The sequence below is a fragment of the Thiomonas sp. OC7 genome, assembly GCF_900634595.1.
GTDB classification, from domain to species: Bacteria; Pseudomonadota; Gammaproteobacteria; order Burkholderiales; family Burkholderiaceae_C; genus Thiomonas; species Thiomonas arsenitoxydans.
Map to the genome: position 1 here is coordinate 1,803,145 of NZ_LR131953.1, position 57,671 is coordinate 1,860,815.

The 57,671-nt window shown below is 62.3% G+C and carries 51 protein-coding genes, 2 tRNA genes and 2 riboswitches (2 of these 55 only partly in view); of the genes, 20 read left to right on the forward strand and 33 right to left on the reverse strand.

Annotated features, from left to right (window positions below):
* From BIO17B3_RS08730 to BIO17B3_RS08780, 11 genes are all read right to left on the reverse strand, one after another.
* Nucleotides 1-1,291, reverse strand: the 5' portion of a protein-coding gene (locus tag BIO17B3_RS08730; RefSeq protein ID WP_232054231.1) for an amidohydrolase family protein. The gene continues 233 nt to the left of window position 1, outside the view; only the first 1,291 of its 1,524 coding nucleotides appear in the window; the start codon lies at nt 1,289-1,291; the stop codon falls past the left edge of the window.
* Nucleotides 1,292-1,307: 16 nt separating this feature from the next.
* Entirely contained in the window at nt 1,308-1,997 is a 690-nt protein-coding gene (locus tag BIO17B3_RS08735) for a cysteine hydrolase family protein (RefSeq protein WP_013107454.1), read from the reverse strand.
* Nucleotides 1,994-2,677 (reverse strand): cysteine hydrolase family protein, encoded by a 684-nt coding sequence (locus BIO17B3_RS08740; RefSeq protein WP_013107455.1) that lies wholly within the window; start codon nt 2,675-2,677, stop codon nt 1,994-1,996. Before BIO17B3_RS08740 ends, BIO17B3_RS08735 begins: the two co-directional genes overlap by 4 nt.
* Entirely contained in the window at nt 2,677-3,699 is a 1,023-nt protein-coding gene (locus tag BIO17B3_RS08745) for a formamidase (protein ID WP_041609376.1), read from the reverse strand. The genes BIO17B3_RS08740 and BIO17B3_RS08745 overlap by 1 nt, the downstream gene beginning before the upstream one ends.
* A gap of 56 nt (nt 3,700-3,755) precedes the next feature.
* Nucleotides 3,756-4,826, reverse strand: a complete 1,071-nt coding sequence (locus BIO17B3_RS08750) for a BMP family ABC transporter substrate-binding protein (protein WP_013107457.1) — start codon at nt 4,824-4,826, stop codon at nt 3,756-3,758.
* Nucleotides 4,827-4,873: 47 nt separating this feature from the next.
* On the reverse strand, nt 4,874-5,068 hold the full coding sequence (locus BIO17B3_RS08755; RefSeq protein ID WP_172979050.1) for a hypothetical protein: 195 nt from the start codon (nt 5,066-5,068) through the stop codon (nt 4,874-4,876).
* A 50-nt stretch (nt 5,069-5,118) separates the two neighbouring features.
* Nucleotides 5,119-6,204, reverse strand: coding sequence for an IS630 family transposase (locus BIO17B3_RS08760; RefSeq protein ID WP_370512643.1), 1,086 nt, complete (start codon nt 6,202-6,204; stop codon nt 5,119-5,121).
* A 75-nt stretch (nt 6,205-6,279) separates the two neighbouring features.
* A complete protein-coding gene (locus BIO17B3_RS08765; RefSeq protein WP_156053772.1) occupies nt 6,280-6,963 on the reverse strand; it encodes an ABC transporter permease in 684 nt (227 codons plus the stop codon).
* Nucleotides 6,960-8,006, reverse strand: coding sequence for an ABC transporter permease (locus BIO17B3_RS08770; protein WP_013107459.1), 1,047 nt, complete (start codon nt 8,004-8,006; stop codon nt 6,960-6,962). The genes BIO17B3_RS08765 and BIO17B3_RS08770 overlap by 4 nt, the downstream gene beginning before the upstream one ends.
* Nucleotides 8,003-9,487, reverse strand: a complete 1,485-nt coding sequence (locus BIO17B3_RS08775; RefSeq protein ID WP_013107460.1) for an ABC transporter ATP-binding protein — start codon at nt 9,485-9,487, stop codon at nt 8,003-8,005. The genes BIO17B3_RS08770 and BIO17B3_RS08775 overlap by 4 nt, the downstream gene beginning before the upstream one ends.
* A gap of 153 nt (nt 9,488-9,640) precedes the next feature.
* Nucleotides 9,641-10,474 (reverse strand): 5-formyltetrahydrofolate cyclo-ligase, encoded by an 834-nt coding sequence (locus tag BIO17B3_RS08780; protein WP_156053773.1) that lies wholly within the window; start codon nt 10,472-10,474, stop codon nt 9,641-9,643.
* Nucleotides 10,475-10,987: 513 nt separating this feature from the next.
* Here BIO17B3_RS08780 and BIO17B3_RS08785 point away from each other — a divergent pair.
* The 16 genes from BIO17B3_RS08785 to BIO17B3_RS08860 all read left to right on the forward strand — a co-directional run bounded on the left by BIO17B3_RS08785 (nt 10,988) and on the right by BIO17B3_RS08860 (nt 24,630).
* Entirely contained in the window at nt 10,988-11,194 is a 207-nt protein-coding gene (locus BIO17B3_RS08785; protein WP_041609058.1) for a DUF4089 domain-containing protein, read from the forward strand.
* Between the two features lie 50 nt (nt 11,195-11,244).
* On the forward strand, nt 11,245-12,624 hold the full coding sequence (locus BIO17B3_RS08790) for an AtzE family amidohydrolase (RefSeq protein WP_013107463.1): 1,380 nt from the start codon (nt 11,245-11,247) through the stop codon (nt 12,622-12,624).
* Nucleotides 12,625-12,649: 25 nt separating this feature from the next.
* Complete coding sequence (hpxZ, locus tag BIO17B3_RS08795) at nt 12,650-13,039, forward strand: oxalurate catabolism protein HpxZ (protein WP_013107464.1); 390 nt, start codon at nt 12,650-12,652, stop codon at nt 13,037-13,039.
* Nucleotides 13,036-13,785 carry a GntR family transcriptional regulator gene (locus BIO17B3_RS08800; protein ID WP_013107465.1) on the forward strand — a complete coding sequence of 250 codons (750 nt, stop codon included), beginning with the start codon at nt 13,036-13,038 and terminating at the stop codon, nt 13,783-13,785. The genes hpxZ and BIO17B3_RS08800 overlap by 4 nt, the downstream gene beginning before the upstream one ends.
* Before the next feature lie 219 nt (nt 13,786-14,004).
* Nucleotides 14,005-15,015 (forward strand): ABC transporter substrate-binding protein, encoded by a 1,011-nt coding sequence (locus tag BIO17B3_RS08805; protein ID WP_013107466.1) that lies wholly within the window; start codon nt 14,005-14,007, stop codon nt 15,013-15,015.
* A gap of 11 nt (nt 15,016-15,026) precedes the next feature.
* Entirely contained in the window at nt 15,027-15,773 is a 747-nt protein-coding gene (locus tag BIO17B3_RS08810) for an ABC transporter permease (protein WP_013107467.1), read from the forward strand.
* Nucleotides 15,770-16,618: an ABC transporter ATP-binding protein gene (locus tag BIO17B3_RS08815; protein WP_013107468.1), complete on the forward strand. Its 849-nt coding sequence runs from the start codon at nt 15,770-15,772 to the stop codon at nt 16,616-16,618. The genes BIO17B3_RS08810 and BIO17B3_RS08815 overlap by 4 nt, the downstream gene beginning before the upstream one ends.
* Nucleotides 16,619-16,644: 26 nt before the next feature.
* A complete protein-coding gene (locus BIO17B3_RS08820; RefSeq protein WP_041609381.1) occupies nt 16,645-17,451 on the forward strand; it encodes an alpha/beta hydrolase in 807 nt (268 codons plus the stop codon).
* Nucleotides 17,452-17,619: 168 nt separating this feature from the next.
* Nucleotides 17,620-17,720: riboswitch (guanidine-I (ykkC/yxkD leader) on the forward strand.
* A gap of 59 nt (nt 17,721-17,779) precedes the next feature.
* Nucleotides 17,780-18,790, forward strand: coding sequence for an ABC transporter substrate-binding protein (locus tag BIO17B3_RS08825; RefSeq protein WP_013107471.1), 1,011 nt, complete (start codon nt 17,780-17,782; stop codon nt 18,788-18,790).
* Between the two features lie 76 nt (nt 18,791-18,866).
* A complete protein-coding gene (locus tag BIO17B3_RS08830; RefSeq protein ID WP_013107472.1) occupies nt 18,867-19,877 on the forward strand; it encodes a fatty acid desaturase in 1,011 nt (336 codons plus the stop codon).
* Between the two features lie 5 nt (nt 19,878-19,882).
* Nucleotides 19,883-20,668 (forward strand): SDR family NAD(P)-dependent oxidoreductase, encoded by a 786-nt coding sequence (locus BIO17B3_RS08835; protein WP_013107473.1) that lies wholly within the window; start codon nt 19,883-19,885, stop codon nt 20,666-20,668.
* A gap of 11 nt (nt 20,669-20,679) precedes the next feature.
* On the forward strand, nt 20,680-21,432 hold the full coding sequence (locus BIO17B3_RS08840) for an SDR family NAD(P)-dependent oxidoreductase (protein WP_013107474.1): 753 nt from the start codon (nt 20,680-20,682) through the stop codon (nt 21,430-21,432).
* Between the two features lie 6 nt (nt 21,433-21,438).
* Nucleotides 21,439-22,326, forward strand: coding sequence for a DMT family transporter (locus BIO17B3_RS08845; RefSeq protein WP_013107475.1), 888 nt, complete (start codon nt 21,439-21,441; stop codon nt 22,324-22,326).
* Between the two features lie 11 nt (nt 22,327-22,337).
* Nucleotides 22,338-23,123, forward strand: a complete 786-nt coding sequence (locus BIO17B3_RS08850) for a creatininase (protein WP_156053774.1) — start codon at nt 22,338-22,340, stop codon at nt 23,121-23,123.
* A complete protein-coding gene (locus BIO17B3_RS08855) occupies nt 23,120-23,902 on the forward strand; it encodes an N-acyl homoserine lactonase family protein (protein WP_013107479.1) in 783 nt (260 codons plus the stop codon). Before BIO17B3_RS08850 ends, BIO17B3_RS08855 begins: the two co-directional genes overlap by 4 nt.
* Nucleotides 23,899-24,630, forward strand: coding sequence for a hypothetical protein (locus tag BIO17B3_RS08860; protein ID WP_156053775.1), 732 nt, complete (start codon nt 23,899-23,901; stop codon nt 24,628-24,630). Before BIO17B3_RS08855 ends, BIO17B3_RS08860 begins: the two co-directional genes overlap by 4 nt.
* 9 nt (nt 24,631-24,639) lie before the next feature.
* Here BIO17B3_RS08860 and cynS read toward each other — a convergent pair whose 3' ends face one another.
* The 8 genes from cynS to BIO17B3_RS08900 form a co-directional block, all read right to left on the reverse strand.
* On the reverse strand, nt 24,640-25,083 hold the full coding sequence (gene cynS, locus BIO17B3_RS08865) for a cyanase (RefSeq protein ID WP_013107481.1): 444 nt from the start codon (nt 25,081-25,083) through the stop codon (nt 24,640-24,642).
* Nucleotides 25,084-25,121: 38 nt separating this feature from the next.
* Nucleotides 25,122-26,912, reverse strand: coding sequence for an allophanate hydrolase (atzF, locus tag BIO17B3_RS08870; RefSeq protein ID WP_013107482.1), 1,791 nt, complete (start codon nt 26,910-26,912; stop codon nt 25,122-25,124).
* Nucleotides 26,913-30,542: an urea carboxylase gene (uca, locus tag BIO17B3_RS08875; protein ID WP_156053776.1), complete on the reverse strand. Its 3,630-nt coding sequence runs from the start codon at nt 30,540-30,542 to the stop codon at nt 26,913-26,915.
* A gap of 74 nt (nt 30,543-30,616) precedes the next feature.
* Nucleotides 30,617-31,342, reverse strand: a complete 726-nt coding sequence (locus BIO17B3_RS08880; protein ID WP_156053777.1) for a DUF1989 domain-containing protein — start codon at nt 31,340-31,342, stop codon at nt 30,617-30,619.
* Nucleotides 31,343-31,347: 5 nt separating this feature from the next.
* Entirely contained in the window at nt 31,348-32,085 is a 738-nt protein-coding gene (locus BIO17B3_RS08885) for an urea amidolyase associated protein UAAP1 (RefSeq protein ID WP_013107485.1), read from the reverse strand.
* A 68-nt stretch (nt 32,086-32,153) separates the two neighbouring features.
* Nucleotides 32,154-32,999: an ABC transporter ATP-binding protein gene (locus BIO17B3_RS08890; protein WP_041609386.1), complete on the reverse strand. Its 846-nt coding sequence runs from the start codon at nt 32,997-32,999 to the stop codon at nt 32,154-32,156.
* A gap of 11 nt (nt 33,000-33,010) precedes the next feature.
* A complete protein-coding gene (locus BIO17B3_RS08895; protein ID WP_156053778.1) occupies nt 33,011-33,868 on the reverse strand; it encodes an ABC transporter permease in 858 nt (285 codons plus the stop codon).
* 35 nt (nt 33,869-33,903) lie between these two features.
* Nucleotides 33,904-34,893, reverse strand: a complete 990-nt coding sequence (locus BIO17B3_RS08900) for an ABC transporter substrate-binding protein (RefSeq protein WP_013107488.1) — start codon at nt 34,891-34,893, stop codon at nt 33,904-33,906.
* 49 nt (nt 34,894-34,942) lie between these two features.
* Nucleotides 34,943-35,053: riboswitch (guanidine-I (ykkC/yxkD leader) on the reverse strand.
* 842 nt (nt 35,054-35,895) lie between these two features.
* Here BIO17B3_RS08900 and BIO17B3_RS19210 point away from each other — a divergent pair.
* From BIO17B3_RS19210 to BIO17B3_RS08915, 3 genes are read left to right on the forward strand one after another with little or no spacing between them, the layout of a single operon-like run.
* Nucleotides 35,896-36,387: a hypothetical protein gene (locus tag BIO17B3_RS19210; RefSeq protein WP_232054232.1), complete on the forward strand. Its 492-nt coding sequence runs from the start codon at nt 35,896-35,898 to the stop codon at nt 36,385-36,387.
* Nucleotides 36,353-38,821: a DNA breaking-rejoining enzyme, catalytic core gene (locus BIO17B3_RS08910; RefSeq protein ID WP_156053779.1), complete on the forward strand. Its 2,469-nt coding sequence runs from the start codon at nt 36,353-36,355 to the stop codon at nt 38,819-38,821. Before BIO17B3_RS19210 ends, BIO17B3_RS08910 begins: the two co-directional genes overlap by 35 nt.
* Entirely contained in the window at nt 38,818-41,919 is a 3,102-nt protein-coding gene (locus BIO17B3_RS08915) for a tyrosine-type recombinase/integrase (protein WP_156053780.1), read from the forward strand. Before BIO17B3_RS08910 ends, BIO17B3_RS08915 begins: the two co-directional genes overlap by 4 nt.
* Nucleotides 41,920-42,126: 207 nt before the next feature.
* Here BIO17B3_RS08915 and BIO17B3_RS08920 read toward each other — a convergent pair whose 3' ends face one another.
* From BIO17B3_RS08920 to BIO17B3_RS08930, 3 genes are read right to left on the reverse strand one after another with little or no spacing between them, the layout of a single operon-like run.
* A complete protein-coding gene (locus BIO17B3_RS08920) occupies nt 42,127-43,083 on the reverse strand; it encodes an HD domain-containing protein (RefSeq protein WP_156053781.1) in 957 nt (318 codons plus the stop codon).
* Nucleotides 43,076-44,347, reverse strand: a complete 1,272-nt coding sequence (locus tag BIO17B3_RS08925; protein ID WP_156053782.1) for a site-specific integrase — start codon at nt 44,345-44,347, stop codon at nt 43,076-43,078. The genes BIO17B3_RS08920 and BIO17B3_RS08925 overlap by 8 nt, the downstream gene beginning before the upstream one ends.
* Entirely contained in the window at nt 44,340-44,567 is a 228-nt protein-coding gene (locus BIO17B3_RS08930) for a hypothetical protein (protein ID WP_156053783.1), read from the reverse strand. Before BIO17B3_RS08930 ends, BIO17B3_RS08925 begins: the two co-directional genes overlap by 8 nt.
* Nucleotides 44,568-44,693: 126 nt before the next feature.
* Here BIO17B3_RS08930 and BIO17B3_RS19465 point away from each other — a divergent pair, with 126 nt between their 5' ends.
* Nucleotides 44,694-44,894, forward strand: coding sequence for a ribbon-helix-helix domain-containing protein (locus BIO17B3_RS19465; protein WP_156053784.1), 201 nt, complete (start codon nt 44,694-44,696; stop codon nt 44,892-44,894).
* 140 nt (nt 44,895-45,034) lie between these two features.
* Here the strand turns inward: BIO17B3_RS19465 and BIO17B3_RS08940 are convergent.
* The 11 genes from BIO17B3_RS08940 to tuf form a co-directional block, all read right to left on the reverse strand.
* Nucleotides 45,035-45,111 (reverse strand) — tRNA-Met (locus BIO17B3_RS08940).
* A gap of 89 nt (nt 45,112-45,200) precedes the next feature.
* On the reverse strand, nt 45,201-49,421 hold the full coding sequence (gene rpoC / locus BIO17B3_RS08945) for a DNA-directed RNA polymerase subunit beta' (RefSeq protein ID WP_156053785.1): 4,221 nt from the start codon (nt 49,419-49,421) through the stop codon (nt 45,201-45,203).
* 59 nt (nt 49,422-49,480) lie between these two features.
* Nucleotides 49,481-53,584 carry a DNA-directed RNA polymerase subunit beta gene (rpoB, locus tag BIO17B3_RS08950; RefSeq protein ID WP_013107505.1) on the reverse strand — a complete coding sequence of 1,368 codons (4,104 nt, stop codon included), beginning with the start codon at nt 53,582-53,584 and terminating at the stop codon, nt 49,481-49,483.
* Nucleotides 53,585-53,737: 153 nt separating this feature from the next.
* Nucleotides 53,738-54,115 (reverse strand): 50S ribosomal protein L7/L12, encoded by a 378-nt coding sequence (rplL, locus tag BIO17B3_RS08955; RefSeq protein WP_013107506.1) that lies wholly within the window; start codon nt 54,113-54,115, stop codon nt 53,738-53,740.
* 54 nt (nt 54,116-54,169) lie between these two features.
* Complete coding sequence (gene rplJ, locus BIO17B3_RS08960) at nt 54,170-54,667, reverse strand: 50S ribosomal protein L10 (RefSeq protein ID WP_013107507.1); 498 nt, start codon at nt 54,665-54,667, stop codon at nt 54,170-54,172.
* 301 nt (nt 54,668-54,968) lie between these two features.
* Nucleotides 54,969-55,679: a 50S ribosomal protein L1 gene (gene rplA, locus BIO17B3_RS08965; RefSeq protein ID WP_156053786.1), complete on the reverse strand. Its 711-nt coding sequence runs from the start codon at nt 55,677-55,679 to the stop codon at nt 54,969-54,971.
* The gene (gene rplK / locus BIO17B3_RS08970; RefSeq protein WP_013107509.1) at nt 55,680-56,111 is read right to left on the reverse strand and encodes a 50S ribosomal protein L11; all 432 of its coding nucleotides are present in this window, start codon (nt 56,109-56,111) and stop codon (nt 55,680-55,682) included.
* Nucleotides 56,112-56,261: 150 nt separating this feature from the next.
* Complete coding sequence (nusG, locus tag BIO17B3_RS08975; RefSeq protein WP_013124519.1) at nt 56,262-56,825, reverse strand: transcription termination/antitermination protein NusG; 564 nt, start codon at nt 56,823-56,825, stop codon at nt 56,262-56,264.
* 10 nt (nt 56,826-56,835) lie between these two features.
* On the reverse strand, nt 56,836-57,219 hold the full coding sequence (secE, locus tag BIO17B3_RS08980; protein WP_013107511.1) for a preprotein translocase subunit SecE: 384 nt from the start codon (nt 57,217-57,219) through the stop codon (nt 56,836-56,838).
* 38 nt (nt 57,220-57,257) lie between these two features.
* Nucleotides 57,258-57,333, reverse strand: a tRNA-Trp gene (locus tag BIO17B3_RS08985).
* Between the two features lie 154 nt (nt 57,334-57,487).
* Nucleotides 57,488-57,671: the 3' portion of an elongation factor Tu gene (gene tuf / locus BIO17B3_RS08990; protein WP_013107281.1), read on the reverse strand. 1,007 nt of this gene lie beyond the right edge of the window; the window shows 184 of its 1,191 coding nt (coding positions 1,008-1,191); the start codon falls outside the window, past its right edge; its stop codon occupies nt 57,488-57,490.

Genomic DNA, 57,671 nt, shown 5'->3' on the forward strand with positions numbered 1-57,671 from the left:
CCAGCACGTAGTCCAGTGGGTCGATGTCGGAAAACAGGGCATCATCGTCCAGATCGGCGTGATCCAGAATCAACAAATCCGCAGGGGCGCCTGGCGCGATGCGCCCCGCCAGGGATTCGCGCCCCGCATCGGGGCCGCGCACCACGCGGTCGCCATTCGCCGCAGCAAATGCCCAGAGCTGGGCCCGCGTCATGGTGACGTCATAACCCCAGCCGCGATGCAGCGCGTAGGCCAGGCGCATTTCGCGCAAGGCATCGTCGTCCTCATCCAGCGCCATGCCATCCAGCCCCATCGCCACGCGGCAACCGGCACGCAACATCTCCGCGACTGGCGCCACGCCCGATTTCAAGCCGAGGTTGGAACTGGTGTTGACTGCTATGGTGACGCCCCGCTCGGCAAGAAGCGCCAATTCCTGCGGCCGCGCCCAGGTGCAATGCGCCAGCGTCAGGCGCGGGCTCAACAGACCGATAGCATCGAGATAGGTCAAGATGCCCTGTGGATAGGTGTGGTCGGCCCATTCGCGCTGGTAGCGGGTTTCGAGCAAATGCATGTGCACGGGACGCCCGGTGTCGCTCGACGCCTGCGCGATGGACTGGAGCAACGCATCGCTGCACCACTGCACCCCGGTGGGGCCATACTGCACCGTGACATGCGAACCGTAGCCGCCTTGCGCCACCATGTCCGCGACCGCGTCGACCAGCGCGAGCTGACCCGCAGGGTCTGGACTTGCATGCATGCCCAGGCGTTGCGCCACCAGGGACCGAATCTCAGGCCGCAGCGCGTTCAACGCGGCGTCATCACTGCTGTAGGCGATGCCCTGGCGGTCGCGCAAGGCAATGGCGAAGCCGATGTGGATCCCAACGTCGCGCGCGGCGCGCGCAACAGCCTGCGCCTCGTCCACGTAGGACGAGAGCCCCTGAACACACGTGTAGTGCACCATCAACCGAGCCACCCCATGCCGCACCGCGCGTGCGAAACAGGTGGCTGCGGACAGATAGGGGTCGACTCCTGGCACCAAACCGAGAAACGGCAACCAGCTCTCCAATGGTTGCTCGAACGCGCCGAGTGACGCGCTACGGAAGGTGCGCGCATGGTCGTGTGCATTACTCAGCGCGGGCAGTACAAGCTTGCTGCAAGCCACGTCCTCTTGCTGTTGCGGCACGATGTCCTGAATCTTGCCCTGTGCGATGTGAATGCGCATGTGCGACTGTGCGTCCTCGCTTCCGGGCGAGGCTAGCAGCCAGCGACAATCCACCAGTGAGGCCAATTGATGCAACGGTTCGTCGGCCATGCGCGTCATCTCGCCGTCACGATACGCCGCGCAACACCGCATCAAGCTTGCAGGTCCAGCCGACGATGCCACCCTGCGCGGCGATCATCTCCAGCGTGGCCTGCTTGAAATACGGGAAATAGCTGGCCGTGGCCTCTTCGACCAGGAGGCAGTCATAGCCCCGGTCGTTCGCCTCGCGCATGCTGGTCTGCACACAGACCTCGGTGGTCACGCCACCGAAGATCAGGTGGGTGATCGCACGGCGCTGCAGGATCTCCTGCAGTCCGGTGTCGTAGAACGCGCCCTTCCCGGGTTTGTCGAGCTCCACCTCGCCTGCGATAGGTTGCAGCGCATCGATGATGGCGTTACCCGGTTCACCGCGAACCAGAACGCGCCCCATCGGCCCCATGTCGCCGATTCGCAGGCTGGGCTCGCCCCGGCAGCGCTTCGCGGGCGGGCAGTCGGACAGGTCGGGCGCATGCGACTCACGCGTGTGCACCACCAGCAAACCATACGTGCGCGCCCAAGCCAGCAGCCTGGCGGCGGGCTCCACCGCCTGCGCAAGTTGCCCGACGTCGTTGCCAAGGGTTTCGCCGAAGCCGCCGGGCTCGATGAAATCGCGCTGCATATCGATGAGCACCAGCGCCGTGTTGCGCAGATCGCAAGCGAACGGGCCGGGACGTGCCCGCACGCGCAGGGTCATCAGGGTCGTCTCGGACGCACTCATACCTTCTCCCAGACTTGCAGCAAGGTGGCGGCATCGCTGACGGCGCCGAACACGCCACCCTGCATGGTGACCATCTTGATCGCTGCTGCGTGATTTCCGGCGTCGGTTGCGCCGCAGCAGTCGGTGAGCAGCAGACATTCGAAGCCGCGGTCGTTTGCCTCGCGCATGGTGGTGTGCACACACACGTCGGTGGTAATGCCGGTGAGCACCAGATTGCGGATGCCCCGCGTGTGCAGAATCAATTCCAGATCAGTGGCGCAGAAACTACCCTTGCCCGGCTTGTCGATGACAATCTCGCCCGGCAGCGGCGCCAGTTCGGGAATGATCTCCCAGCCAGGCTCTCCACGCACCAGAATCTTGCCGCAGGGCCCGGGGTCGCCGATGCCCGCACCGATGCGCTGGCTGCGCCAGCGTTTGTTGGCGGGAAGATCCGACAGGTCTGGACGATGTCCTTCGCGTGTGTGAATGATGGTGCAACCCACGGCGCGCATCGCCGTGAGAACCTTGCGGATGGGCTCGATGGGCGCACGGGTCAGGGAGAGGTCGTAGCCCATGGCGTCGACATAGCCGCCGACGCCACAGAAATCGGTTTGCATGTCGATGACCACCAGAGCCGTATTGCCGGGACGCAGGTCACCGTCGAAGGGCCAGGGATAGGGATGCGACGCGATTGACGGCATCAGACCTCCGGCTCGAAAGGGTTGGGCTCGGGGCCGCGATAGCTTCGGCTTGGTGCGGCGAAACCACAGGGCGTGCCGTCGCGCACTTGGACTGTGCCATCCCACGGCAGTTTGTAGCGCCCCGCGACCATGTCGTGCATGAAGGTGTAGGGGCAGTCCTGTGCCCCGCCCTGCACCGCAACGTAGCCGCGGTGATAGAGCTGGTAGGGATTGTTCTCCACGCCCCAGACCGCGCGCGCCTCGCGCACCAGATCCGGCCGTAGTTCGGCAGTGATGATCTCGTCGGGACGATTGCCGCCGACGGTGATCACCGTCCCGTCGAAGTTGCAGAACATGCCCTCACCCATCGAATCGAAGTTGCCGTCACTGCCACAAAGACAGACGCTGGCGGTAATGGCGAGGTTCTGGAACGCATTAGCCTGGTTGGTAATCGTCCAGGCGTGGCGAATAGGCGCGGTGTAGCCGGCTGTGCGCAGAATGATTTCCGCTCCCTTGTAGGCTGCCTCGCGCGCCATTTCGGGAAACATGCCGTCGTGGCAGATGATCAGTCCGAGTTTGCAGCCCTTGGGACCGTCGCACACCGGGATGCCCACATTGCCGGGCTCCCAGGCTTCCACGGGAACCCAGGGGTGCAGCTTGCGGTAGTACAGCCTGATCTCCCCCTGATCATCGATGATCAGACCCGTGTTGTACGGATTGCCGTGCGGGTTGAACTCCATGATGGAGAAGCAGCCCCAGATCCGATGCGCCACACAAGAAGCCTTGAACGCAGTCACTTCCGGCCCATCCAGCGACACCATCAACTCGGGCGCCGTGCTCATCGACAAGCCGTGCAGGGCGTACTCCGGGAACACGACGAGATCCATCGTGCCCAAGTTGCGCCGCGCCTTGCCGACCAGGGCACAGATGCGCTCAGCCTGCGCGGCGAGTTGCACGGGCGTCTCCACCACAGGCAGTTGCAATTGCACCAGGCCGACGACTACCCCATGCGGAGACTTGTTCAGACCGCCGAGTCCACTCACGTTCAATACTCCCTGCTTGGAGGATGCTGTTCAGACTATGCCGGGCGTGCAGGCAATCACTTGGTATTGCCAATCACGCCCTTGACAAAGAAGTCCATCGACGCGATTTTGTCCGGGCTCAGGCTCTGCCCTTTGGCGGCCAGTACCGTGCCATCCTGCGCCTCGATCGGGCCGGCCCACACATGCAGCTTGCCGTCCTCGATTTCCTTCTTCTTCGCTTCGATCAACGTGCGCGTGGCCGCTTCGACAGACGGCCCAAACGGCGCCAACTGGGTGGTTCCGGACTTCAGATTGCCGTGAATGGCCTCGGACTTCCAGGTACCGGCCTCGACCTGCTTGACCACGTCCGCCATGACCGGTCCCCAGTTCTCGACTACCCCGGTCAGCCAGCCCTGCGGATCGAACTTCATATCGTTGAAGTGGTAACCCACCACCTTGATGCCGCGCTTCTTCGCCGCCTCGATCACCGGAATCGGCGAGTCGACGTGCGACGCAACAACATCCACGCCTTGGTCGACCAGGGCATTCACCGAAGCCACGTCTTTGGCCGGATCGTTCCACGAGCCCGTGTAAACAACGGTCACTGTCGCTTTGGGATTGACCGACTGCGCACCCAAAGCCAAGGCATTGATGTTCTGCAGCACTGGCGGAATCGGGTGCGCCGCTACAAAGCCGATCTTGCCGGTCTTGGTCGCCTTGCCCGCCGCGATGCCAGCCAGATACATGGCCTCGTAGGTTTCAGCGGAATAGGTGCCCAGGTTCGCGGCGCGCTTGTCGCCGTAGCAATGCATGAAAGTTACCTTGGGGTATTTCTTCGCCAATTCGAGTGCATACGACAGATAGCCATAACTCGTAGCGAAGATGATCTTGTCGCCGGCGCCGATCATGCGCTCCATCGCCTGGGTTACCTGCGCATTCTCGGGCACGTTTTCTAGGAAGTTGGTCTTCACGCCCGGCACATCTTTTTGCACATACAGCCGACCGGCGTTCTGCGCTTCGTTATAGCCGCCGTCGGTTTTGGCGCCGACGTAGACATAGCCCACGGCGATGTCGGCCAGGGCTGGTTGGGCTGAGAGGGTGGTGGCCAGACCGAGGGCTGCAGCTAGGGCGAGAAGACGAGATTTCATGTTGTTCTCCAGTGCAAAGGGGACAAGAAAGTAGATGGAAGGACCAGTCAAGCCATGCCACGAAACACGCCGACGAGTTCTTGTGGCATGGACGTTCCGCGCTGGCTGGCCCGGTAGCTCAGCAGCAGAACAACGAGCGGCACCAGGTACGGCAAGGTGCCAAGCAGGTACGGTGAGATGTCGGCCCCCATGGACTGCAGCCGTAGCGCCAGCGCTTCCGACAGGCCGTAGATCAGCGCCACCGGCAGCGCCAGCCAGGGGTTCCAGCGTGCAACGATGACCAGACCGACAGCTAGTGTAGTGTTCCATTCTGTTTGGAACTTAAGCGTCTATTCGCGCGAATGACCTTCTGCAGGATGTCGCGAGCGCTCTTGGTCCAGATGAACGGCTTGGGGTTGACGTTGTGATGTGCGACGTATTCGTCGATGGCAGCCACGAGTTCGGGCACGCTGGTGAACACCCCGCGGCGCAGCCGCTCGGTGGTGATGTCGCGGAAGAATCTCTCGACCATGTTCAGCCACGACGCAGAGGTGGGCGTGAAGTGCATGTTGAACCTGGGGTGCTTGGCCAGCCACTCCTGCACAGCCGGGTGCTTGTGTGTGGCGTAGTTGTCGGCGATCAGATGCAGCGTCTTGTCCTTGGGCGTCTCGCGGTCGATCTGGCGCAAGAACTTCAACCATTCAACGTGGGTATGGTGCTGCTGGCACTGGCCGATGACCTGGCCGTCAAGCACGTTGAGTGCGGCAAACAGCGTGGTCGTGCCATTGCGCTTGTAGTCGTGCGTCATGGTGGCCGCACGGCCCCTCTTCATGGGCAAGCCCGGCTGCGTGCGGTCCAGCGCCTGGACCTGGCTCTTCTCGTCACAGCACAGCACCAGCGCATGCTCGGGCGGGGACATGTACAGCCCCACGATGTCTTCGAGCTTCTCGACGAATTTCGGATCGCGCGAGACCTTGAAGCCACGCACGATATGAGGCTTCAGACCGTGCGCCTGCCAATGCCGCATGACAGTGCTCGCACTGACGCCCAGAACCTCACCCATCTTGCGTGTGCTCCAGTGCGTGGCGGTCTCGGGCGTGCTTTGCGTGGTCAGCTCCACCAGCTTGGCTGCGTCCACCTTGACCGGCGGCGCGCCACGTGGCAGGTCGCGCTCGATGCCTTGCAGCCCCGCTTGCAGATAGCGCTCGCGCCAGCGCGCGACCTGCACGCGACCGATACCAAGCTGCTCGGCGATCTCCTTGTTCTGAACGCCCTTGGCGGCCAGCAGCACGATGCGCGCGCGCTGCGCCAGTCGCACGCTGGTGCGCTTGGAACGCGCCAGCCGCGTCAGCTCGCTTTCCTGCTCGGTGGTCAATTCAATCGCCGGGGCAACGCGCACTTGCTCTCTCCAATGCAAACCGTAGTAAAACATTGGAGACAAGCAACTCAATTAAGTTCACTCAAGAATCAAACACTACACTAGGAGGCCGCGACCCGCCGTCATCTGCTCGACCCAGGTGCGGGTGTAGTCCACCGACAGCGCCGCTCCCGCGAGTCCGGTGAACAAGCCGCCGGTAAGAATGCCCGCAATGCGCAGCGCGACGGGCTTCTTGCCCAACATACGCAATGCGTCGGCCGACTCGCCAGTGGCGCGCCACACCAGGCCCCATTGCGTGCGGTAGAGAAACAGGCCGCAGAGCAGCACCAGAATCAGCGCCAGATACACGGTGGGCGTGAGCTGGCCGAGAAAGCTGCCAACGATGGGCAAGTGCCCCAGCCAGCCGTGCGCGAGGCTGTGAAAACCGGAAATCTGCTGTCCCACCAGTGGTGCGCCGTAGAACGCTGACAGGCCGTTGCCGAGAAAGAAAATGGCCAGCCCGCTTGCTATCTGGTTGACCCCCAATCCAAGGCAAAGCAGCGCGTGAACCGACGACAAGGCCATGCCTGCCAGCGCCCCCACCAGCATCCCCAACCAGGGGCTGCCACTGGCGTAGGTGACTGCAAAGCCTGCGGCGGCACCCACCAGCATCTGTCCCTCGACGCCTAGGTTGACGATACCGGTGCGCTGCGTCAGCATTTCGCCCAGCATCGCCAGCAACACCGGCGTGGCCATGAGCAAAGCGATGGACAAGAGCCCAAACCAGGCGGCAATGTTCATGCGACGCTCCTGTGTTTGGCGCGCCAGGCCCCCACGCCGAGCACGCTGATGAACAGCAACGCCTGCATCACCAAGGTGTTGGAAAACGGCAGTTGGGCGAAAAGCTGCAAGGCATCGCCCGAGGACAGCAACCCGCCCATGATCAACGCCAACGGAATGATGCGCAGAAAGTTTTGCCCCGCCAGCCAGGCGACCAGAAAGCCGATATAGCCGTAGCCAGACGAGATGTCGGGCTGCAGGTGAGTCTGCACATTGGCCGCCTGCACCCAGCCCGCAAGGCCGGCAAGACTGCCCGCCAGCGCCATGACGGCAATCGCATGGCGGGTGTAGGAGAGCCCGGCCATGCGCGCCACGCGCGGGTTGCTTCGAAGCAGCGACAAGCCCGTGCCCCAGCGGCTCTTTTCCACCAGCACATGCAGCACGATGGCGAGCAGCACAGCCAGCACCAGCGCCCAGTTACTGGACAGGGCGCCGAGATGCAAGGACGGAAACTTGGCAGCGTCAGGAAAGGCGATGGTGGCCGGCCAGCCGAGATTGGCCGCATCTTTCCACGGCCCATACACCGCGTATTCCACAATCTTGATGGCGATGTAGTTCATCAGGATGGTGACGATGGTTTCGTTCACGCCCAGCGCCGCACGCAGCACGCCGGGAATGGCGCCCCAAAGGGCGCCGCCCAGCAGCGCCAGCAGCAGTGCTGCGGGAAACAGTTCCCAGAAGGGTGCAGCCGTTATGGCCAGCACTACCGCGGTGCCGGTGAGCGCGCCGAAATACAACTGCCCTTCGGCCCCCACGGACACCAGGCCCATGCGCGCGGGCAAGGCCGTGGCCATGGCGCAAAACAGAATGGGGATGGTCTTGCTCAGCGTGGTGTTGGTGGAGAAGGCATTGCCGAACGCGCCCTGCACCATCTGACTGAAAATCTGCAACGGCGCATAGCCGTTGAGCTGGAAGAACACCGCCGCCAGCAACAGAAACACGAGTGTTCCAGCCACCGGCACAAACGCCCGATCGACCCACGGCAGTGCCAGAAACGATTTCATGCAGCCTCCCCATGCGTCATCAAATGGCCAAGGCGCACGCGGTCGGCCTCCCCCGCGGTCAGCACCCCGGCAATGCGCCCGTGATACAGCACAGCAATTCGGTGGGCATAGCGCAGCAGGTCATCCAGGTCTTCGGATATCCACAGGATCGCGGCGCCAGCAGCAGCTTGTCGGAACAGCTCGTCATACACCGCCTGCGTCGCATGCAGGTCCAACCCCATGGTGGGATAGCACGCGACGATGAACTGGCGCGGCTCCGACAACTCGCGTGCGATCACCAGCTTCTGCAGATTGCCGCCCGACAGGCGACCCGACGCCAGGCCGCTCTGGCGTGGGCGCACGTCATAGCGCTCCATCAGCGCATCAGCGCGTGCATCCAGCTTGGCCCAGCGCGGAAACAGCGGCAAGCGCAGCAGGCCACGCAGCGCGAGATTCAGGCTGTTGCGCATCTCTGCTGCCACGGCGTTTTTCAGCGGATATTCCGGGATATAGCCCTGGCGCGCATCGTGCGGCTGGCGAGTGTCGCGGCTGTGAAGCACTTCGCCGTCGAGCAGCACGTCGCCCTCTTGCAAGTTCACCATGCCGGTGGCTGCGTCTGCCAACAGATCCTGCCCATTGCCCGACACCCCGGCAACCCCCAGCACTTCGCCCGGGGCGATGTCGAGGTCAATGCCCTCCAGCGACAACGATTCCGTGCTGCAGCGCAAGTTGCGCAGGCTGATGCGCGCCACCGCACTGGCTGGCGGCGCGGTCTGCGCCACCGGCTTCAAGCTGGCATCACCCACCATCAGCGTCACCAGTTTGGCGGCGTCCATACCGCGCGCATCGGCCTGCGCCACCAGTTTGCCCGCGCGCATGACCGCCACACGATGCGCACAGGCGCGCACGTCCTCCAATTTGTGGGTGATGAACACCACGCTGCGCCCGGTATCGGCCAGCTTGCGCACCACAGCGTGCAGACGCTGCACCTCTTCAGGGGCCAGGACCGATGTGGGTTCGTCGAGGATGATCAGACGGGCGTCAAGATTGAGCACCTTGACCAGTTCCACCTGCTGCCTCTGCCCCACCGACAACTCCGAAACCAATCGCTGCGGCGCCACCCCCGGAGCAAACTCGGCCAGCAGTCGCAAGACCTTGGCGGTATTGCCGCGGCCATGCCACAACGGTGCATCGGGATAGGCCAGCAGCAGGTTATCCAGTACCGTAAGCGCGGGAATGACGCTGAACTGCTGGAACACCATGCCGATGCCCAGGGCCATGGCGTCGCGTGGTGAAGCAATGTCCACCTCTCGTCCGCCCAGCAGCACCTGCCCGCTGTCAGCGCGGTAGTAGCCATAAAGCACCTTCATCAGTGTGCTCTTGCCCGCGCCGTTCTCGCCGAGCAGCGCCAGCACTTCACCTTCGCCAATCTCAAGCGACACGGCATCATTGGCCTGCACCGGGCCAAAGCGCTTGCTGATGTCGATGAGCTCGACTTTCATTGCACGCGCCCGAACTCAACTGGCCGGCACGTCCAACTAGGCACACTCCCCCATCCGGACGTCCGACTCAACGGCTTAGGCTGAAAGTGACCCAGCCCGCTCACATTGACTTGAATAGTTATGCACATGATCTTTTCCTGCGAACCTCATGCCTCAAATGTCACGGTCACTGAGCCCCACTGAGCCCTTCGGCGCCCCACCCTGCTCGATCCGCCCGCGTAGTTCGGCGAGGAACGGAATGTCACGATATTGATCGGGTTCAACCTGATCCCAGGCCACCCCATGGGGCTGTGGATAGGGTGTGTCGGTCCGAATGCTTTCTTCCTCGGTGAAGACCCAGTCCAGCGCCGAATCGTGGCCGAGCATCACCAGACGCTGCGCTGCCACGACTTGGCAGGAATGCACCGTCGTGACGATTGGGGTGCCTGCAGACAGCTTGCCAAGTTCTCGGAAGATGCCAAGTTCAAGGTCAGCGAAACCGCCGCCCTTGCCGGTGCGCCCACCGAGACGGGTTACCGCCACGCAGCCCACCACCACCAGATCGAGAGTCGGCAGTTCCTCGAACTGCACCGGCACGCCATGAGCCACGCCTCCCTGGGAGGTTGCGGCAAGCTCGAATGAGACCTGGCGCGCGGCAAGCTGCACCGGGTCGAGCAGTACAAAGGGATAGGGACGCTCCAACTCAGGAACCGGCATATAGAGTTGCTTGCCGGCGTAAAGCGCACGCAGGCGCAGAGGAATCTGTGGCGGGTCCGGGTTGCACTTGACCACCCCTGCGTCGCGCCACATAGGGGTGGCGGCTAGGCGCCAAGCGGCTCTGTCTGCGCCGACGAAATTCGGAATGCGGCTACGCACCGGCCCCACGCCAACCTCCATACGCTCAAGCGCGAACCAGATCTCGTCACGCAAGGCGTCTTTATCACGGTTGCGGCCCGCCCAGCGCGCCGTGTCGTCTATTGATGCTGTGGATGCGATGCTTTCGGACATATTCGTCATTCCTTGGAAATACGCAAGCAGCTCTTTGCAGGATCGCCGACCTGCGTCGGCGATTGCGCTGGGCTTTGTCTGGCAGGTCTGGATTCACCATCCTTGAGCGCCAGACCGGGTGCAAATAGCCTTGCCTCCAGCCTCGAACTCAACCCACCCTGACAAGTCAACCGCAACTATCTTGTGCACAAGATGCCATGCAAGATGTGTGCCATTGCCCAGTAGCAACTGCGCGGTGCGTGAAGCAAACAGCACACTGCTGCTTCCCAGTTGACTGAGTAATTTTCCCAACCCGCTTCGGCCTGATTGGCACATCCATTGCATATCATGATGCATACAAGTCTGGGGCTCGCTGTCATGCTCCGTCTGTCCAGCACCCACCCGAACCCAAACACAAGTTGGAATGCATTCCGTGGCAATTGGCGCCACACGGCAGCAGTGCGCAACGGGCACCGCACTGGTGCAAGTTGCACCAAACCCGCCAGATCAATCCAGTCAACATTGAGGCAAACCATGCAACACACACCGACACCCTCCGCCGACGCACCGTCCCACATCGACACGGTTCGATGCGCCGCGACACAACTCGACCTCGTGCTCACGGACGATGCCCTGCAGCGCGTCGCCGACCAATGGGCTCGCCTGCAGACCATGGCCTCCGCGCTGACGCAAGAGCCTTTGGGCATTGCAGATGAGCCCGCGCCGGTCTTTACGCCCTGAACCCTGTCACATAGCCCGACCCAACTGTCCTTCCGCCGAGAAGACCTTCCATGACGACCTCCAATTCATCCCTTGCGCTGCAAGTCGCCGGCCCCCTGGCTCAGGCCATTGCCTCCGGTGAGATCTCCGCCTTGGAAGTAACCGAACAGGCCTTGGCGCGTATCGCCGCAGTTGATGGCGCCATCAACGCCTTCACCGCCATCACGGCGCAGCGCGCACGCGACGAAGCGCGCAGAATCGACGCCCTGCGTGCGCAAGGCGCCCCGTTGCCGCCACTGGCCGGCGTGCCCTATGCGGTAAAGAACCTGTTCGACATCTTCGGGCTAACCACGCTCGCCGGCTCGAAACTACTGGCGACGCAGTCACCCGCCACAAACGACGCTGTGCTGGTGCAGCGCATGCAGGCCGCAGGCGCCGTCCTCGTAGGCGCGTTGAATATGGATGAATTCGCCTATGGCTTCACCACCGAAAACAGCCACTACGGACCGACGCGTAACCCGCATGACCCAACACGCAGCGCCGGTGGATCCTCGGGTGGAAGCGCCGCAGCGATTGCTGCGGGCATGGTGCCTCTCGCACTGGGTTCAGACACCAACGGTTCGATCCGCGTACCGTCCTCGCTATGCGGCATCTTCGGCATCAAGCCCACGTTTGGCAGGCTGTCACGCAGTGGCAGCTACCCCTTCGTCTACAACCTCGACCACCTCGGCGCTTTCGCGCGCAGCGTGGACGACCTTGCCCTGTGCTACGAAGCGCTTTGCGCGGGCGAACCGCCTCGATCTGAAGCCTTGCTGCGGCAGAGCGACACCCCTTTGCGCGTCGGTCAGCTCGGCGGCTATTTCGACGATCACGCCGGACCCCAAGCGCGTGAGGCCGTAGGCATGGCCGCCGAGGCCCTCGGCGCACGCGACCCAGTGAACTGGGTTGGCGTGGAAGCCGCCCGTTCCGCAGCCTTCCTCATCACAGCAGCCGAAGGCGGGCAACTGCACCTGGACCATCTGCGCACCCAGTACGACCTGATGGAGCCCCTTTCACGCGACCGCCTCGCGGCCGGGTCCATGCTCCCCGCCGCCTGGTATGCACAGGCCCAGCGCGTACGTGCTCGCTTTCATGCCCGCGCTCTGGAACTTTTCAGTCGTTACGACCTGCTCATCGCTGCGGCGACGCCGGTCTCGGCACAGCCCCTGGACAGCGAGGGCTTCGAACTCGACGGCCGCATGCTGCCCACCCGCGCCAATATGGGTCTGCTCACCCAGCCCATTTCCTGCATTGGCCTGCCCGTGGTCGCCGCTCCGATCCGGCATGCCCCGGGAGCCATGCCTATCGGCGTGCAACTCATCGCCCCGCCCTGGCGCGAGGACATCGCCCTGCGTGCAGCGAAAATACTTGAATCTGCAGGCGTGGCCTTCGCCACCCCCGTTCCAATCTGACAGCACACCAACCGCCAATCTCGACATGACCCCATCCGCGATCAACCTCCCCGACGTCCTGGCCGAAGTCGAGGACATGTTCGCTCGCTACGAACAGGCGCTGGTGAGCAACGACGTCGCCAGCCTTGACGCCCTGTTCTGGAATTCGCCGCATACCCTGCGCTATGGTGCAACCGAGAACCTCTATGGATTCGACGCCATCGCGGCGTTTCGGGCCCAACGTCCGGGCCAAGGACTGGCGCGACGCATTCGCCACCGCTCCATTACCACCTTCGGCCGTGATTTTGCCGTGGCGAACGTTGAATTCGAACGCAGCAACAGCCCGCGCGTCGGACGCCAAAGCCAGACCTGGGTGCGCTTTGAGCAAGGGTGGCGCGTGGTTGCCGCGCATGTGAGCTGGATGGACACATTATGACAACTGCCGCAGCACGCACGAGCCACGTTGCAATCAAGGCCAAGCCCGCGCCCAAGGCGGCGTCGCGCGCAGAGGAAATCTACGCCCGCTTGCGCGAAGAAGTGTTTGAGTTTCACCTGTTACCCGGCCAGCGCTTCACGGAAACGGAGTTGGCCGAGCACTATGTCGTATCCCGCACCCCGGTGCGCGAAGCACTGCTGCGCTTGCAGGCTGAAGGGTTGGTACGCGGCTATTTCCGCAGCGGCTGGGAAGTCGTGCCGATCGACTTCGCTCGTTTCGACCATCTGTACGAATTGCGCAAGCTCGTTGAAGTGCACGCCGTTCGCAAGCTTTCCATGCGTGAACTGGCCACTGAAACGCAAACCATGCTGGATGCGCTGGCAGCATCCTGGATCGTGGACAAATCGGCGCGTCTGAGTGATGCCCGAAAGATCTCATTGCTGGATGAGGCCTTCCATACCAATCTGGTGGCTGCCGCGGGCAACCCAGAGATTCTGCGCGTGCATGCGGAAATCACCGATCGCATCCGCATCATCCGCCGCCTCGACTTCACCTATACCCATCGCGTCAGCACCACCTACGACGAGCATGCCGCCATCCTGCGTGCCATCCAGCGCCACAAGCCCGACCAGGCCGAACTGCTGATTCGAGCCCACATTGATCGCAGCCAGATCGAAACACGCAAGATCACCTTGCACCGCTTGCAAAACATACGCACCGAAACACAACACGACGCTGCGCTGTAGTGCGTCCACCTTGTTATTTCTCTTCGCATGGTCGGCAGGCACGTTGAGCGCCGTCTTTGCTTAGGGCGAAAGACGATTCTGTTTTTCATGCCCCACACCGTGAAAGATGAGGGAGCTAACGGCCTTATTTTGCAGCGCTTGAAGCAGGCATGCATCTTGCATTTTTTCTTGCACACAAGATGCTTCCGACCTATCTGCATCGAATCTCAAGGGGCTGCTATGAACGAAAAAATTTCTCGGGTTTCCAGCTTGGCTGACGCGTCACGCCGCACCGCACTGAAAGCTGGGCTCGCCGCAGGGCTTGTCAGTGGGTTCCCAGCGCTGGCGCGTGCGCAGGACAACACTATCCGGATTGGCTACTGGCCCATCGCCGCGGGGATTCCGCTGTATGCGGGCGTCAATCATGACGTCTTCAAACAAGCAGGACTGCAAGTCGAGGCCGTGAAGTTTGCGAGCGCCCAGCAGGTCGTCGAGGCCATGATTGCTGGGCGCATTCACGGATCGGCCAACGGCACTGCATCTGCCGCGCTCGGTCTCGGTGACATTGCTGAACCCGGCCTGTGCAAAATCATCGCAGCCAATCCATCAAACGCCAAACTGGTGCTCGACGAAGTACTGGTGGCGGAGAAGAGCGATTACAAAACCATCGCGTCTCTCAAGGGAAAGCGCATTGGCTGCGGCCCTGGCATTCAAAACGTGACCCTGGCGAAGATCATTTTTGAAAAGAATGGCTATCCAGAGGTCAAGCCAATTGAAATGCCTGTCGGCCAACATGTCGCCGCGCTTGCGGCGGGGCAAGTCGACGCCGTCTATACGCTCGAGCCCACGGGCACTGTGGGTCGGCTGAAAGGCTTGACCAAAATCCTCGAAACCGGCGTGATCTCAAAGTACGTTCTGGGCAATCCGATGGCCCCGTGGTACGGCGGCTCGGCCTCATTGACCGCCGCCTTTCTCAAGGCACAGCCAGAGCTGGCCAAACGCTACATCACCGCCTATCTCAGCGCAATTGACCTCGTGCTCAAGGAACCGGCCAAAGTCCGCCCCGACCTGGTGGGCTACACCGCCATCGACGCCAAGCTGGCTGAAGCCGTTCCCTTGCCGGGCTTCACGACCTACAGCCAGTTCACACCTTCCGATATTGGTTATTTCCAGAAATTTTTCGACGTATTCACCGAGCGCAAAATTTTCACACGCAAGGTTGATGTCGCCTCCATGTTGTACCGGGCCTGAGCGTCATCACTATGCAACGTCTGCTTCCTCTCACGGGACCATTTCTGCTCCTGCTGCTGTGGCAAATGGCAGTGTCCGCGCACTGGGTCAACCCGGTGCTGCTCCCCTCGCCCGAAGACACGCTGGCGACGCTCTGGACCAGCCTGATTGATGGCAGCATGTGGCCGGATTTTCAGGCCACTGTGTTGCGCACCTTCTACGCCTTTGCCATTGCAGCAGTGATTGGCGTGCCACTGGGCGTTGCGCTGGGCAGTTCGCCTGCCATTTATCGCAGCGTCGAATTCTTGGTCGATTTTTTCCGCTCCACGCCATCTTCTGCACTGATTCCCTTGTTCATGCTGCTGTTCGGCCTGTCCGATCTGAACAAGATCGCGATCGCGGCGTTCGCCGCCGTGCTGCTCATCTTGTTCAACAGCGCCTATGGCGTGATGAATGCGCGCAAGACCCGCGTGCTTGCCGTCAAGGTCATGGGCGTCTCGCGCTGGCATGTGTTCAAGGATGTGCTGCTACTGGAGAGCCTACCGCAGACCTTTGTCGGTCTACGAACAGGCGTGAGCATGGCGCTGGTCATCGTCATCGTTGCGGAGATGTTCATCGGCTCGGATACCGGTCTGGGACAGCGCATCATCAACGCGCAACAAGTGCTCAACATCAAGGGCATGTATGCGGCCATCCTGCTCACCGGCATCCTGGGATATGCCCTGAATCTGCTGTTCTCGTTGGTGGAAATACGCTTTGTTCACTGGGGTGGAAAATGAACGCACTTGCAAAGCTATTCCAGGGCGGACCCAAGAAGACGGGAACGCCGGACGGCCTCCCCGAACTGACGCGGCTCCCAGCGGCGCCAGAGACGCATGTGACGATCCGCGGACTTAACAAGCAGTTCGGCGGCGTGCCCCTCTATCAGGGGTTTGACCTGGATATTCCACGCGGAAAGATTGTCTCCATCTTCGGCCCGAACGGCTGCGGAAAATCCACGCTCATCAATATGATTGCAGGACTGCTGCCCGTGGATGGCGGCGAGATTTTGTTCGACGGAAAGAGCCTGCGAGAAACGGTCATCGGCTATGTGTTCCAGAACTATCGCGAGGCGCTGCTGCCCTGGCTGTCCGCGCGGCGCAACATTGAATATCCGCTGATCCGCAGCGGGATGAAGCCCGTGCAGGTGAAGGCGCGCGTGGACGAACTGGTGGCCGCTTTCGACATCCGATTCGACCTGGAACGACACCCCTATGAGTTTTCCGGGGGACAACAACAACTCGTGTCCATCATGCGCGCCCTGGCGCCGCGCCCCGAAGTGCTGTTTCTGGACGAACCCTTCTCCGCGCTCGACTATGAAATGACGCTGTTCATCCGCGACAAGCTGCAGGAGGTGCAACTGCAGGACCGCACCACGACGCTGATTGTCTCGCACGATCTGGAGGATGCCGTGTTTCTCGCCGATCGCATCCTGCTGCTCACGCGCCGGCCAACACGTGTTGCAGCCGCACTGAATTTCGAACTTGCACGACCGCGCGGCCCAGAGTCAATCGCGGACGCCCGGTTCATTGAGGTGAAATCCAACGCCCTGGAAATTTTTCGCCGTGAGCTAGCCTCTTCATGAGCGCGAAGATCACCCAAAAGCGCCCCATGCATCTCTATCGTGGGATGGACAAGGCAACTCTTGATGCCGCCTACAACAACAGCGCCGCGGTCACCGACAGCGCACAAATTCTCATGCGTTGGGAGGACCGCAGCATGCAGCTCCGATCCTCCCGGGCCTCTCTCCTCGTCTTGCACTACGCCACGGGTGAACGCAACCGCATCGATTGCTTTGATGCTGGCCCTGGCACGCCTTGGCTCGCATTCATTCATGGCGGCTATTGGCAGATGCGCGCCAAGGAAACCTTCCACTTCGTCGCTGCGGGCCCTCTTGCCCTTGGGATCAGCGTGGCATTCATCGGCTACACGCTGGCGCCAGAAAAGAGGCTGGACGGCATCGTTGCGGAAATCTCCGCAGCGCTGGATATATTGACGCAACGGGTCGGTGCCATCCATCTTTCTGGCTGGTCGGCAGGCGCTCACCTCGTAGCCATGAGCATGGGCCACCCGGCAGTGAAGAGTGGGCTGGCCATGAGCGGGATTTACGACCTTGAGCCCATGCGCCTGTGCTATGTGAATGACAAGCTGGGGCTGGACGAAGACGAGGTCGTGCGCAACAGCCCGATTGCGCTTCCTGCACCCAGCAAACCCCTGGTGATCGCCTACGGCGGAAGCGAGTTGGCCGAGTTGCAGCGTCAGTCTGTCTCCTACTTTCAGACTCTTCAAATACAGCGCACGAACTTGCACGCATTGGAGCGCCTTGACGGCCATCACCATTTCTCCATCCTCGAAGAATTAGCCTCGCCGACCGGCGCGCTTGCGCTTGCCGCAGCGCGCCTCACGGCTGTGCGTTGATTGCCCCAACTGTGGGCGCCCTGCACTACATCGGCATCACAGGGCGACGCAACATGCCGCTTTCCTGGCGGTTTTTCTGGGGAGCAAAGCGTGCTGAAGATGGCATGAACTTTGCATATAACCCCCTGCACGGAATTGGTGGTGGCACGCCAATTGTTGATTTGCGTTTGACAGGGTAGCTAGGGTTCCGGCTTCTGCACGAAGCGTCTGGTCCAAGAGCTGCCCGGCCTCTCAAAGAGGCTCCACGGAGGGATAAAAGCCCGGGAGATAAGCGACACCGCTTACTTCCGTGCTTTGCCATTTTTCCCTCACCCTCGGAGCCCGCATCATGATGTCTACACGCAAAGCTGTCATCCGCACTTTTGCAAGCCTTGCCGTATTTGCTTCCATTGCAGTCGCCAGCAGTCAGGTGGCCCAAGCGGCCCCCAAGATGGTCATTGGTACTGTGGTCTGGATTGGCTACGGTCCGTTCTATGTTGCTGATGCCAAGGGTTTTTTCAAAAAATACGGTCTCGATGCGAAGCTGCAGAATTTCAATGATCCTGCGGTGATTCCCTCGGCCATCGCCAGCGGTGCAGTTGATGGTGGCATGTTGACCTACGACCAGGTGATTGGCACCGACGCTAAGGGCTTGGGCCTGCAGGTAGTTATGCCCATCGACTATTCCAATGGCGCCGATGCCATTGTGGCTAAGCGTGACATCACGACGGTGAGTCAGTTCAAGGGCCAGAAGATTGGCTACAACCCGCTGTCACCCTCCGATTTCCTGCTCACTTATGCCTTGATGAAAAACGGCATGGGAGAAAAGGATGTGCAGTCCGTCAGCATGACGCCCGAGTCTGTGCCCGCCGCCATGGCATCGGGTGGAATTCCGATCGGGGTCACCTACGAACCGAGTCTGTCGCAGATTGTGGCCATGGATGACGGCAAAAAATTCCATGTGGTGTTCTCTTCAAAGGATGCGCCGGGTCTGATCACGGATGTGCTGGTCTACAACAAGTCCTACATCCAGAAGCATCCCGCTGAAGTGAAAGCAACCATTGAGGCCTATCTGGAGGGGCTGGCCTACATGAAGAGCCATCCGGAGGAAACAGACGCGCTCATCGGCAAAGCCATGGGCATTTCCGCAAAAGACGTGAAGGATCAGATGTCCGGCGTGTTCAACATTCCATTGGACGGCATGGTGAAGTCGTTCACCAAGTCCACTTCGACGACATCGTTCTACGGCAGCGGCCCCGTCATCGGCAAGGTGCTCATGGGCAAAAAGCAGATCACCGCAGTGCCTCCGATTGAAAACACGTTCGATGCGTCCTTCGTGATGGCACTCAGCAAAAAGTAATTCAATTGGTGTCGCCCTGTGTTGCTTTGGAATGCAAAAGCAGAGCGGCGCCAGATTCAACACTCTGGGGGCTCCCATGGCTTCTTCCATCTTTCGCTACAAGGGCGGCGCACTACCCAACGTCGTCGCCTTGACCTACACGGTGCTGGGCTACGCAGGCGGGCTGGCCCTGATCACAAGCAGCTCTTGGTGGATAAACGCGCTCGGCGTATTGCTGTTGGCGCATGCGCTGATCTATTCCGCCTATTTCCTGCATGAATTCGCCCATGGCACGGTTTTCAAGACCAATGCCGCCAACCAGCGTGGCGGCATCGCAATGAGCTGGATCAATGGCAGTTGCTATGCGCCGTTCACGGATCTGCGCCGCAAGCACATGCGTCATCACATCGACCGTGCAGACGTGATCACATTTGACTACAGGCAGTTCCTGCTCGCGTCGCCACGTTGGCTGCGCGGAACCGTCGTGGCGCTGGAGTGGGCGTATCTCCCGGCTGTGGAGTTTCTGATGCGGGCTTATGTGATGTTGCTGCCGTTCATCGAACCGGAACGCGCCGCCGCTCGCAAGCGCATCCTGGGCGTTTTCACTGTGCGCGTCCTGTTCTTCGCCTTGCTCGCCTGGTTTTCACTCAAAGCCCTCCTGCTGTACTTCCTGGCCTATGTGCTGTTCATCACCGCTTTGCGCTTTGCGGATGCGTATCAACATACCTATGACGCCTTCGCCATCTTGTCGACGGGGGGCATTCCGGACGAGAAGCTGCGCGACCACGATTACGAACAGCACAACACCTATTCAAACCTGGTCTCTGTGCGATTTCCGTGGATGAATCTGTTGCTGCTGAATTTCAGTTATCACAACGCGCATCACGAGAAGCCCACTGCGCCATGGCATCAGCTTCCCGCATTGCATCGCCAGCTCTATGCTGATGAGCACTCTCAGGTGATCCCGATGGCGTCACTGCTACGTGGTTTCCATCGTGATCGCGTCCGGCGGGTGCTGAGCGATGACTATGGTGTTGTGACCACTGGCCCCGACAAGGCCGAGCGTTTCTATGGGGCGGTTGGCGTGTCTTTTCTGACCGCAGTCTGAAACCTGTGGCCGCGCTCGATTTTTCTGGTAAGACGGTTCTGGTGACAGGAGCGTCGGGCGGCATCGGACTCGCCATCGCCCAAGCCTTCGGCGCGCATGGCGCGACGCTTGAACTGGTTGATCGCGTCTTGCCCATGCAGAGTTCCGAGACCCGTCGTCTCACTGCTGCAAGTGCGGTGACCTGGCATGCGGCAGACCTCGGCGACGCCTCGGCCGTAGAAGCGCTGGCGCAGGCCCTGCAGCAGCGCGGCGTTTCCGTCGATGTGCTGGTCAACAACGCCGGAGCGGAATACCCAACCCCTCTCGATGACGAGGATCCGCTGGCTGCCAGCCGCTGGTCTGCCCTGCTACACAACAACGTCACCAGCATGTATCTGCTCACCCGCGCTGTGCTGCCCTTGATGGTGCAGGACACAGCGGTCATCAATCAATCCTCCATCTGGGGCAAGACAGGCGTGGCGCACTTTTCAGCTTATGTCGCCAGCAAACACGCGGTCATCGGCTTGACGCGCGCCTTCGCCGCCGAACTCGCACCTCGCGGCATCCGGGTGAACACGGTCTGTCCGGGCTGGGTGCGGACTGCGGCAGCCATGCGCTCGCTCCACGCGATGGCTGCGCGCAGAGGCATGGAGGCCTCCGCGCTGCAGGCTGAAATCCTCAACGGCCAGGCCATTGCCACCTTGCTGGAGCCGGAGGACATCGCAGGCACTTTCCTGTTTCTCGCATCGTCCCTGGCCAAGGGCATCACCGGCCAGAGCATCGTCGTGGACAACGGCGAATTCATGAACTGAGCCACAAGCCCATGACATTTTCACTCGCAGGAAAAACCGCGCTGGTCACCGGTGCAGCGACGGGGATCGGTCGCGCCATCGGCATCGCCTTGGGGCAGGCCGGAGCCACGGTCATCGTCAACCACCTCGGCCGGCTGGAGCAGGCACAGCAGACCGTCGCGCTCATCGCTGCCACGGGTGCGAAGGCCTGGGCGATCGAGGCCAACGTGGCGGATGCCGCTTCCGTAACCCAAATGGTGGAGGCCGTGCTGCAACGTCATGATGCGCTCGACATTCTGGTCAACAACGCGGGCATCCTGCTGGAAACGCCCTTTCTCGACACGAGCGAGGCGGAGTGGGATCAGGTGATCAATACGGATCTCAAGTCGGTCTTCCTGTGCTGCCGGGCGGTCCTGCCGTCCATGCTGAGCCATGGAAGCGGCTGCATCATCAATATCGCTTCAGAGCTTGGTTATCTTGGGCGCGCTGGGTTTACCGCGTACACCACGGCGAAAGCCGGCGTCATTACCCTGACTCGCTCACTCGCGCGCGAGTTCGCCCCCACAGTGCGCATCAACGCCATCGCCCCCGGACCGGTGGACACGGCCATGCTGTCGCTGCATCAGATGAGCCCGGAATGGGTGGCCAAGGAGAGCGCCATCCCCATGGGCCGTGTCGGTCGACCAGAGGAAATCGGCGGGACCGCCGTCTTTCTCGCGTCCGAGCAAGCGAGCTTTTACTGCGGTCAGACCTTGAGCCCTAACGGAGGGGCGCTGATGGCGTGACCGGGCATGACGACACAACACACTCCGTCTGCCGCTGCACCCGTGCTGGCCCTGCTCACCGGCGCCCTGCTTTGGGGGCTGGCATGGTGGCCACTGAAGTATTTTGGAAGTGCGGGAATCAGCGGCAATCTGATGGTCAGCGTCAGCTATGGCCTCGTCGCCATACTGGGCTTGCCTGTGTTGTGGAGGCAGCGGCGGCAATGGCAGAGGCAGGCCGGCCTGTTCCTGCTGATCGCTGTTCTGGGGGGATGGGCAAACACCTCGCTGGTCAATGCGCTGATGAGCGGCAATGTGGTGCGCGTCATGCTGCTGTTTTACATGGCCCCTGTCTGGGGCGTGCTCGCAGGCCGGCTTTTTCTCGGCGAGCACATATCGCTGCATCGCGGCGCCGCTTTGGCATTGGCACTCGTCGGGGCGTTTGTGCTGTTGGGTGGACAGGCGGCCTTTATAACGCCGTTGTCCCCGATCGACATGATGGCGCTTTCCGCCGGACTGGCGTTTGCCCTGACCAACGTCACGACGCGTGCAGCCCATGCCATACCGCTGGCCAGCAAGACCTTGGTCATTTTCCTGGGTTGCACGGTCACGGCCACGACGGCGGCGTTGACCATCGGCCAGACTCTGCCCGCGTTGCCAGCGAGCGTCTGGGGACTGATTGGACTGTTCTCGCTCACTTGGCTGGCGCTGGCAACCCTGGCCACGCAATACGGCGTCACGCACATGCAGGCTGGGCGTGCTTCCGTGCTATTGATTCTCGAACTTGTTGCTGCGGTCATATCCGCCATGCTGATCGGCGGTGAAACGCTCAGACCGCAGGAATGGATCGGCGGAGCGCTGATCGCCTGCGCTGCGCTGTTGGAAGCCCGCACCCCACAACTTTTGCCTGCACGCTGAAAGGATTTGGAATGAACCCTGTGATGATGGAACGGATGAGCTGGATGGCGTATCGCGACCGGATCGCCGAGGACGACCCGGTGATGTTCCTGCCCTGCGGTGCACTCGAACAACATGGCCCGCATCTTCCCCTGGGCACCGATGCACTGCTCGCCACCGCCGTGGCAGCAGGCGCTGCAGCCCGGCTTGAAGGCCTTGTCGCCCCAGCACTGAGCTATGGCTACAAATCGCAGCCCAAATGTGGCGGCGGTCAGCACTTTCCCGGCACGACCAGCCTGGATGCCACCAGCCTGATTCAGATGACGCGCGATGTCATCCGCGAACTCGCCCGGCACGGTATCAAACGACTGGTCGTCGTCGTCGGCCATTATGAAAACCAATGGTTCGTCACCGAAGGCATCGACCTTGCCTTGCGCGAACTCGGCCCGGCTTGCGCCCTGCGAGTGATGCGGCTCGAATACTGGGACTTCCTCACGGAACAAACCCTTGCGCGGGTCTTCCCAGAGGGCTTTCCTGGCTTCGCTCTGGAACATGCCGCGGTCATCGAGACTTCGCTGATGCTGCATCACCATCCTGAACTGGTGCGCATGGACCTGCTGCCGGATGATGGCCCCGCACAGTTCCCGCCCTACGACATCTACCCTCTACGTCCCGAATGGGTGCCACCGTCTGGCGTGCTGTCATCCGCTCGCGGCGCCGATGCGGCCAAAGGTGCGGCAATGTCGCAGGAATTGACTGAGCGCTTTGTTGCGGCCATTCGCGCTGAGTTTGGCATCTCCGGAAAGGCAAAGATATGACCCAGGTCCTCAGAATGTGGCCGCTTCTTACCGCCACCCATCGCTATGACAAGTCCCTCTCCACGCGCAATCGGGGAAATGGGCAGATCATCGAAGCGCCCATCCTTGCGTATTTGATCGAGACCACGCAGGGACGCATCCTGTACGACGTGGGCTGTGACTATCGCAAGATTGAGAGCAAGTCTCTGCGCGAGCGGTATTACGACCCGCAGACCTTCGCCTTCGGCGCACCCGACATGCAGGAGGAGCAGCGCCTGCCACATCACCTGCAACGGCTCGGCTTGACCATGGCTGACATCGACCTTGTCTTTCTCGGTCATTTGCATTTCGACCACGCCGGAGGATTGTGCGAAATCTGCGGCGCCGAGGTGCATGTGCAGCATGACGAGATGGAGGCCGCGCGCAGCGGCCTGGACCCAGCGTATTTCCCTGATGACTTTGCTGGAAATCATCGCTGGAAAATCATGCAAGGAGAGTATGACTTGGTGCCCGGTGTACGGGCGATTTCCAGCCCGGGCCACACAGCTGGTCATATGTCTCTCTGGGTCGAACTCCCGCGGGGTGCGCCTGTCATTTTGTGTGGCGATGCAGCCGATCTGGAAGAGAACCTCCGTGATGAAATCGCCCCTGGCATCTGCTGGCAGGAGCGGGACGATCAAGCCGTGCAGAGCATTCGCAAACTCAAAAACCTCGCAGCAAATGAAAAGGCCCAGCTCTGGCCCAATCACGACCTCGCGTTCTGGAAGAGCTTGTGCCAGTTCCCGGAGTTCCACGATTGATCGAGCACATCGTTCCTCAGCGCTACCAGGGCGTTTGGCGCCGAACGCTGCTGACCGCTCCTGAGGTTTATGACGACAGAACCCTGGTGCTGTGGATGCAGACTGCTCGGTGGCATGCCGATCTGCGCATTCCGGCGGATCGGCCGGATTGCTCCGGCTGCACCTCGCTCGCAGAGTGCAGCCGTGCGCAGTTGCTGTGTCTATTGAAGCAAGAAGGGTTTGCTGGCATCACGACTGTCAACGGAACAAGCTGCGAGTGGCGCCGCCAGATGGACTACCACCCCAAGGGATGGCGCGACAGAGGAGAGATGGCCTTTTCGACATGCGCCAGAGCGCTGGATGAATATGGCATCGAGGCGGACTATGCCGAACGCTGGGAACGCGATCCGGCCAGTGATCAGTCCGGCTGGGTCGCCCGCAGCAGCAGCGCGGCAGGTCCGGTTCTCTGGCTGCGCTCAGGCAAGCGTTTCATGTTGGCTCGACCGCGTGCAATGGACGCCACGGAAACCCTGGCGATCTGGTCGCGTGCGTCTGCCAACCGGGCCAGCATCGAGGAACTCAGGCGACTGGCTGACTTCGAAATCTCCTATGGAGTGATCACCGGAGACGATGGTTGCATCCTGCACAGCACCCTCCCCTGGCGCGAGTTGCAAAGCGTTGTTCTGCCTAAGAACTGGTCGATCGACTGCGCAGTGGGGGATCTAGCCTCCGGTGCGTGCCTCGGCTGAAGCCACCAATCAATACATCTTGTAGGGCAGAAACTTGCCGCTCATCGTGATGTGCACGCGGTCGCCCTTGGGGTCGGGCTCGCGGGTGAGGTCCATCTTGAAGTCGATGGCGCTCATGATGCCGTCGCCGAACTCCTCGTGGATCAGCTCCTTGAAGGTCGTGCCGTAAACGTTGATGAGCTCGTAGAAGCGGTAGATCAGCGGATCGGTCGGCACGGCGGTGGGCAATGCGCCTTTGTACGGCACCACCTGCAGCAGCTTCACGGCCGCGGCGTCGAGGTCGAACAGCGCGCCAATCACAGCGGCCTGTTCGGCACTGAAGGTCATTTGGCCCAGGCATCCGGCGGTCACCCACTCCTTGCTCTGGCCCACGGCCTTGGCCACGTCCGACCAGTTCAGGCCTTTGGCAATCTTGGCAGTGATGATGGCCTCGGTCACGTCGTTGCGATTCATGGAAGCTCCTTGTTACTTGGTCGTAGATGGAAGAGCGCTCAGGTCTGCAAATAGGCTTTCCAGCCAGCCAATGCAGTAATGTCCTTCGCCCCTTCGATGCCGATGCCTTCGCAGATGAACCCGGCAACGCTGCTGCCATCTTCAAGCTGCACGCTACCGATGCCCAGCGGCGCTGGAATGCCTGCAACGAAGGAACCGAAAGCCGTGGCGGGAAGCTCCCACACTTCGCAGGCGATGGAGGCGCCACCGCTAACAACGCGAATCAGCCCGGGGCGCTTGCCGTCGGGCAGGGCGTAGAACTTGTAGTGTGGCGCGGTGCGAGTTGCACGCAGCAAACGTGCGCCGCGCGAAGTGAGCTGGCCATTCAGCGGCAAACCACTGAGATGCGCGCCGACCACGGCCACGCGCACCTGACCACTGGGGATAGCAACTACAGGTGAAACGGGTTTTACGGGCGGTTCGGTTTCCACTGCGCCGCAGGGCAGCGCGCGGTCGTCCTGCCAAAGATCGGCCAGATGCAGCAGCGGCACGTCCTGATGCGCCGGGGCGAACAGGGTGATGCCCAGCGGCAAGCCGTCAGCCCGGAACCCTGCCGGCACGGCGATGGCGGCGTAGTCCAGCAGGTTCATGAAGTTGGTGTACAGGCCAAGATCGGTGTTGCGGGCAAGCGGCTCGGCCAGCATCTCGGCGCGGGTATAGATGGTGCCTGCCGTGGGCGTGACGATGCAATCCACCACGTCCCACACCGGTGCGCACTGACGCTGCAAATCGCGCAGGCGATATTGCGCGGCGAAGGCATCGGCCGCCAGGGGCTTGGCGCCACCCAGGGTGATCTCACGGGTGACGGGGAACAGCGCCTCGGGCTTGGCGTCGACAAAGGCGCGGATCGCCTGGTAGCGCTCCGCGACCCAGGGGCCGCCGTAAAGCAGGCGTGCGGTGTCCATGAAGGGAGCGAAGTCGATCTCCACGGCCTCGCCGCCGAGACGCTTCAACCGCTCCACCGCAGCGTCGAACAAGCGCTCGGATTCGGCGTCGCCAAAGAACTGCAGGTCTTTGCGCGCAGGCACGCCGAAGCGAAACTGCGCCGCGCGACCAAAGTCAAAGCCATGCGGCAGCGCCGCGCGAGAGTATGCGTCAGCGGCGTCTTCGCCCAGGGCCACGGCAAAGACCTGCTGTGCATCGGGCGCAGAGAGGGAGAAGATGGACACCACGTCGAGCGAGCGGCAGGCGGGCACCACGCCGTGGGTGGAAATTAGTCCGCATGTGGCCTTGAGTCCGACGAGGTTGTTGAACGCCGCGGGCACGCGGCCCGAGCCGGCTGTGTCTGTGCCCAGTGAAAAGCTTGCCAGCCCCAGCGCCACGGCCACAGCCGAACCGGAACTGGAGCCGCCGGAGATGTAGTCGGGGTTGAACGCATTGCGGCACGCGCCATAGGGTGAGCGCGTGCCGTTGAGCCCGGTGGCGAACTGGTCGAGGTTGGTCTTGCCCATGGCGATGGCCCCAGCGTCCAGCAACTTCTGCACCACGGTGGCCGACTGCTGTGGCGTGTAGGCGTAGTCCGGGCAGGCGCAGGTGGTGGGCACTCCAGCGAGGTCGATGTTGTCCTTGATGGCGAAAGGCACACCGTACAAGGGCAGGTCGTCCATGCCATGCGCCTCCAGCTCACGAGCGCGGTCCAGGAGACGCGCACGCTCCGGCGGCGTGATCCAGATGGCGTGATCGGGATAGCGTGCGCTGCGCGCCAGCAATTCTTCGATCAGTGCCGTGGGGGTCAGACTGCCGTCGCGATACGCGGCATGCAGAGCGGGGATGGTCAGGCTGATGATCATTCAGGTCTCCGTCAGGATGATGAGGTTTTGTCCGGCACTCACCGTGCCGCCCTCGCGGCACAGCAGACGCTCCACAATGCTGCGTGAGGGAGCAGCCACGTTGATTTCCATCTTCATCGACTCCAGGATGCACAGCGCCTCCCCCGCCTCGACGGTCTGGCCGGGCTGCACCAGAACCTTCCACACACTGCCCGCCACCGGGCTGGCGACCGGGCGAGCGCCTGCGGGCAGGTCGAGTTCGCTGTCGCTGCCGGCGCTGGCGATGTCGGCATCACTGCTCCAGTCGACCTGCCCCGTCTGCTCCCAGCGCTGGCGCTCGGCGGCAAAAGCCTGCTGCTGTGTGGCGCGGAAGGCGGCGATGCTCTGCGCCTGCGCTGCCAGAAAACGGCGGTAGTCGGCCAGGCGGAAGCGATCTTCACGAATGTCGAGTGGATAGCGACCATGCAAAAAATCGGCCCGGATGGACTGCAACTCTTCGGTGCTGACGGGGAAAAAACGCACCTGGTCGAAAAAGCGCAGCAGCCAGGGCTTGTCGTCCTTAAATACGGGCGTCTGCCGCCAGCGGTTCCACATCTGCAGGGTGCGGCCAACGAACTGATAGCCGCCCGGCCCTTCCATGCCGTAGACGCACATATAGGCGCCGCCAATGCCCACGGCGTTTTCCGGCGTCCAGGTGCGCGCCGGGTTGTATTTGGTGGTGACCAGGCGGTGGCGCGGGTCGAGCGGCGTGGCCACCGGTGCGCCCAGATACACATCGCCCAAGCCCAGCACCAGATAGCTGGCCTCGAACACCGTGCGCAACACATCATCCACGGATTCCAGCCCGTTGATGCGGCGGATGAACTCGATGTTCGACGGGCACCAGGGCGCATCCTTGCGAACCCCGGCCATATATTTCTCGATAGCCAACCGGGTGGCGGGATCGTCCCAGCTCAGGGGTAGATGGACGGTGCGCGAGGGCACTTCCATGTCTTCAGCCGGTGGCAGCGCCGCCTCGGCTTCTTGTAGCGCCAACAACAGTGTGGGCAAGGGCAGCACGCGGTTGTCGTAGTGAATCTGCAGCGAGCGGATGCCGGGGGTGAGGTCGATAACACCAGGTAATTGGCGCTCTTCGATCCACTGCATCAGCGCATGCACCCGCAGGCGCAGTTCCAGGTCGAGCACCAGCGGGCCGTATTCCACCAACAGGTTTTTGTCACCGGCTACGCGGTAGATCACGCCAACCGGATGATCGGGCACAACCCGCTGCCCAACGATTGGCGACTCCAGCACGGGCGCGGCGGCGAGCGGTGGGTCAAGGGGATGGACATGCAACGCAGTATCGGGCGCACCTAAGCTTTGAAGCGCTGCGTCCTGCAAGGCTTCGAGTCTGGCCGCCTCATCCAGGCTCACCGGCACAAAGCGCACGGTATTGCCCGGACGCAGTTGGCCGAGCTTCCACAAGTCTGCCGCCACGACCACGCCGGGGCAGACAAAGCCGCCGAGGCTCGGGCCATCAGGACCGAGCAGGATGGGCATGTCGCCGGTGAAGTCGATGCTGCCTACGGCGTAGGCGTTGTCGTGGATGTTGGAAGGGTGCAGGCCCGCCTCGCCACCGTCGCTGCGCGCCCAGCGCGGCTTGGGGCCAATGAGGCGCACGCCCGTGCGGTTGGAGTTGTAATGCACCTCCCAGGCCGTGGCGAACAGCATGTCCACGTCATCATTGGTGAAAAAGTCCGGCGCGCCATGCGGGCCGTAGCGCACGGCGATGTCCCAATGCGCCGCGTACATCGGCAGCATCTCGCCTGCAACTTCATGCCCTGGCTGCGACCGCGCGTTGCTCCCCAGATGCAATACATCCCCCGTGCGCAGCGTGCGTCCGGCATGGCCGCCAAACTGGCCGAGGGTGAACGTGGCACGGCTGCCGAGGTACAGCGGAGCGTCGAAACCACCAGCCACCGCGAGATAGGCGCGCGCGCCCCCGGTGCCAGACGCTGCATTGCCGAACTGGAGCACCTGCCCAGCCCGCACCGCATGGCTGCGCCAGTTGGGCAGAGGCGCACCGTCAAGCGTTGCCGCCATGTCGGCTCCAGCCAGTGCGATCACGGTGTCAGTGTTGAAGCGCAGCGTGGGCCCGGCAAGGAGGATCTCCAGGGTGACGGCGTCCGTCGGATTGTCGAGCAGGCGGTTGGCGGCGCGATGCGCCAGCGCGTCCATGGGGCCGGAGGGCGGCACGCCGACGTTCCAGTAGCCCAGCCGACCTGGCCAGTCCTGCAGGCTGGTCTGCACGCCAGGTTCCAGCACGTCCAGCGTGCGCGCCTGTGCAGGCAGGCCTTCCAGATAGCGCGTGGTCTGTCTGCCCTGTGCAAATGTGGGGTCAGCCACGATCTGCCGCAGATAGCCAAGATTGGTCTCGAAGCCATAAAGCCGCGTGTCGGCCAGGGCGGTCTGCAGGCGCTTGAGCGCATCCGCGCGGTCACTGCCGTGCACGATGAGCTTAGCCAGCATCGGGTCGTAAAACGCGCTGACTTCCGCCCCCGTCTCCACCCAGGTTTCCACCCGCATATCGGCGGGAAAGCGCACCTCGGTCAACAGCCCCGTGGCTGGCTGGAAGTTCTTGGCCGGATCTTCGGCATACACCCGCACCTGCATGCTGTGGCCGTGCGGCTGGTGCACATAGCCCGCGCTGGGCGCCTCGCCCGCGGCCAGCCGCACCATCCACTCCACCAGATCGACACCGCTGACTTCTTCGCTGACCCCATGCTCGACCTGCAGCCGGGTGTTGACCTCAAGAAAGTAGAACGCGCCGGATTCCGCGTCGAGCACGAACTCCACCGTACCCGCATTGCGGTACTGCACACCTTGGGCTAGGCGCACAGCGGTGTCGCACAGTGCAGTGCGCACGGCATCGGCCAAATGGGGCGCCGGTGTTTCTTCTATGACCTTTTGGTTGCGTCGCTGCACCGAGCAGTCACGCTCGCCCAGATGCACCACGCCGCCCGCTCCATCGCCGAACACCTGCACCTCGATATGGCGCGCCGCCTGCACATACTTCTCAAGATAGATGCCAGCTTCCTTGAAGTTGGCTCGCGCCAGTCGGTCCACCCGGGCGTAGGCCGCGTCCAACTGGTCTTCGCTCCAGATGAGTTGCATGCCGATGCCGCCGCCGCCCGCCGTGCTCTTGAGCATCACAGGAAAGCCGATGCGCCGGGCTTCAGCCAGCGCGTGGCCCGCGTCCAACAGCAGCCCCGTTCCGGGCAACAAGGGCACGGCGTTTTGCTGCGCCAGTTCGCGTGCGGTGTGCTTCAGGCCGAAGGCGCGCATCTGCGCGGGCGTCGGCCCAATGAAGGCAATGCCAGCAGCCTCGCAGGACGCCGCGAAGTCCGGGTTTTCCGACAAGAAGCCATAGCCGGGATGGATCGCCTGCGCGCCGGTCTGTCGCGCAGCCTCCAAAATGGCATCGGCCCGCAAATAGCTTTGCGCGGCAGGCGCCGGGCCGATGCACACCGCAGCGTCCGCCATGCGCACATGGGCGCTGTCGCGGTCGGCCTCGGAGTACACGGCGACAGAGCGCACACCCATGCGCTTCAGGGTGCGGATGATGCGGCAGGCAATGGCGCCGCGATTGGCAATCAGAACGGTGTGGAACATGGCGGGCTGGGTTGGGTCGTCCCATACTGTCGCAAAACCAGCCGGGCCGTCCCGGCGGCGCGGTTAAAGAGCGATCAGTTCCAGATCAGCAGGCGTACCGGGGTGGGGTTGTAGGCGTTACACGGATTATTGAGCTGCGGGCAGTTGGAGATCAGGCAGAGCACGTCCATGGCGGCTTTCATTTCCACATACTTGCCCGGCGCGGAAACTCCATCGGCAAACTCCAGTCCACCCTCCGGAGTGACAGGCACGTTCATGAAGAAGTTGATGTTGGCAGTGAGATCACGTTTGGTGAGCGCCCCCGGGGCCGAGCCGGGCTCGGCCCGCCCCCCGCGGGGGTCGAGGGCATTTGGGGCGGCCCGGCATTCCCTTGAGAGGCCGCCGTCGTATTGCCACAAGCACTTGAGAAAGGTGTCGCGGCAGGAATGCATGGGCTGCTTGTCCAAGGCGTATCGCACCGCGTTGCTTTCGGCGGAACAAGCGCCGCCCAGGGTGTCGTGGCGGCCGCATGTGTCGGCGGTGATCGTGAGCATCTCGCGCCCACGGCTGGACATGAGGCGACTGCCCGCGGTGAGGTAGATCGCTCCCGCTTTCAGGGTTTCGGTGGCGCTGTAGCGTTCGGTGAAATCGCTTGCGCTGTAGAACAGCGTGTCGACGGCCTGATTGCCTTCGAGGTCGAGGATGCGCAGTGTCTGCCCTGCACGCACGGGATGCAACCAGCCTTCACCAGCGGGCAGCACATGGTCATAGATCGCGTGCGCGGGATCAAGCGGGCTTTCAACAAGATTGAATGAACTCATGATGGTCAACGGTAGAGCAGTTCGGTGCGATAAAAGCCGCGTTGGTTTTCCGGGCAAGCGTTGCGGCAGTCGTCATGGGCATCAGCCGGGCCGCAACGCCAGGCAGTGAGATGCACATCGCTGGGGGCGTAATCCGGGCGTGGGTCGAGAGCGTGTGGCGCGGCGGAAAACACGGCCAGCACGTCCATGTCGAATCGCAGATCCAGCCACTGTCCTGCCTTGCCATGTGTGGTGTCGAACTGCAGCAGACCGGCTTCGTCGACCGTCAGCTTGCTGAAGAAATTGACGTTGGGCGCAAGATCTGCGCGTCCCAGTCCGTGCTTGAACAGCTCGATCAGCAAACCATCCTCTGCGCTGCGATGCATGGCGTTGCGCGCGGTCTGATAGCGCGATGCACCGTACCTGCCCATGATGTCGGCGTCGGTGGACACGCCACCAATGGTGTCATGCCAGCCTGCGGTATCGGCGATGATCGAGCACAGGACACGGCCCATATCCGAATACAACGCATGCCCTCTGGTCAGCATGGCGGTGTGCTGTGCCTTGAGGGTGTCGGGCATGTTGTAACGCTCAATCGGCGCGTCTGCGCGAAAAAACAAGGCGGACAGATTGGCACGTCCCGTGTGGTCGGCAATACGCAATGCTGTGCCGCGCCGCAGCACGCCAGACCAGTGACAGCCTCCCGGGATGAGGTCTTCCCACAGAAACGTCTCTGCAGGGACAGGATGAATGGATTGGGCCATGGGTTATAGGATGTTTGCAGGGTGAAGTGAAATGCTTGCGCGCAATACGCCAGAGATGCTGTTCGAAGTCAGTTCTGGGAACCTTGCTGGCTCAGTTGTTCGAGCATGTCCCGGTTCGTTTTCATGCCTGAAGTCTCGCGGATGCGGTGCAGGATCTGGCGCTTAAGGCCGAGGAAGTCCACCGTGGCTTTCAGGTCCTGCTCCCGCTGGCGCCCAAAAGGCACGCTGACCACACTGTCGATCCGACCTGGCCGCGGCGCCATCACCACCACACGGTCGCCTAGATAGAGCGCCTCTTCCACGTCATGGGTGACGAAGACGATAGTGGTTCCTTCAAGCTGATGCACATGGCGGATCAGGTCATGCATCACCTCGCGAGTCTGTGCATCGAGCGCGCCGAAAGGCTCGTCCATGAGCAGCAGTTTGGGGCGGTTCATCAACGCACGGGCAATCGCGACGCGTTGCTGCATACCGCCGGAGAGCTGATTGGGGTAGTAGTCCGCCGCATGGGACAGCCCCATCAGACTGAGCAGCGCATCGGAGCGGCCCGAGGCAGCCTCCACATCGCTGCTAGTCAGCTGGTCGCGCACCACCCGAAGCTGCCGGCTGAAGCGGATGTTGTCCTTCACGGTCAGCCAGGGATAAAGGCTGTAGTGCTGAAACACCATGGCGCGGTCGGCGCCAGGGCCATGCACCGGCTGTCCGTCCAGAATCACCCGGCCGCTGTCATAGGTTTCCAGCCCGGCCAGAATGCGCAGCAGCGTAGATTTGCCGCAACCGGATGCGCCCACCAGCACCAGAAATTCGCCCGGCGCGACATGCAGCGATACTTGGTCGAGCACCAGCAACGCAGACTCGTTGCGCCGCTTGAAGCTTTTGCTGACCGTCTCGAAATGGACTTCGGATTGGGACATGGCAGGCATCTTCATGCGCGCTTCCAGGGAAAGGCCAGGCGGTAGATCCAGCGGAAGGCCAGGTCGAACAGCAGGCCGATGAGGCCGATAATGAAAATGCCGACGAAGATTTTTGGCGTGTTGAGAAAGCGCTGGCTTTGCAGGATTTGGAACCCCAGGCCGCTGTTAGCCGCCACCATCTCCGCCACCACCAGGTAGGTCCAGGCCCAACCCATATTGATTCGCAGGATGTCGAGCAACTCCGGCAGAATGCCGCGCCAGATCACCAGTTGCATCACTTCGCCTTGACGCGCGCCCATGGTGTATGCGACTTCGAGGTAATTCTCCGGCACACGTCGCACCGCGTCGGCCACCATAACGATGATCTGGAAGATCACGCCAATGAAAATGATCGCAATCTTCGAGCCCTCGCCAATGCCCACCCAAAGCAGCACCAGCGGAATGAATGCCGAGGCCGGCATGTAGCGCACGAAATCATTGACTGGCTGCAACAGCGCCTCGAACCATTTGTACGCACCGATGTAAATGCCCAGCGGCACGCCGATGGCTGCCGCCAGAACAAAGCCCATGACCACGCGATAAATGCTGATCAGGGTGTCATTGGACAAACCGTTCTGCGTCCAGTCCACGAAGCTGTGCACCACATCAAGTGGCGACGGCAGGAACAGCGATCCCACCCATCCGCTGGCCGCAATCCACTGCCAGGCGATCAGAGGCAGCACAAAGCCGCTGATGGACAAGACGATATAGACCCAGCGCGGAATGGCCGCTCTGATACGCAGGCGGCTTTGCCAACGTTGCCCGCCAGGCTGGGAAGGCTGCGCGGCAAGCGACACGCTGCCGCCCGCATCCAGAGGTTGTGCGCTCATGGGATCTCCGTTGACAGGGACTCAGCAGAGTTTTTTCAGGGCTTCATCGCGTCTTTGACGATCGATGAATCGATGAAACTTGCCGGATTGGGGCTGGCATCAATCTGCTTCTGGCTCACGAGAAACGCGCCGGTGGCTGCCGTGCTGGTGTAAAGCGAGACGGGTGACGCACTCTTGCTCATCGCTTCTTCATTGAGCTTGGGCCCAAACAGCTTCGTGCCTGCCAGGCTCAGTGCATATTCCTCAGGTTTGAGCCCGACATGCGGCGCCATGATGGCTGCCGCCTTGGCCGGATTGGCATCAATGAACTTCACCGCATCGAACCAAGCCTTGGTCATAGCAACGAAGTCCTTGCGGTGTGCGGCCAGTGCAGTGTCACGTGCATACACCACATCAGGAATCAGGCCGGGGGCGGATTTACTGGTAAAGAGTGGATGTCCGGCCTTATGCGTCTGAATGCGCTGGATCCAAGGATTCCACACCCCGGCAGCAGGAAGTTTCCCGGCGATCAATGCGGCAGCGGCATCCCCCGTGGACATGTTGACGAAGTTCACGTCCTTCTCGCTCAGCCCGTTTTTCTGCAGGCCGGTCGCCGCGAGATAGTTTTCAATCGACCCGATCTCCAGGCCGATCGTTTTGCCTTTCAGTTCCGCAAACGACTTGATGTTGTTGCTGACCATCAGGGCATCGTTTCCCGCCGAGTTGTCGGTCACCAGAATGACCTTGGCTGGCACCTTCTTCACGGCAGGTGACAAGGTATCGATCAATGCCTGGCAATTGGCATCGATCTGCCCGGCAGAGAGCGCGTTGACCGAGGTCATGTAGTCTGGAAACCAGACCAGCTTGACGTCTGCGCCATATTTCTTGAAATAGCCTTCCTTCTCTGCGACGTACCAAGCCACCCAGCCCGGCCAGTCGGACACGCCCAATGTGACTTGAGCAAAGGAGGGCACGGGGTGCAGCGCCAGCGTGAGCATGCCAGCAGCAGGAAGAACTTTGCGAAGAAGCGTTTGCAACAGGGACATGGCGGGCTCCAGAATGTCGGGGATGAGTCGGAGGCGCGCCATTTGGGCGTCCTCCCGGGCTTTTATCCCTCCGTGGAGCTCTGCAGTTGCAAAGCCGACAAGCTCTCGGACCAGGCATCGCAACCAACGAAGAGCGACCGGAACCCTAGCTCACCTCAGTGCGCACTCAACTGTGCGCCTCCTAACTCGTACAAAGCAGGAACCATGCCAAACAAAGCCCCTCATGATCAGTCGTTCTAACGAACAGATGCCCTCCTCAACACGCACCATTCATGAGCACTATGGCACTGGCATGGTGCGGATTGCACATTGAGCATTGGTTCAAGCATCGGCTACGGTGACGAGTGAAGACAGGGCCAAACCAAGTGCAGCGCGTCTGCAATCACGCAGACCTGGTCGCGCTCCTAGCATTCACGCATCTCACTTGGCGTGTTGACGCCGACCGAAAACTGACCACCGGTCAGTTTTGAATCGGCACCAACACCTTCGAGGCAGATCGTCGCGGCAGATCCCCACCTATGCCATTGCCTCGCATCCTGAGTTTGGCTGACAATTCAAGCAAACCCTGCGTTCCATGCATTTCCATCAGGATCAATCGACGTGCTGATCCCTCAACGCAACTTGATCTGGACCGATTGCCCCACTCTGGCGCCAACCCCTTCCCCTCTTGCGACGCTGCCGACCGACCTTGGGCAGGACTTGGCCGCGCGAGTGGCGACTCATAGGGACTCGTCGTGACCGCCGCCCCTGCTGCAAGCCCTGCGCATCCTGAACGTCGCGGACGCCCCCCCGCCGGATTGCTGGCAGGCGGTTCCTGCGAGTCCATTCTCCTGCCCCAGATCCGGGACGAACATCCGCTATTGCAACAAGCGCTGAGCGCACTCCACCCCCGGCCGATCGACGATGTGCTGACCTTCACTCCCAAGGCGATCCACATCCTCTGTACCTTGCATCCGCTGGTCGTCCGTCCCGTGGGGGGGCAGGCAGAGCAAAGGCTATGAGGTGCTCGCCGGGCTGCTGGCCTGGCGCGCGCTGCGTCCCCATCATGCACTCCACCTCGCCGCACAAACCGCATCCGCTGCCGGGAAACCCGCGGTCACGGCGCCGCTTCAAACCGAAGAATCGGCGGCCCCGCCCGCACGCGCCAAACAGCGAAAGCGTGCGCCGCCCACTGCGCTGCCTGCCGCGTTTGCAGTGCCCGCGATGGTCTTGCCAAAAGACACGCATGACGACGACATCACCGCCTTGCTCTGCGCTGAACGCTGGCTGCTGATCACCAGTGTCGGCCCGCTCAAGGCCTTGCAAGCCGAACTCGTGCAACTGCACGATCAGGCGCGCAGCCACGGTTGGACTCAAGATCTCACCCCGCAGATCAAGAGTTTGAACGCCTTGGCCCGCGTGCTGGACGTCACCCGTCAGACGCTGTCCACCCGCCGCCCCACCCGAGCCGACGCGGACGATGCACACCCCAACAGCGCAACAGACCGTCCTTGACACGCTGCGGCAACTCAGCGGCGATGCCGACGCCGCGGGCGCGGCACTGCAGTGGATTGAAGCGCCCGACACGGCACTGGCCTTGGCGCTGGTCATCGAAGGCACGCAATTGCTGCTGCCGACCTTGCGCACTGTCGCTGCAGATGACGCCACTGCACTGGGCGTCGTGGCGCCGTCTGCCGAGGTCATTGCCGGACTGCAGGCGATGCAGAACGTGCTGAACCCCCCGTCGTCCAAGAGCCCGCCTGCCCTCAAACCGTTGCAACGCCCTGCCGCCACCCGCCTGCAACCGTTTCGCGGTGTGATGTCCTCGCATCCCCTGTACACGCTGTTGGGCAGCTGGCACTGGCGAAACGCAAATGCAGCGCACGATCCCATAATCCTGAAAGCGGTCGCGATGGTCGTGCTGTTTGCCAAGGCGCGTGCGCAGCAACTCGCAGCCGAGCATGCCGGATCCTCTCCGATTTACGACGCCTGCACAGCCTTGCGCGAGCTGGTGCAAAGCCACCCACAGATCCTGGCCGAGCGCCCCCTGGCGAACGACTGGATCCGCATCCCTACATCGAGCGAGCGTGAGCCGCAGGTCGATGCCATTCGTCGCATCATCGAGCCGGTGCTGCGTCACCATCGCCTGCTCAATGGCACCCCGGAGAAGGACGATGAAGACAGCGGCGAGACCTACAGCCCACCGCCCCAAAAACTCCGGCTCGATCTCGGCGATACCCTGCGGATTCAATCCGTGACGCGGCTGCGCACCACGACCGTGGATGCGCTCAAGCGCAGCGGGCTGAGCCTTGCCGAGTTCGGCCCGCAGGAAGAATACGTCGAGTGGACCGAAACTGGCGAAGACGACCCGCTCGATCTCACCCCGCCTGTGCCCAAGGAACGCAGCCTGGCCGAACAGGTGCTGCGCACCCGGGCGCTCATCGCCCGCCGTGAGCGGTCGATGCAGTTGCTCGCCGCGGATTGGACGCGACTCACCGAAGCGGAAGTGGCGCGGCTGTGGCAGGCCCTCTGCGCCGACAGCAAAAGCCAAGACCCGGCGACACGCGAGACGGCCGCCCTGCTGGGACTTGCGCTGTGGACGTCCCATCCGCTGCAGACCGAAGACGGCGGCCTTTGCGCATTGAAGATATTCTCGTGTGCTCAGGATGCACCGCAGGCCGCCCCGCGGTATCCCTTGTTACTGCTGGATCGCTGGACATTGCGCCTGCCCGTGCTGCGCCCCTCAGGCCAACCGGGCTACCATGGCGTCGACCGCAGCAAGGCGCAACCTTGTGCAGACGCCATCGACGTTCCGCTTCCCGTCGCACTGCGTCCCGTGATCGACGCATTACCGAGCGTGCAGCGCTTATCCACCCCTCCGTACAAAACACGGATTGACGCGTTTGTGCTCGAGCCCTTGCAACAGCAGGCGACTGACTGGCTTCAAGTCCATGCGCAGCAAACCGCGGGGCGTCTCACCCTCAGCGCTGTGGGGCAATGGATGTTTCGCCGGCTCGTCGAACAGCGGCGCGATCATGCCCTGGCCAGTCTGGCTACGGGACGACCTCATCTACTGGCCGACACCGGGCTGCACTATCTGCACGTGCCCACGGGTGACCTCGTGCGCTGGATCCGCCAGGAGCAGGACCGGGCCTGGGGGGCGTTGCAGCAGGCCGACCCGCGCTTGGGTGAGAACGACGGCGCCCATCCCGCCTCGGCAATCGAACCTGACGCACCGGACATCGGTGTGGGCGCGCCCATCGTCCCGCTCGACCGGACGGTGCAGGCGCTGGCCCACAGCCTGGACCAAGCGCTGACGCATGCGCGGTCCACTCCCTTGGCCGACGACGCTTTACTGATTCTGCACAATGCTTTCACGCAGTATGTCCACGCCCTGCTGCGATTCAGTCTGGGATTGCGGGATGTGGGGCAACCGCTGCCCAACTGGAACCAGATCGATGGGCATCACGGTGTCGTTCTCCTCAGCGACAAGGACGATATCTCCGCATCCGCCACCCGCCTGGCGCCGCTTTGCACGACCGCGCTGGAGCAACTGCGCGTTTACGCCCGGCACGCCCGCGCCACCCTGACCCGCCTGACGCCTGAAACCCTGATCTCACCGCCGCCGGTGCTGTTTTATCTGCGGCGTGTCCGCGGCCGACTCGAATGCATCGACCACCCCACGCGAGAGATGCACGCCGCGCTGGAGCAGGTCACCGGCTATACCCTGCCGCGCAACACCAGTCGGCATTGGCTGCGTTCGCGTCTGGTGCAAATGGGGTTGTCGGGCGAACTCATCGAATTCTTCATGGGTCACTGGCAGCGCGGCGCCCAGCCCTGGGGACGCTACAGCGCCCTGCCCGCGCGCAGGGTCATCGAGTCTTTGCGTGACCCGATCGAACAACTCGTGCGCGAGGCTGGCTTTCACGTGGTGCGGGGCTGGGCTTGAGCGACTGGAAAGGATTCGCCGTCGCTGCGTCCGAGCCGCAGACCGCAGAGAACGGCTTGCAGCAACGCCGCGCGAACGCAGAGCACCATCGGGCGCGCGCTCAGGCACAGGTGCGTGAGTGGATCGCGCAGCAGGGGTTGCAGGACTGGCTGCAAGGCTGTCCTGGTCTGGTCATTCCCGATGAAGCGGTGCAAACGCTGCGCCAACGCATCGATCAAACCTTCACCGGGGCGGAGCGACGCTGGGCGACCAACTTCCTCAGCGCCGGGCTGGAGCGCGGGCGGCTGGAACGCGGCTGGAGCGTGCACGTTCCCCCGCGCATTCTGGTGCTGCGCGGGCCGACCCCGCCGCTCAACGCCCTGACCTTCCCGGCCTTGACGCAAGAGGGCTTGATCGATCAGGCGCTGCAAGCCCATTGGCAGCGAAGCGCCCGGACTGGCGCAGAAATCACTTTCGAGCAGATTCTCATCAGCGCCATTTGGTCGTCGGCGCTGATCGGCGAAGACCGCATCCGGCAAGTCGCCGCCGCGCTCAGGGCCAACACCCTTCGCGCCAGCCCAGATGGTCGCCGGGTTTGGACGGAGTGGACTGACCGCAGCGGCAACTGGCAGCGACATCTGTTCGATCCCTTCACCGCCCTGCTTGCGTTGCGCTGGCTCAACCAACGCCGCGACAGCCCGCCCCTGAGCGGAGAAGCCGACCCGCCGCCGTCTGTGGCACGTCTGATTTGGAAGGCGCTCAAACGCATTCTGGATGCCCAGTCTTTAGGCTTGGACAGCTATACCGACTTCGTGCGCGGTGCCCAGGCGAAGTGGCACTATCGGCTGCCGCCGTTTCTGGCGCAGGCAGCCCGCGGTCTTGTCGCCAACGCGTGTCTGCCGCCGCACGCCTGGTGGCGTCTGTTGATGCGCCAGCGACTAGCCCCCGAGCCGATCCCGGCGCCGACGGTGGAGCGCACCGGGCCGGGCCGCGCCTCTGAAACGCCGCCCTCGCCCGATGCCATCGTCCCCCCTACCGAACTCCGTCGCCTGCTGCGCGCCGCGCCACAGCGCGCTCCGCAGATCGCGCGTGCACTGCGCAGGTTCGTGCAGCAGCACGTGTCAGACCCGAACCGGCTGGAAGTGGTCTTGGCCGGATGGCTGATCGGACTGTTGCAGCCCTCTGGCCGCAAGGGCATTCGCCTGAGTTCGGCGCGCGAGCTACTCGCCCGAGTGGATCGCAAACTCGCTGCGGTGCTGGGTACGCATCTTCCCGACAAGGTCGCAGACTGGGACGATGCCATCCAGTCCATCGTGCAGGCCACGGGGGAACGTCATCGCAGCAACATCGCCACCGCACTCCAACAGCTCGACACCTTCGTGCGTGCGCACAAACGGTGGGATAGCCCGGCGCCCGACCTGGACGAGGGTGTGGGTTCCAGCGTCGACGCCCAACTGATCACCGAATCAGAGTTCGTGTCGGTGCGGCAAACACTGCGGCGCAACGCCCAGCCACGCCACAGCCAGGCGGCGGCGATCCTGGGCTATCGCTGCGGCCTGCGGCGCACGGAAATCCGCGGGCTGCGCTGGATCGATGTGCAATGGCGCCCGCAGCCCCTGCTGTTCGTGCGCAGCCATGCCGGACGCGCGCTCAAGCGCGACAGCGGCCGCCGTGTGCTGCCGCTGAGCGCGTTCTGCACGCAGGAGGAACTGGATCTGCTGCGCCGGATCCATGCAGAAACGGAACGACTGCTGCAAAACAGCCCGGACTTCAGGCAGACGGCCTTGTTCCTGCCCGATCCGCAGGCGCCGGACCAGCCCCGGCCCGAGGAGGCCCTGTTCAACCCGGTACAAGCGGCGATGCGCGCGGTCTGCGGGGAACCGTCGCTGCGATTCCATCACCTGCGCCATAGTGCGGCCAATGCGCTGCTCGCCCAGTTCATGGACGACCTCACCCCGGGAGCCGCCGCCCTGCTCGGCTTGAAACCCGAGTCCATTGCGCCCAAGCGCCAAGCCCTCCTCGGACTGGGCGAAGCCCAGCGCCCTTTGTTGTGGGCCGTGGCCGCCTTCATGGGGCACGCCACGCCGCAAACCACTTTGGGCAGCTATGTGCATCTGCTCGACCTGCTGCTGGGTCTGGCGGTGCAACGTGATGCGTCATTGCCGCCTTCGAAAGTCATCGCCTGGTTGGCAGGCTCCACGGTCAATCGGGTCGACGTACAACAGCACCGTCTGGGCCCACGTAGCAGTTGGGTGGTTCGCAGCGCACACTGGGTTAAAAAATTAGCGACGTCCTCAGCCCACGCGCAGTCCCTGCGTTGTCCCTGGTCCGAGGAACCTCCGTCTGGCGCCGCGCCCAGCGCTGGCCAGCCCTCCCCGGTCGATTCGGCGCTGATGAACATCACCGATGCGCTGGCCTTGCTGGCTGCTTTGCGCCCCGTTCCAGATAAGACGGGATCGAAGCACCAATTCAGCAGCGATACTCTGGCACAGCGCATCTATCAAGCCATGGAGCGGTGGGCGCAGTTGCGCGGCGCCAGCCCGGCACGACACACGCGAACCGAACGCCCTGTCGCACCGATTGTCGTCGGTCATTTGCGACTCGAACGGCCTCGCACGCTCAAGCAACTGCGCGCGCGGGCGCTGCGCACCACGGCCCAGGCCATGCTTGAGGCCTTGCGGCAATGGTGGCGGACGGATGCGGCAGCGGCCGAGCAGGCGCTGAGCCTGCACTGGCGCGTTCACGACAGCGATGATCATGCCGTGGCGTTCACCGCACTGGTGGATGCCCGGCGGTGGAAACAGATGCTCGATACCCTGTCGATGCGCTCCCCGGCGCTCCAAGCCTACGTGCTGTCATGGCAGCTCCAACCCGCGTTGCGCAGTGCGCACACGGCAACCGAGCAGGTGAATCATTGGGCGACGGCACTCGGTGGCGCGGTGACGATCTCGGTCCAAGCAGCGCGGTCATTCCACCCCTCACATCCTTCGCCGCCGGATGGGCTGTTGTGGGTGATCGATCGCACGCACGGCAAGGCCCGTCCTGGCGGGCTGATCGCCGCGCTGGATGCCGCTGCTTATGTGATGACTGTTTCCATTCTGGTGAGGAAAGGGCCTTAGCCGGTACGCGATCTGGCGCTGGGGATTTGTGGACAGTCGGCTGGGCCGATGCCCGCCTGCGCTGGCGCGCCCCCGTGGGCGGCCCGTGGACAGCCTGCCGCCTGCCCACCGCCCGTCCACCGGTCGGCGGCTGCCCACAAGCTCCACAGCGCCCCGCCACCTCATTCCATTCCCAAACCCGAGCCATCCCGTGTTTTACGAACGCCCTCACACCAGTTCGGGCGCGGCCACCCGATAGGGTCGCCGTCCCAAGTGCTTGTGATAGGCGCCCCAGCCTGCCCCGTTGGGCAGTAGTCGCTGCATCAGATCGTCGGTGCCGGAGAGCCGGTCGGCCAGCGAGAGCAGTTCCGCTTCCGGTGTCTGCGGCTCTCGCAGCCCCATCCACGCCGGGGCATGCGCAACAGCGGCCAAAATGTGCAGCAGCGCCATCTCGTGTCCGGCAGGCAGGCGGATGCGCCAGCGGGCGATGGCGCCAGCCACCCATTCGATGACGGTGGTGCGGTGACCAAGGAGTCGCCCGCGGTCGCTCATCCCCCAACTGCCATCGGCACGCCGCCGATATTCTTCCGCCTTGCCGGCGTCGTGCAACAGCGCCGCCAGCACGGCCAGCTCCCGGTCGACATACGCCCGGTCGGTCGCCAGTGCGCGCACCTGCTCGGCCACTTCGACGGTGTGACGCAGATTGCCCGCTTCGTCGTGATGGTGTCCTTCCATCGAAGAGGGGCCGGTACAGAACCGACGAAACCGCTCTGCGTCCCAAAAGAGGGCGTTGAGCAATAGGCGGTGGGAAACCGGCAAAGCCTCCCACAGCCGGTGTGCGCGCTGCAGTAGCGCAGGCTCTACCGGCCATCCGGGCAATGCGGTCTGGAACAATCCCAGCTCGGCCACGGGCCGCTCCAAGACCACCAGCCGCGCGATGGCCAGGCAGCCGTTCTCGCTGCGCCCGGGGCCGCTCCAGCGCGGACTGACCAACACCCCGCTGCGCAGCCGGGCATCGAGTTGGCCGGAGGACCAGCAGGCTTTGAAGCTGGCCTGGGTGTGAAACAGATGGGCCGTGTGATGCAAACATCCGGTCGCATCGGCTCGGCTGTTGACGCTGGCCAGCCGGTAGATCTGCGGCAACATCGGCAAGTCGCTGGGACAGGGGTGCGTGGGATCAGTCATGTTGGGCTCCTTGTGCGGCGGCGGGCAGGTTCTGCGTCACGTCCACACGGGCCATGGCCGTGGTGAGCAAGCGCTCGAACGCCGAGCCATCACGACGGGTCAGGTTGGGGACGTAGCGGCTGTAGACCTTGAACAGCATCTCGGTGGAGGTGTGTCCCATCTGCCGGGCGATCCATTCGGGGTTCTCGCCGGCGGCCAGCCAGAGGGTGGCGGCCGTATGCCGGGTCTGGTAAGGGCGCCGGGGCGTGTAGCCGAGATAGCGCAGCAGCGGGTACCACACGCGCTTGGTGACGTTGTTGTGATCCAGCGGCTGGCCCTGGCGGTTGCAAAACACCCAGTTCTTCAGAGGCCCGGTTCGCGCAAATTGCCTTTGGAGGGCATCGAACACGATCTGGCTCATCTGCACGTCACGGTTGGACTCGATGGTCTTGGTCTCGTCTTCCTCCCCCGCCACGAGGGTTTCGCGGATGAGAATGAGGCGGTGCGAGAAGTCGACGTACTTCCACTTGAGCCCGTCGATCTCTCCGGTGCGCAGTCCGGTAAAGAAGCGCACGGTGTAGTAATCACGGAAATCCTCACGCGCGGCCGCGAGCAGCGCCTTGACCTCGTCGAGGGTGAAGGGCTGCACGTCGCTCTTGGCGACCTTGAGCGGCTTGATGTTGTAAAACGGACAGGTAAACTGGTAGCGGTCGGAGGCTTCAAAGAGGATTCCGCGCAGGATGTTCATCACTGCGTTGATTCTGCGGGGTGACAGGGTTTCCTTCTTGCGGCCCGGAGCTTTGGCGAGTGAGGACCGAAAGATCAGAATCTGTTCCCGCGAGATGCTTCCGACTTCCTGCTGCCCGAAGTGCGGCAACAGGTGCACCGAGACGATGTCGGCGACCGTGCGCTGGTAAGAGCGCCGCCATTGCACGGCGTTCTCGGCTTGCCATTGCTGCGCGAAATCGGCGAACAGTGGGGTGTTCACGTCCTGTTGTACGTGCGGAACATTCCCTTGCTTCAGCGGGTCGGCTGTTGGAGCCTGGCCCTGGATCGGTGGCATGCTCGACTGGCGAGCGCGGTGCGCCTTGCTGTTCGGAAAGTACGCTGCGTAATCGAACTGACCGCGCTGGATATCTCGGTCGATTCTCTGCAACAGTCGATCAAGCCGCGCGCGGTTCGCCGGGCTGTCGTCAAGCAGCGTGTATTCACGGCAGCGCTGGCCTTGATAGCGGAAATCAAGAAAGAGCTTTCCGGTACCGGCCTGTTTGCGGATGCTACCCATGGCAAACTCCTCCGCTGGCCATGGGGATCTCATGAGCAGATGAGTCCTGCATGTCTTGCTCGATGCGCTCCCAGATGTAAAGAATTTTTCGTCCGCCAAAGGGACGGATGTAGTGAGTACCCTCTAAAAGAACAGCATCTTTGAGGCGCTCACGAATCGTTCGTGAGTCGTACTTGATGCGCTTGGACAACTCGTCCGTAGTGAGATAAGTCATGCTCATAAAATTGCTCCCGTCTAGCGTGCACCTCGTGCGCACAACTACAGTGTAGACAAGTAGCAAATAAAAGCAACGTCTGTTTTGTAGACGCTGTTATGCTTTTGCAACACTTATAGGAAAGACACTCAGATGGACAGGTCGCAGATCAATGTCCGATTGCCGCCAGAGTTGATGGAGCGATTGGACAAACGGCGGGTTGATCTTCATGCCACGATGGGCAAGATTCCCTCTAGATCCGATGTGGTAAGACTTGCGCTCGAGTCCTACCTGCTGGACGGGGCGCAAATAGAAACGGATTTGGCCCAAAAGCACAAATCTTCGTCGGCCTGAAGGTCAGATTGATTGAGGTCTCAGCAACTTGCGGCTAAAACGTGGGCCAAAGTTGGGCCATGAGTGGGCCATAGCCCAAAATGCTGCAGACAACAAAAAAGCCAAAGACCGCTAAGTCCTTGGCTTCATTGAACAAATTTTGGTTGCGGGGACAGGATTTGAACCTGTGACCTTCGGGTTATGAGCCCGACGAGCTACCGAGCTGCTCCACCCCGCGCCGGAAGCTTTAAATCATACTTGAAGGCCGCCCTTTGTGCAAGGCGCCCCGTTCGCCTATGTCTTAATTGGCGATTGGGGGCCTTGTGATCAGGATTGATCCGAGGAGTTGTCGGATTCTGCCGAGTGCAGGGTGCTGTCTTCGAGCGCCTGCAGTTCGGCGGCGGCCTGGGCTGCGCGGTCAGCCTGGTCCATCGCATCCTTCGCCTTGCGCGCCTGGTGGAACGCCAGGCCGGTGCCTGCGGGGATGAGGCGGCCGACGATGACGTTTTCCTTCAAGCCACGCAGTTCGTCGCGCTTGCCCATGATGGCAGCTTCGGTCAGCACGCGCGTGGTCTCCTGGAAGGACGCGGCGGAGATGAAGCTGTCGGTGGACAGGCTGGCCTTGGTGATGCCCAGCAGCAGGTTGTTGAAGGTGGCGGGCATCTTGCCCTCGCGCAGGAGCACGTCATTGCGCGCCAGCACCTGGGAACGCTCGGCCTGTTCGCCCGCGATGTAGTCGGTGTCGCCCGGGTCTTTGATTTCGACGCGGCGCAGCATCTGGCGAACGATGACCTCGATGTGCTTGTCGTTGATCTTCACGCCCTGCAGACGGTAGACGTCCTGCACTTCGTCAACGATGTAGCGCGCCAAGGCCTCGACCCCCAGCAGACGCAGGATGTCCTGCGGCTCGGCGGGGCCGTCGACGATAAGCTCGCCCTTGTTGACGACCTGTCCTTCGTGCACCAGCACGTTCTTTTCCTTCGGGATCAGGAACTCGTTGGAGTTGCCGTCCAGGTCGGTGATGACCAGGCGGACCTTGCCTTTGGTTTCCTTGCCGAAGGAGACGGTGCCGGTGGTTTCGGCCAGCATGCCGGCGTCCTTGGGCGAGCGGGCCTCGAACAACTCGGCCACGCGCGGCAGACCGCCGGTGATGTCGCGGGTCTTCTGGCCTTCCATCGGAATGCGCGCGAGCACTTCGCCCGGGCCCACGTCTTGACCGTCGCGCACCTGGATCAGCGCGCCCACGGTGAAGCCGATGGTCACCGCGTGATCGGTGCCAGGAATCTTGACTTCTTGGCCCTGCTCGTTGAGCAGCTTGACTTGCGGACGCACCACCTTGGCAGAACCGCGACGTTTCGGGTCGATGACCACCAGGGTGGACAGGCCGGTGACTTCGTCCACCTGCTTGGCCACGGTCACGCCTTCTTCGACGTTCTCGAACTTGGTCTGTCCCGCGTACTCGGTGATGATGGGGCGGGTCAGCGGATCCCAGTTGGCCACCAGCGTGCCGGCCTTGATCACCATGCCGTCCTTGACGAACAGCGTGGCGCCGTAAGGCACCTTGTGACGCTCGCGCTCGCGGCCGTGGTCGTCGGTGATCAGTACCTCGCCAGAGCGGGTGATGACCACCTGCTCGCCCTTGGTGTTGGTGACGTAGCGCATGGTGGCGGTGAAGCGCACCGTACCGGCGCTCTTGGCTTCCACACTGGACACCACGGCCGCACGCGACGCCGCGCCGCCGATGTGGAAAGTCCGCATGGTCAGCTGGGTGCCGGGTTCGCCGATGGACTGCGCGGCGATCACGCCGACCGCTTCGCCATTGGTCACCAGCGTGCCGCGGCCGAGGTCGCGGCCGTAGCACTTGGCGCAGATGCCGTAGCGGGTTTCGCAGGTCAGCGCGGTGCGCACCTTGATCTCGTCGATACCGGCAGCTTCGACCAGATCGAGCATGTCTTCATCGAGCATCTCGCCCGCCGGAACGATGACCTCCTGGGTCTCGGGGTTGACCACATCGACAGCGGCCACGCGGCCGAGCACGCGGTCACGCAGCGATTCGATGACTTCGCCGCCTTCGACCAGGGCGCGCATATTGGTGCCGTTGGCCGTGCCGCAATCGTGCTCGGTGACCACCAGATCCTGCGTCACATCCACCAGACGGCGGGTGAGGTAGCCGGAGTTCGCGGTCTTCAGCGCGGTGTCGGCCAGACCCTTACGCGCGCCGTGCGTGGAGATGAAGTACTGCAGCACGTTCAGGCCTTCACGGAAGTTCGCCGTGATGGGGGTCTCGATGATGGAGCCGTCTGGCTTGGCCATCAGGCCGCGCATGCCAGCGAGCTGACGGATCTGCGCGGCGGAACCACGAGCGCCCGAGTCGGCCATCATGTAGATGGAATTGAACGACTCTTGACGCACGTCCTTGCCATGGCGATCCTTGACCGTCTGGTTGGAGAGGTGATTCATCAGCGCCTTGCCGACTTCATCGCCCGCACGGCCCCAGATGTCCACCACCTTGTTGTAGCGCTCGCCCTGCGTCACCAGACCGGAGGAGTACTGCTGCTCGATTTCCTTGACTTCCTTTTCGGCGCGGGCGATGACCGTGTACTTCTCTTCCGGAATCAGCATGTCGTCGATGCTGATCGAGATGCCGGCCTTGGTCGCCAGCGAGAAGCCCGACTGCAGCAGCTTGTCGGCGAAGATCGCGGTTTCGCGCAAGCCGCAACGGCGGAACGACGAGTTGATCAGGCGCGAGATTTCCTTCTTTTTCAGCGCCTTGTTCATCACGCTGAACGGCAGACCCTTGGGCAGAATTTCCGACAGGATCGCGCGGCCCACGGTGGTTTCCACCACGGCGGTCTTGGGGGTGAAGCTGCCAGTGGCCTTGTCTTTTTCGTACTCGGTCAGACGTACGCTGACCCGGCTGGTGATTTCCACCTGCTTGGCGTCGAGCGCGCGGTGCACTTCGGACACATCGGCGAACACGATACCCTCACCGCGGCCATTGATACGCTCGCGGGTGGCGTAGTACAGCCCCAGCACCATATCCTGCGACGGCACGATGGACGGCTCGCCGTTGGCCGGGAACAGGATGTTGTTCGACGCCAGCATCAGCGCACGCGCTTCCACCTGCGCTTCCAGCGACAGCGGAACGTGTACGGCCATCTGGTCGCCGTCGAAGTCGGCGTTGAACGCGGCGCAGACCAGCGGATGCAGCTGGATGGCCTTGCCTTCGATCAGCATGGGCTCGAAGGCCTGAATACCCAGGCGGTGCAGCGTGGGCGCACGGTTGAGCATGACCGGATGCTCGCGGATCACGTCTTCGAGAATGTCCCAGACGATCGGGGTCTGCGATTCAACTTCCTTCTTGGCCGCCTTGATGGTGGTGGCCACGCCCATGGTTTCGAGCTTGTGGAAAATGAAGGGCTTGAACAGTTCGAGCGCCATCAGCTTGGGCAGGCCGCACTGATGCAGCTTGAGCGTCGGGCCCACGGTGATGACCGAACGGCCCGAGTAGTCGACGCGCTTGCCCAGCAGATTCTGGCGGAAGCGGCCGCTCTTGCCCTTGATCATGTCGGCCAGCGACTTGAGCGGGCGCTTGTTCTGCCCCACCATCGCCTTGCCGCGACGGCCGTTGTCCATCAGCGAATCGACCGCTTCCTGCAGCATGCGCTTTTCGTTGCGCACAATGATTTCGGGCGCGGATAGCTCCAGCAGACGGCGCAGGCGGTTGTTGCGGTTGATGACACGGCGGTACAGATCGTTGAGGTCGGAGGTCGCAAAGCGTCCGCCGTCCAGCGGAACGAGCGGACGCAGATCGGGCGGCAGCACCGGCAGCACGGTCATGACCATCCACTCGGGCTTGGCGCCCGAATCCTTGAACGCCTGCATCACCTTGAGGCGCTTGACGTTCTTCTTGACCTTGGTGTCGGAGCCGGTCATGTCGCCGCGCAGCTTCTCGATCTCCAGGTCGAGATCCATGTTGTGCAGCAGGGCATGCACGCCCTCGGCGCCCATGAACGCGACGAACTCGTCGCCGAACTCGGTGCGCTTGGCGGCGTATTCATCTTCGGACAGCACCTGACCCGCCTTGAGCGGCGTCATGCCGGGGTCGGTGACCACATAGGCTTCGAAGTACAGCACGCGTTCGATGTCGCGCAGCGGCATGTCGAGCACGATGCCCAGACGGGACGGCAGGCTCTTGAGGAACCAGATGTGCGCCACCGGGCTGGCCATGTCGATATGGCCCATGCGCTCGCGGCGCACCTTGCTCTGGGTGACTTCGACGCCGCACTTCTCGCAAATCACGCCGCGGTGCTTGAGGCGCTTGTACTTGCCGCACAGGCACTCGTAGTCTTTGATCGGGCCGAAGATCTTGGCGCAGAACAGGCCATCGCGCTCGGGCTTGAACGTGCGGTAGTTGATGGTCTCGGGCTTCTTCACCTCACCGAACGACCAGGACCGGATTTTTTCCGGCGACGCCAGGCCGATACGAATGGCGTCGAAATGCTCATCCTGATGAAACTGCTTGAACAGGTCGAGTAGCGCTTTCATGCTTTCACTCCTTCAGTTGCTTGCCCGGCGCAACCAAGCGGCGCCGGGCGCGGCATCAATCAATTGCGTTCGAGTTCGATGTCCAGACCCAGGGAACGGATTTCCTTGATCAGCACGTTGAACGACTCGGGCATCCCGGCTTCGATGATGTGGTCGCCCTTGACGATGCTCTCGTACATCTTGGTGCGGCCCTGCGTATCGTCGGACTTGACGGTGAGCATTTCCTGCAGCACATACGAGGCGCCGTAGGCTTCGAGCGCCCAGACTTCCATCTCGCCGAAACGCTGACCGCCGAACTGCGCCTTGCCGCCCAGCGGCTGCTGCGTGACCAGCGAGTACGGGCCGGTGGAGCGGGCGTGCATCTTGTCGTCAACCAGGTGATGCAGCTTGAGCACGTGCATGATGCCCACGGTCACCGGGCGCTCGAAGACTTCGCCAGTGCGGCCATCGGTCAGCATGACCTGCTTTTTCGCCGCGGTGAGCTGCAGCTTCTCGGCGATGTCGTCGGGATAGGCCAGGTCGAGCATCTGGCCGATTTCGGCTTCGCTGGCGCCGTCGAACACCGGGCTGGCGATGGGCAGACCGGCCTTGAGGTTGCTGGCGAGTTCAAGCACCTCGGCGTCGCTGAGCTGATCGAGCGCTTCCTGCTTGCCGCTGAAGTTGTAAAGAGTGCCCAGGAATTTGCGCAACTCGGCCGCCTTGGCATGCGACTGCAGCATGTCGTTGACCCGTTTGCCGATGCCGATCGAGGCCCAGCCCAGGTGGGTTTCGAGAATCTGCCCGATGTTCATGCGCGACGGCACGCCCAGCGGGTTGAGCACGATGTCCACCGTGGTGCCATCAGGCATGTGCGGCATGTCTTCGACCGGAACGATCTTGGACACCACACCCTTGTTGCCGTGACGGCCGGCCATCTTGTCGCCTGGCTGCAGGCGGCGCTTGACGGCCAGGTAAACCTTGACCATCTTGAGCACGCCGGTGGGCAGCTCATCGCCCTGGGTGAGCTTGCGGCGCTTCTCTTCGAACATCAGATCGAAGGCGTGGCGGCGCTTCTCCAGCGAGTCCTTGAGCTGTTCCATCTGCTGCGCCAGCGCTTCATCCGCCGGGCGGATGTCGAACCAGTTATAGCGGTCGGTCTCGCCCAGGTAGTCGGCGGTGATGGTTGCGCCCTTGGCCAGCTTGTTCGGGCCGCCGTTGGCGGTCTTGCCAGTGAGCAGCTTGCCCAGACGGTCGAAGGTATCGGCCTCGACGATGCGCATCTGGTCGTTGAGGTCGAGGCGATAGCGCTTGAGCTCGTCGTCGATGATCTGCTGGGCGCGCTTGTCACGCGGGATGCCTTCGCGGGTGAACACCTGCACGTCAATGACGGTGCCGTACATGCCCGAGGGCACGCGCAGCGAGGTGTCCTTCACGTCGGACGCCTTTTCGCCGAAGATGGCGCGCAGCAGCTTCTCTTCCGGGGTGAGCTGGGTCTCGCCCTTGGGGGTGACCTTGCCCACAAGCACGTCGCCCGCTTCCACTTCCGCGCCCACGTAAATGATGCCCGACTCGTCCAGACGCGCCAATTGGTGCTCGGACAGATTGGGAATGTCGCGGGTGATTTCTTCGGAGCCCAGCTTGGTGTCGCGCGCCGGGACGTTCAGCTCTTCGATGTGGATGGAGGTGAAGCGATCTTCGGCCACCACGCGCTCGGACAGCAGGATCGAGTCTTCGTAGTTGTAGCCGTTCCACGGCATGAAGGCCACCAGCATGTTCTGGCCCAGCGCCAGTTCGCCGAGGTCGGTCGAAGCGCCGTCGGCCACGACATCGCCCTTGGCGAGTATGTCGCCGCGCTTGACCAGCGGGCGCTGGTGGATGTTGGTGTTCTGGTTGGAACGCTGGTATTTGATGAGGTTGTAGATGTCCACGCCGACTTCGCCCGCCTGGGTTTCGTCGTCATTGACGCGCACCACGATGCGGGCGCTGTCCACATAGTCCACCACCCCGCCGCGCAAGGCGGTGACCACGGTGCCCGAGTCGACCGCGGTCACGCGCTCGACCCCGGTGCCGACCAGGGGCTTTTCAGGACGCAGCACGGGCACGGCCTGACGCTGCATGTTGGCGCCCATCAGCGCGCGGTTGGCGTCGTCGTGCTCCAGGAAGGGCACGAGCGAGGCCGCGGCCGACACGATCTGGCTGGGCGACACGTCCATGTACTGCACCCGCTCTGGCGAGACCATGATGGACTCGCCAGCTTCGCGGGCAGACACCAACTCGTCGTTGAGCATGCCGTGCTCGTCCATGCCGGCATTGGCCTGGGCGATGACGTACTTGCCTTCTTCGATGGCCGAGAGGTAGTCGATCTGGTCAGTCACCTTACGGTCGATCACGCGGCGATAAGGTGTCTCGATGAAGCCGTATTCGTTCAACCGGGCGAACAGCGCCAGCGAGTTGATCAGACCGATGTTCGGGCCTTCCGGCGTTTCGATCGGGCAGACGCGGCCGTAGTGCGTGGGGTGCACGTCGCGCACTTCAAAACCAGCGCGCTCGCGCGTCAGGCCGCCCGGGCCCAGGGCCGAGACGCGGCGCTTGTGGGTGATTTCCGACAGCGGGTTGGTCTGATCCATGAACTGCGAGAGTTGCGAGGAGCCGAAGAATTCCTTGATCGCCGCCGAAATGGGCTTGGAGTTGATGAAGTCGTGCGGCATCAGGTTTTCGGTCTCGGCCTGGCCCAGACGTTCCTTCACCGCGCGCTCGATGCGAGACAGCCCGGCACGGAACTGGTTCTCGGCCAGCTCGCCCACGCAGCGCACGCGGCGGTTGCCGAGGTGGTCGATGTCATCGACTTCGCCGCGGCCGTTGCGCAACTCGACCAGCAGCTTGATGACCGCCATGATGTCTTCATGCGACAGCACCATCTCGCCTTCGATCTCTTCGCGACCGAGGCGGCGGTTGAACTTCATGCGGCCCACGCGCGACAAGTCGTAGGCGTCAGCGTCGAAGAACAGGCGGTTGAACAAAGCCTCGACGGCGTCTTCGGTCGGCGGCTCGCCGGGGCGCATCATGCGGTAGATCGCCACCTTGGCCCCGAGCTGGTCGGCCACTTCATCGATGCGCAGGGTTTGCGAAATGAACGCGCCCTGGTCGAGGTCGTTGATGTAGAGGGTCTGGATCTGCTGAATGCCGGCTTCGCGGATTTTCTTCAGCAGCGCCTCGGTGAGCTCCTCATTGGCGCGGGCCACGATCTCGCCGGTGTCTTGTGACACCAGGTTGCGCGCCAGCACTTTGCCCAACAGGAAGTCTTCCGGCACCGACAGGCGTTGCGTGCCGCCCTGCTCCAGCTCGCGCAGATGGCGGGTGTTGATGCGCTTGTCCTTGGCGACAACCACTTTGCCATTCTGGTCGATCAGGTCGAAGCGGGCCACTTCGCCCTTGAAATGGTCGGGCACGAATTCGAGCAAAGCGCCATCGTCCATCAACTGCATGTGGTCGAAGGCAAAGAAGTGCGCCAGGATCTGCTCGGGATTCAGGCCCAGGGCCTTGAGCAGAATGGTGACCGGCATCTTGCGGCGGCGGTCGACGCGGAAATACAGAATGTCCTTGGCGTCGAATTCGAAGTCGAGCCAGGAGCCACGGTAGGGAATGATGCGGGCGGAAAACAGCAGCTTGCCCGAGCTGTGGGTCTTGCCCTTGTCGTGCTCGAAAAACACGCCGGGCGAGCGGTGCAGCTGGCTGACGATCACCCGCTCGGTACCGTTGATGATGAACGAGCCCTTGTCGGTCATGAGCGGAATCTCGCCCATATAGACCTCCTGCTCCTTCACCTCCTTGACCGTGGGCTTGGCCGCTTCGCGGTCCATCACGATCAGGCGCACTTTGGCCCGCAGTGCCGACGCAAAGGTCAGACCGCGCTGCTGACATTCGCGCACGTCGAACACCGGGCGTGCCAGGGTGTAGCCGTTGTATTCCATGCGCACATACTGGTTGTGCGACACGATGGGGAAAATGGCGCGGAACGCCGCTTCCAGCCCTTCGTCCTTGCGCTGCGGCAAGGGAAGGTCTTTTTGCAAAAAGGCCTCGTAGGAGTTGATCTGCGTAGCCAGCAGATAGGGGACATCCAGAACACTTTGGCGGCTGCCAAAACTTTTCCGAATGCGCTTTTTCTCAGTGAACGAGTAGGACATGGATACGCTCCGCTCCACAGGGACAAAATCAGTTATCGCATAACCCGGGCTCACCCCAGGCCATGTGGTAACCAAGCTACCGGCCTGAACCGGCAGAAGGCGCGAAAGCCCGGAAGGCCAATTGACCTTCCGGGCCCACGCAAAACCATAGACTTACTTGATTTCAGCCTTGGCGCCGGCTTCTTCCAGCTTCTTCTTCGCAGCTTCGGCATCGGCCTTGGCCACGGCTTCCTTGACAGCCTTGGGCGCGCCGTCCACCAGATCCTTGGCTTCCTTCAGGCCCAGGCCCGTCAGTTCGCGCACGGCCTTAATGACGCTGACCTTGTTCGCGCCGACTTCCGTCAGGATCACGTTGAATTCGGTCTGCTCTTCCACGGCAGCGGCAGCACCGCCGCCCGCGCCAGGAGCGGCCACGGCCATCGCGGCAGCGGACACGCCGAATTTTTCTTCGAACGCCTTGACCAGGTCGTTGAGTTCCATGACAGTCATGCCGCCGACGGCGTCGAGGATTTCCTGTTGATTCATTGCCATTTGTTGACTCCGAGATAAATGTTTGAAAAGAGAATGTTGAAAGCTTCAGCCTGATCAGGCTGCTTCGGTTTCGCGTTTTTTCGCCAACTGGCCCAGCGCCACGGCAAAGCCGGACACGGGAGCCTGCATGACACCCAGCAGACGCGCCAGCAGCACTTCGCGCGACGGAATGCTGGCAAGGGTCTTGACCCCGGCGGCGTCGAGCGCCTTGCCGTTGACCACACCCGAGCGAATGACCAGCTTGTCATTGGTTTTGGCAAAGTCGTTGATGACCCGGGCGGCGGCTACTGCATCTTCGGAAAATCCGTAGATCAGCGGGCCAGCCATTTCACCGGCGATAACTTCGCATGAGGTTCCCGAAACAGCGCGCTTGGCCAGGGTGTTCTTGAACACCTGGAGATGCACCCCGTTTTCGCGAGCCTGCTTGCGCAGCTTGGTCATCTGCTCGACTGCAATGCCGCGATACTCGGCCAGAACCAGGGATTGCGCCTTGGCTGCCAGCGCCGAGATTTCCTCGACTGAAGCTTGCTTTTCAGAGCGGTTAAGACTCAAGATTGACTCCTGAAGAAATTGCCTTGAACCCAAGCGGCTCAAAGCGCCTAAACAAGCGTCCTCTGGAGTGACTACAGGCAACGTTCGCACCTTGCCCATTCTCTCGTCCAGCGGGTTCGCCATCTGCGCAGACCCGACGTCGCAGGCATGACGTCGAATTAAGCGAGACTGCCGTCTCGCGCCTGCGGTCTTGGATCGCCCGAAGCGGCATGAAAATCACCGCATCGGCCCACCAATTGCTGCTACTCATTCCTGCTCAGGCCCGACCGATCATTCAATCGGCCGGGCCTGCTTCAAACATTTACTGCCCGGCAACCGCGGCATTCACCGTGGCGGTATCGACGCGCACGCCGATGCCCATAGTGGACGAAACCGCCACCTTTTTCAGGTAGATGCCCTTGGCCGCTTGCGGACGCGCTTTTTGTAGCGCTTCGATCAGCGCGGCCAGATTGCTGCGCAGCGCATCGGCGCCAAACGAGGCGCGACCGATCGTGCCATGCACGATGCCGGCCTTGTCGGCACGGAACTGCACCTGACCGGCTTTGGCGTTTTTCACCGCACCCGCGACGTCCGGCGTCACAGTACCCACCTTGGGGTTGGGCATCATGCCGCGCGGGCCGAGAATCTGACCCAGCGCACCGACTACGCGCATGGCGTCGGGTGAAGCGATGACGATGTCGAAATTGAGGTTGCCGGCCTTGACCTGCTCGGCCAGATCTTCAAAACCAACGATGTCTGCACCGGCGGCCTTGGCCTCTTCAGCCTTGGCGCCTTGGGCGAACACGGCTACGCGCTTGATCTTGCCGGTGCCCGCGGGCAGCACGACCGAACCCCGCACGACCTGGTCAGACTTGCGGGTATCCACGCCGAGGCTCACCGCCACGTCGATGGACTCGTCGAACTTGGCGACCGCGCACTCCTTGACCAACACCAGCGCATCATCCAGCGCGTACAGCTTGTTGGAATCGACCTTGGCGCGCAAGGCCGCATAACGTTTGGGCATCTTGGCCATTTACACGCCCTCCACAGTAACGCCCATCGAACGGGCCGTGCCCGCGATAGTGCGAACAGCCGCGTCGAGATCGGCGGCCGTCAGGTCTTTCATCTTGGTGTTGGCGATCTCTTCGAGCTGAGCCCGGGTGATCTTGCCAACCTTGTCGGTATGCGGTTTGGCCGAGCCTTTGTCGAGCTTGATGGCCTTCTTGATCAACACACCGGCGGGCGGGGTCTTGATGATGAAGGTGAACGATTTGTCCGCGAAGGCGGTGATGACCACCGGCAGCGCGAGGCCCGGCTCCACACCTTGAGTCTGCGCGTTGAACGCCTTGCAGAACTCCATGATGTTGAGGCCGCGCTGACCGAGCGCCGGGCCGATCGGCGGCGAGGGATTGGCTTTACCAGCTGGCACTTGCAGCTTGATGAAGCCGACAATTTTCTTTGCCATAGTGACTCCGAATGGGTACGAGCGCCTTTGTTTTCACAAGGCTCCCCGAAACCCGCCCTTTACGACTCACACTGCAACCCGGGCGGGATGGGCGGCAGCAATCAAACGATTTGCAGTTGCTCGCAAGCAACCATGCAGATCAACAAGCGGTCAAAGCCGCTCGATCTGCTGAAACTCCAATTCAACCGGCGTGGCGCGACCAAAGATAGTGACCGAGACACGAAGCCGCGACTTTTCGTAGTTCACCTCTTCCACATTGCCGTTGAAGTCGGTGAACGGGCCTTCCTTGATGCGGACCATTTCGCCCACCTCGAACTGCACCTTGGGACGCGGCTTGTCCGCACCCTCTTGCATCTGGCTCATGATCTTGTTCACATCCGCCTCGCTGATCGGCACGGGGCGATTTTTGGCGCCGCCTACGAAACCGGTCACCTTGCTGGTGTGCTTGACCAAATGCCAGGTCGCGTCGTCCATTTCCATTTCCACAAGCACATAGCCCGGGAAAAAGCGACGTTCGGTAATGCTTTTATGACCATTCTTGATTTCGACGACTTCTTCCGTCGGCACCAGAATGCGCCCGAATTTGGTTTGCATCCCCGCGCGCTCAATGCGCTCGGCGAGGTTGCGTTGCACGGCCTTCTCCATGCCGGAATAGGCGTGGACGACATACCATTGCTTGCCAGCTTGCGCCGCCATCGTTTGTGCTTCAGCCATACTCATGCTCCTAGCGCTTCCAACCAAGGATCAGGTCGTAGAGCACATATTCCAGCGATTTGTCGGTCAGCCAGAGAAAAAGGGCCATCAAAATAACAAACGCAAATACGATGCCCGTCATCTGCATGGCCTCTTTGCGCGTCGGCCAAACCACCTTCTTGGTTTCGCGCACCGCATCCTGCCCGTAGGCAATGAGCGCACGCCCCGGCTCGGAGAGGAAAAACACCACAACCGCGCCCGCCAGCAGTACCAGGAACGTGACGACGCGCACCCACATGGGCTGCCCGGCCAGGCCATAGAACAAGCCCAGCGCGGCGAGCAGCAAGACCGCTGCCGCCCCCAACTTAGCTTTGTCCGCCCCAGTGGAGACGGTTTCGACAGACGGATTCGCCATATGGATTTACGCGCGTTCAACCCCGAAACGGTTCGGAGTGGCAGGGGCAGAGGGAATCGAACCCCCAACCTTCGGTTTTGGAGACCGACGCTCTGCCAATTGAGCTATGCCCCTGTACCTTCTAGCACCAAGGCCGTTGTCTGCGAAACAGGCAACGGCCGCAATTCAAACAGATTCGGGCTGGCCCCGCAGAGCGCCCTCAAAAAACCCTGGTTCGGAGCGCACGCCGGATTTCTCCAGAAGCCGCCCCGAATCCAGGTTGAACGATTTACTCGATGATCTTGGCCACCACCCCGGCGCCGACGGTACGACCGCCCTCCCGGATGGCGAAGCGCAGACCCTCTTCCATCGCGATCGGGGCGATGAGCTTGACGGTGATGCTGACGTTGTCGCCGGGCATGACCATTTCCTTGTCCTTGGGCAGTTCCACCGCACCGGTGACGTCGGTGGTG

Excerpts from the sequence above, each read along its gene's own strand:
- BIO17B3_RS08735 (WP_013107454.1), bottom strand. The coding sequence starts at position 1,997 with ATGAGTGCGTCCGAGACGACCCTGATGACCCTGCGCGTGCGGGCACGT.
- BIO17B3_RS08740 (WP_013107455.1), bottom strand. The coding sequence starts at position 2,677 with ATGCCGTCAATCGCGTCGCATCCCTATCCCTGGCCCTTCGACGGTGAC.
- BIO17B3_RS08750 (WP_013107457.1), bottom strand. The coding sequence starts at position 4,826 with ATGAAATCTCGTCTTCTCGCCCTAGCTGCAGCCCTCGGTCTGGCCACC.
- BIO17B3_RS08765 (WP_156053772.1), bottom strand. The coding sequence starts at position 6,963 with ATGAACATTGCCGCCTGGTTTGGGCTCTTGTCCATCGCTTTGCTCATG.
- BIO17B3_RS08770 (WP_013107459.1), bottom strand. The coding sequence starts at position 8,006 with ATGAAATCGTTTCTGGCACTGCCGTGGGTCGATCGGGCGTTTGTGCCG.
- BIO17B3_RS08775 (WP_013107460.1), bottom strand. The coding sequence starts at position 9,487 with ATGAAAGTCGAGCTCATCGACATCAGCAAGCGCTTTGGCCCGGTGCAG.
- BIO17B3_RS08780 (WP_156053773.1), bottom strand. The coding sequence starts at position 10,474 with ATGTCCGAAAGCATCGCATCCACAGCATCAATAGACGACACGGCGCGC.
- BIO17B3_RS08785 (WP_041609058.1), top strand. The coding sequence starts at position 10,988 with ATGCAACACACACCGACACCCTCCGCCGACGCACCGTCCCACATCGAC.
- BIO17B3_RS08790 (WP_013107463.1), top strand. The coding sequence starts at position 11,245 with ATGACGACCTCCAATTCATCCCTTGCGCTGCAAGTCGCCGGCCCCCTG.
- hpxZ (WP_013107464.1), top strand. The coding sequence starts at position 12,650 with ATGACCCCATCCGCGATCAACCTCCCCGACGTCCTGGCCGAAGTCGAG.
- BIO17B3_RS08800 (WP_013107465.1), top strand. The coding sequence starts at position 13,036 with ATGACAACTGCCGCAGCACGCACGAGCCACGTTGCAATCAAGGCCAAG.
- BIO17B3_RS08805 (WP_013107466.1), top strand. The coding sequence starts at position 14,005 with ATGAACGAAAAAATTTCTCGGGTTTCCAGCTTGGCTGACGCGTCACGC.
- BIO17B3_RS08810 (WP_013107467.1), top strand. The coding sequence starts at position 15,027 with ATGCAACGTCTGCTTCCTCTCACGGGACCATTTCTGCTCCTGCTGCTG.
- BIO17B3_RS08815 (WP_013107468.1), top strand. The coding sequence starts at position 15,770 with ATGAACGCACTTGCAAAGCTATTCCAGGGCGGACCCAAGAAGACGGGA.
- BIO17B3_RS08820 (WP_041609381.1), top strand. The coding sequence starts at position 16,645 with ATGCATCTCTATCGTGGGATGGACAAGGCAACTCTTGATGCCGCCTAC.
- BIO17B3_RS08825 (WP_013107471.1), top strand. The coding sequence starts at position 17,780 with ATGATGTCTACACGCAAAGCTGTCATCCGCACTTTTGCAAGCCTTGCC.
- BIO17B3_RS08830 (WP_013107472.1), top strand. The coding sequence starts at position 18,867 with ATGGCTTCTTCCATCTTTCGCTACAAGGGCGGCGCACTACCCAACGTC.
- BIO17B3_RS08840 (WP_013107474.1), top strand. The coding sequence starts at position 20,680 with ATGACATTTTCACTCGCAGGAAAAACCGCGCTGGTCACCGGTGCAGCG.
- BIO17B3_RS08845 (WP_013107475.1), top strand. The coding sequence starts at position 21,439 with ATGACGACACAACACACTCCGTCTGCCGCTGCACCCGTGCTGGCCCTG.
- BIO17B3_RS08850 (WP_156053774.1), top strand. The coding sequence starts at position 22,338 with ATGAACCCTGTGATGATGGAACGGATGAGCTGGATGGCGTATCGCGAC.
- BIO17B3_RS08855 (WP_013107479.1), top strand. The coding sequence starts at position 23,120 with ATGACCCAGGTCCTCAGAATGTGGCCGCTTCTTACCGCCACCCATCGC.
- cynS (WP_013107481.1), bottom strand. The coding sequence starts at position 25,083 with ATGAATCGCAACGACGTGACCGAGGCCATCATCACTGCCAAGATTGCC.
- atzF (WP_013107482.1), bottom strand. The coding sequence starts at position 26,912 with ATGATCATCAGCCTGACCATCCCCGCTCTGCATGCCGCGTATCGCGAC.
- uca (WP_156053776.1), bottom strand. The coding sequence starts at position 30,542 with ATGTTCCACACCGTTCTGATTGCCAATCGCGGCGCCATTGCCTGCCGC.
- BIO17B3_RS08880 (WP_156053777.1), bottom strand. The coding sequence starts at position 31,342 with ATGAGTTCATTCAATCTTGTTGAAAGCCCGCTTGATCCCGCGCACGCG.
- BIO17B3_RS08885 (WP_013107485.1), bottom strand. The coding sequence starts at position 32,085 with ATGGCCCAATCCATTCATCCTGTCCCTGCAGAGACGTTTCTGTGGGAA.
- BIO17B3_RS08890 (WP_041609386.1), bottom strand. The coding sequence starts at position 32,999 with ATGTCCCAATCCGAAGTCCATTTCGAGACGGTCAGCAAAAGCTTCAAG.
- BIO17B3_RS08895 (WP_156053778.1), bottom strand. The coding sequence starts at position 33,868 with ATGAGCGCACAACCTCTGGATGCGGGCGGCAGCGTGTCGCTTGCCGCG.
- BIO17B3_RS08900 (WP_013107488.1), bottom strand. The coding sequence starts at position 34,893 with ATGTCCCTGTTGCAAACGCTTCTTCGCAAAGTTCTTCCTGCTGCTGGC.
- BIO17B3_RS08910 (WP_156053779.1), top strand. The coding sequence starts at position 36,353 with ATGCACACCCCAACAGCGCAACAGACCGTCCTTGACACGCTGCGGCAA.
- BIO17B3_RS08920 (WP_156053781.1), bottom strand. The coding sequence starts at position 43,083 with ATGACTGATCCCACGCACCCCTGTCCCAGCGACTTGCCGATGTTGCCG.
- BIO17B3_RS08925 (WP_156053782.1), bottom strand. The coding sequence starts at position 44,347 with ATGGGTAGCATCCGCAAACAGGCCGGTACCGGAAAGCTCTTTCTTGAT.
- BIO17B3_RS08930 (WP_156053783.1), bottom strand. The coding sequence starts at position 44,567 with ATGAGCATGACTTATCTCACTACGGACGAGTTGTCCAAGCGCATCAAG.
- BIO17B3_RS19465 (WP_156053784.1), top strand. The coding sequence starts at position 44,694 with ATGGACAGGTCGCAGATCAATGTCCGATTGCCGCCAGAGTTGATGGAG.
- rpoC (WP_156053785.1), bottom strand. The coding sequence starts at position 49,421 with ATGAAAGCGCTACTCGACCTGTTCAAGCAGTTTCATCAGGATGAGCAT.
- rpoB (WP_013107505.1), bottom strand. The coding sequence starts at position 53,584 with ATGTCCTACTCGTTCACTGAGAAAAAGCGCATTCGGAAAAGTTTTGGC.
- rplL (WP_013107506.1), bottom strand. The coding sequence starts at position 54,115 with ATGGCAATGAATCAACAGGAAATCCTCGACGCCGTCGGCGGCATGACT.
- rplA (WP_156053786.1), bottom strand. The coding sequence starts at position 55,679 with ATGGCCAAGATGCCCAAACGTTATGCGGCCTTGCGCGCCAAGGTCGAT.
- rplK (WP_013107509.1), bottom strand. The coding sequence starts at position 56,111 with ATGGCAAAGAAAATTGTCGGCTTCATCAAGCTGCAAGTGCCAGCTGGT.
- nusG (WP_013124519.1), bottom strand. The coding sequence starts at position 56,825 with ATGGCTGAAGCACAAACGATGGCGGCGCAAGCTGGCAAGCAATGGTAT.
- secE (WP_013107511.1), bottom strand. The coding sequence starts at position 57,219 with ATGGCGAATCCGTCTGTCGAAACCGTCTCCACTGGGGCGGACAAAGCT.